This window comes from Pseudomonas lurida (assembly GCF_013522705.1).
Taxonomy (GTDB): domain Bacteria; phylum Pseudomonadota; class Gammaproteobacteria; order Pseudomonadales; family Pseudomonadaceae; genus Aquipseudomonas; species Aquipseudomonas quebecensis.
The window spans coordinates 57,672-108,180 of record NZ_JAAMRE010000021.1 but is presented as its reverse complement, the minus strand read 5'-3'; the positions used below and the strand labels follow the sequence as shown (position 1 = coordinate 108,180).

At 62.3% G+C, this 50,509-nt stretch carries 35 protein-coding genes (1 of these 35 running past the window's edge); 13 read left to right on the top strand and 22 right to left on the bottom strand.

Features of this window, described 5'->3' with window-relative positions:
- Positions 1–196: 196 nt before the first annotated feature.
- Together waaA and G7025_RS17640 are read right to left on the bottom strand one after the other, a co-directional pair.
- On the bottom strand, positions 197–1,474 hold the full coding sequence (waaA, locus tag G7025_RS17645; protein WP_181080417.1) for a lipid IV(A) 3-deoxy-D-manno-octulosonic acid transferase: 1,278 nt from the start codon (positions 1,472–1,474) through the stop codon (positions 197–199).
- Between the two features lie 23 nt (positions 1,475–1,497).
- Complete coding sequence (locus tag G7025_RS17640; protein ID WP_181080416.1) at positions 1,498–2,388, bottom strand: LysR family transcriptional regulator; 891 nt, start codon at positions 2,386–2,388, stop codon at positions 1,498–1,500.
- Between the two features lie 102 nt (positions 2,389–2,490).
- Between G7025_RS17640 and G7025_RS17635 the strand changes: the two genes are divergently transcribed.
- From G7025_RS17635 to G7025_RS17620, 4 genes are all read left to right on the top strand, one after another.
- Positions 2,491–2,826, top strand: a complete 336-nt coding sequence (locus tag G7025_RS17635) for a DMT family transporter (protein ID WP_034095574.1) — start codon at positions 2,491–2,493, stop codon at positions 2,824–2,826.
- A gap of 82 nt (positions 2,827–2,908) precedes the next feature.
- Positions 2,909–4,078: an NAD(P)/FAD-dependent oxidoreductase gene (locus G7025_RS17630; protein ID WP_181080415.1), complete on the top strand. Its 1,170-nt coding sequence runs from the start codon at positions 2,909–2,911 to the stop codon at positions 4,076–4,078.
- On the top strand, positions 4,075–4,887 hold the full coding sequence (locus G7025_RS17625; RefSeq protein WP_181080414.1) for an aldo/keto reductase: 813 nt from the start codon (positions 4,075–4,077) through the stop codon (positions 4,885–4,887). Before G7025_RS17630 ends, G7025_RS17625 begins: the two co-directional genes overlap by 4 nt.
- A gap of 40 nt (positions 4,888–4,927) precedes the next feature.
- Positions 4,928–5,896, top strand: a complete 969-nt coding sequence (locus G7025_RS17620; protein WP_181080413.1) for a metal ABC transporter ATPase — start codon at positions 4,928–4,930, stop codon at positions 5,894–5,896.
- 56 nt (positions 5,897–5,952) lie between these two features.
- Here the strand turns inward: G7025_RS17620 and hldE are convergent, their stop codons facing one another.
- Together hldE and msbA are read right to left on the bottom strand one after the other, a co-directional pair.
- Positions 5,953–7,377: a bifunctional D-glycero-beta-D-manno-heptose-7-phosphate kinase/D-glycero-beta-D-manno-heptose 1-phosphate adenylyltransferase HldE gene (gene hldE / locus G7025_RS17615; RefSeq protein WP_181080412.1), complete on the bottom strand. Its 1,425-nt coding sequence runs from the start codon at positions 7,375–7,377 to the stop codon at positions 5,953–5,955.
- A 111-nt stretch (positions 7,378–7,488) separates the two neighbouring features.
- A complete protein-coding gene (msbA, locus tag G7025_RS17610; protein ID WP_181080411.1) occupies positions 7,489–9,294 on the bottom strand; it encodes a lipid A export permease/ATP-binding protein MsbA in 1,806 nt (601 codons plus the stop codon).
- A gap of 157 nt (positions 9,295–9,451) precedes the next feature.
- On the opposite strand from msbA, the gene G7025_RS17605 reads away from it, so the two are divergent.
- On the top strand, positions 9,452–11,305 hold the full coding sequence (locus G7025_RS17605; protein WP_181080410.1) for a bifunctional O-antigen ligase/aminoglycoside phosphotransferase family protein: 1,854 nt from the start codon (positions 9,452–9,454) through the stop codon (positions 11,303–11,305).
- Positions 11,306–11,357: 52 nt separating this feature from the next.
- Here G7025_RS17605 and G7025_RS17600 read toward each other — a convergent pair whose 3' ends face one another.
- The 6 genes from G7025_RS17600 to G7025_RS17575 form a co-directional block, all read right to left on the bottom strand.
- A complete protein-coding gene (locus tag G7025_RS17600) occupies positions 11,358–12,239 on the bottom strand; it encodes a glycosyltransferase (RefSeq protein WP_181080409.1) in 882 nt (293 codons plus the stop codon).
- The gene (locus G7025_RS17595) at positions 12,236–13,384 is read right to left on the bottom strand and encodes a glycosyltransferase (protein ID WP_181080408.1); all 1,149 of its coding nucleotides are present in this window, start codon (positions 13,382–13,384) and stop codon (positions 12,236–12,238) included. The genes G7025_RS17600 and G7025_RS17595 overlap by 4 nt, the downstream gene beginning before the upstream one ends.
- Positions 13,385–13,465: 81 nt before the next feature.
- Complete coding sequence (locus G7025_RS17590) at positions 13,466–14,872, bottom strand: PIG-L deacetylase family protein (RefSeq protein WP_181080407.1); 1,407 nt, start codon at positions 14,870–14,872, stop codon at positions 13,466–13,468.
- Positions 14,869–15,768 carry a GNAT family N-acetyltransferase gene (locus G7025_RS17585; protein ID WP_181080406.1) on the bottom strand — a complete coding sequence of 300 codons (900 nt, stop codon included), beginning with the start codon at positions 15,766–15,768 and terminating at the stop codon, positions 14,869–14,871. Before G7025_RS17585 ends, G7025_RS17590 begins: the two co-directional genes overlap by 4 nt.
- Positions 15,769–17,526 carry a carbamoyltransferase family protein gene (locus G7025_RS17580; RefSeq protein WP_181080405.1) on the bottom strand — a complete coding sequence of 586 codons (1,758 nt, stop codon included), beginning with the start codon at positions 17,524–17,526 and terminating at the stop codon, positions 15,769–15,771.
- Between the two features lie 142 nt (positions 17,527–17,668).
- A complete protein-coding gene (locus tag G7025_RS17575) occupies positions 17,669–18,025 on the bottom strand; it encodes a YceK/YidQ family lipoprotein (RefSeq protein ID WP_181080404.1) in 357 nt (118 codons plus the stop codon).
- A 185-nt stretch (positions 18,026–18,210) separates the two neighbouring features.
- Between G7025_RS17575 and G7025_RS17570 the strand changes: the two genes are divergently transcribed.
- Positions 18,211–20,295, top strand: coding sequence for a TonB-dependent receptor family protein (locus G7025_RS17570; RefSeq protein ID WP_181080403.1), 2,085 nt, complete (start codon positions 18,211–18,213; stop codon positions 20,293–20,295).
- Positions 20,296–20,307: 12 nt separating this feature from the next.
- Here G7025_RS17570 and G7025_RS17565 read toward each other — a convergent pair whose 3' ends face one another.
- Genes G7025_RS17565 through glnE form a run of 8 tightly spaced genes read right to left on the bottom strand, consistent with a single transcriptional unit; the run spans position 20,308 to position 30,252 of the window.
- On the bottom strand, positions 20,308–21,750 hold the full coding sequence (locus G7025_RS17565; protein WP_181080402.1) for a lipopolysaccharide kinase InaA family protein: 1,443 nt from the start codon (positions 21,748–21,750) through the stop codon (positions 20,308–20,310).
- On the bottom strand, positions 21,750–22,502 hold the full coding sequence (locus tag G7025_RS17560) for a lipopolysaccharide kinase InaA family protein (RefSeq protein ID WP_181080401.1): 753 nt from the start codon (positions 22,500–22,502) through the stop codon (positions 21,750–21,752). The genes G7025_RS17565 and G7025_RS17560 overlap by 1 nt, the downstream gene beginning before the upstream one ends.
- Positions 22,499–23,233, bottom strand: coding sequence for a lipopolysaccharide kinase InaA family protein (locus G7025_RS17555; protein WP_181080400.1), 735 nt, complete (start codon positions 23,231–23,233; stop codon positions 22,499–22,501). The genes G7025_RS17560 and G7025_RS17555 overlap by 4 nt, the downstream gene beginning before the upstream one ends.
- Positions 23,233–24,039 carry a lipopolysaccharide core heptose(I) kinase RfaP gene (gene rfaP, locus G7025_RS17550; RefSeq protein WP_181080399.1) on the bottom strand — a complete coding sequence of 269 codons (807 nt, stop codon included), beginning with the start codon at positions 24,037–24,039 and terminating at the stop codon, positions 23,233–23,235. Before rfaP ends, G7025_RS17555 begins: the two co-directional genes overlap by 1 nt.
- Positions 24,036–25,160 (bottom strand): glycosyltransferase family 4 protein, encoded by a 1,125-nt coding sequence (locus tag G7025_RS17545; RefSeq protein WP_181080398.1) that lies wholly within the window; start codon positions 25,158–25,160, stop codon positions 24,036–24,038. The genes rfaP and G7025_RS17545 overlap by 4 nt, the downstream gene beginning before the upstream one ends.
- Entirely contained in the window at positions 25,160–26,221 is a 1,062-nt protein-coding gene (gene waaC, locus G7025_RS17540; RefSeq protein ID WP_181080397.1) for a lipopolysaccharide heptosyltransferase I, read from the bottom strand. The genes G7025_RS17545 and waaC overlap by 1 nt, the downstream gene beginning before the upstream one ends.
- Before the next feature lies 1 nt (position 26,222).
- Complete coding sequence (waaF, locus tag G7025_RS17535) at positions 26,223–27,257, bottom strand: lipopolysaccharide heptosyltransferase II (RefSeq protein ID WP_181080396.1); 1,035 nt, start codon at positions 27,255–27,257, stop codon at positions 26,223–26,225.
- Positions 27,258–27,312: 55 nt separating this feature from the next.
- A complete protein-coding gene (glnE, locus tag G7025_RS17530) occupies positions 27,313–30,252 on the bottom strand; it encodes a bifunctional [glutamate--ammonia ligase]-adenylyl-L-tyrosine phosphorylase/[glutamate--ammonia-ligase] adenylyltransferase (protein WP_181080395.1) in 2,940 nt (979 codons plus the stop codon).
- 383 nt (positions 30,253–30,635) lie between these two features.
- Here glnE and aceE point away from each other — a divergent pair, with 383 nt between their 5' ends.
- The 4 genes from aceE (at position 30,636) to msrA (ending at position 38,676) form a co-directional block, all read left to right on the top strand.
- Positions 30,636–33,281 carry a pyruvate dehydrogenase (acetyl-transferring), homodimeric type gene (aceE, locus tag G7025_RS17525; protein ID WP_181080394.1) on the top strand — a complete coding sequence of 882 codons (2,646 nt, stop codon included), beginning with the start codon at positions 30,636–30,638 and terminating at the stop codon, positions 33,279–33,281.
- An 11-nt stretch (positions 33,282–33,292) separates the two neighbouring features.
- A complete protein-coding gene (gene aceF, locus G7025_RS17520; protein WP_181080393.1) occupies positions 33,293–34,942 on the top strand; it encodes a dihydrolipoyllysine-residue acetyltransferase in 1,650 nt (549 codons plus the stop codon).
- Between the two features lie 317 nt (positions 34,943–35,259).
- On the top strand, positions 35,260–37,956 hold the full coding sequence (locus G7025_RS17515) for a putative bifunctional diguanylate cyclase/phosphodiesterase (RefSeq protein ID WP_181080392.1): 2,697 nt from the start codon (positions 35,260–35,262) through the stop codon (positions 37,954–37,956).
- Between the two features lie 72 nt (positions 37,957–38,028).
- A complete protein-coding gene (gene msrA, locus G7025_RS17510; RefSeq protein ID WP_181080391.1) occupies positions 38,029–38,676 on the top strand; it encodes a peptide-methionine (S)-S-oxide reductase MsrA in 648 nt (215 codons plus the stop codon).
- Between the two features lie 97 nt (positions 38,677–38,773).
- On the opposite strand, the gene G7025_RS17505 is transcribed toward msrA, so the two are convergent.
- On the bottom strand, positions 38,774–39,610 hold the full coding sequence (locus G7025_RS17505; protein ID WP_181080390.1) for a 23S rRNA (adenine(2030)-N(6))-methyltransferase RlmJ: 837 nt from the start codon (positions 39,608–39,610) through the stop codon (positions 38,774–38,776).
- 175 nt (positions 39,611–39,785) lie between these two features.
- Between G7025_RS17505 and G7025_RS17500 the strand changes: the two genes are divergently transcribed.
- Positions 39,786–41,063: an O-acetylhomoserine aminocarboxypropyltransferase/cysteine synthase family protein gene (locus G7025_RS17500; protein WP_181080389.1), complete on the top strand. Its 1,278-nt coding sequence runs from the start codon at positions 39,786–39,788 to the stop codon at positions 41,061–41,063.
- Here the strand turns inward: G7025_RS17500 and G7025_RS17495 are convergent.
- The 3 genes from G7025_RS17495 to putP all read right to left on the bottom strand — a co-directional run bounded on the left by G7025_RS17495 (position 41,049) and on the right by putP (position 45,502).
- Entirely contained in the window at positions 41,049–41,774 is a 726-nt protein-coding gene (locus G7025_RS17495; RefSeq protein WP_181080388.1) for a DUF4123 domain-containing protein, read from the bottom strand. The two genes, G7025_RS17500 and G7025_RS17495, sit on opposite strands and share 15 nt — an antisense overlap.
- Positions 41,775–41,794: 20 nt before the next feature.
- Positions 41,795–43,810 carry a type VI secretion system tip protein TssI/VgrG gene (gene tssI, locus G7025_RS17490; RefSeq protein ID WP_181080387.1) on the bottom strand — a complete coding sequence of 672 codons (2,016 nt, stop codon included), beginning with the start codon at positions 43,808–43,810 and terminating at the stop codon, positions 41,795–41,797.
- A gap of 207 nt (positions 43,811–44,017) precedes the next feature.
- Positions 44,018–45,502: a sodium/proline symporter PutP gene (gene putP, locus G7025_RS17485; protein WP_181080386.1), complete on the bottom strand. Its 1,485-nt coding sequence runs from the start codon at positions 45,500–45,502 to the stop codon at positions 44,018–44,020.
- 457 nt (positions 45,503–45,959) lie between these two features.
- On the opposite strand from putP, the gene putA reads away from it, so the two are divergent.
- Both putA and G7025_RS17475 read left to right on the top strand, forming a co-directional pair.
- Positions 45,960–49,913 (top strand): trifunctional transcriptional regulator/proline dehydrogenase/L-glutamate gamma-semialdehyde dehydrogenase, encoded by a 3,954-nt coding sequence (gene putA / locus G7025_RS17480; protein ID WP_181080385.1) that lies wholly within the window; start codon positions 45,960–45,962, stop codon positions 49,911–49,913.
- 171 nt (positions 49,914–50,084) lie between these two features.
- Positions 50,085–50,509, top strand: the 5' portion of a protein-coding gene (locus G7025_RS17475) for an acyl-CoA dehydrogenase (protein ID WP_181080384.1). 1,378 nt of this gene lie beyond the right edge of the window; the window shows 425 of its 1,803 coding nt (coding positions 1–425); the start codon lies at positions 50,085–50,087; its stop codon lies beyond the right edge, outside the window.

The following is a 50,509-nucleotide window of genomic DNA, read 5'->3' as shown; positions in this document are numbered from 1 at the left end:
CCATCAGGGACAGAGGCACCGCCTCACTTAAAGTCCGGATGTATGGCTGCAACCTTATCCCGTCTGTGTTTTCACGAATTGAGTGCTTGGCATACTGGGGGCGTCCATGTATGAGCGGGCTTGCCCCCGTTAGCGCAAGACAGCCAACACTAGTTGATCTGGCAGATCGCCATCAAGGGCAAGCCTCCTTCTCACGTTAAATCGCGATCAATCGGCCCAGACCATCGAGCAGTCGCTCAAGCGCGCCCTGGTTGGCCTGCATCACCTTGAGCCCCGCCTGCGCCATCTTGCGCGCATCCTGCGGCAGTTCGAATAACTGTCGCACGGCTTCGGCCAACCCTTGGGCGTCATCCACTTCGCGTAACGCCCCGGCTTCGCGCATCATTGCGGTAATTTCGAGAAAGTTGAATACGTGCGGCCCCATGATCACCGGCAAGGCCAAGGCTGCCGGTTCCAATGGGTTATGACCGCCGGTCGCTACCAGGCTGCCGCCGACGAAGGCGCTGTCCGCCAGGGCGTACAGAAACAACAGCTCGCCCATGGTGTCGCCCAGCAGCACCGAGGTCTGCGCCGTGACGGGCTCGCCGCTGGAGCGCCGAACCGTGGTAAAGCCTTGCTGCCGGCACAGATCGAACATCGGCCCGAAGCGTTCCTGATGGCGCGGCACCAGAATCAGCAACGCATTGGGGTAGCTGTCGAGAAGTTGGCGATGGGCCGCCAGCACCACTTCATCTTCGCCGGCGTGGGTGCTGGCGGCGATCCACACCGGCCGTTCAGTGGCGCCCCATTGCGCACGCAGCGCGGCGGCGCGGGCCGATAATTGCGGGTCGACGGTCAGGTCGAACTTGATCGAACCGGTCACCTCGACGGTTTCAGGGCGTGCGCCCAGGCTCAGGAAGCGCTGGGCTTCAGTCTGCGTTTGCACGGCCAACAGGCTCATCTGCGACAGCATCGGCGCGGTTAACTTGGCGAAGCGCCCATAACCTTTGGCCGAGCGCGCCGACAGCCGCGCATTGGCCAGCGCCACCGGAATGCCGCGCCGGGCACAGGCGTGGATATGGTTGGGCCACAGCTCGGTCTCCATGATCACTGCCAGTTTCGGCTGCACGCGATCCAGAAAGCGCTTGGCCGCGCAGGGTAAGTCATACGGCAAATAGCAGTGCTGGATGCGCGGCTCGTTGGCGAACAGGGCCTGGATCCGCTCGGAACCGGTGGGCGTCATGCAGGTGAGCGTGATCGGCAGGTGTGGATAACGCGCCAGCAACCCCCGGACCATCGGCGCGGCCGCGATGCTTTCGCCCACCGAGACGGCATGCACCCAGATCCCGCCCGGCTGCAACGTCGGCAAGCCATAGGAGAACCGTTCGCCCACGCGCTGGGCGTAAGCCGGCGCCTTGCGCGCGCGCAGCCACAGACGTAAGGCCACCAACGGCAGCGCCAGGTAAAACAGACAGGTGTAGAGAGTTCTATTCATGGCGGCGGAGTTTATCGACTTTTTCAGTCAATCGCCCGCAGACACTCGGCAAAACGCTCAGCGAGAAATCGCGCGGCAGGCCCCAGGGGCTCATCGCGCCGCCAGACCAACTCGACCACCAGTGCCGGTGGGGTCCATTCGCTGTCGAGTTCGACCATCAGGTTCTGGTAGGCGGGGTATTGCACCACGTGCCGAGGCAGCCAGGCCCAGCCCAGGCCACGGATCAGCCATTCGGCCAGCACGTAGAAGCTGTCGGCCCGCCAGACCTGCGGGCTGGCGGCTTCGCTGCCGGGATAGACACTGGTCTGGGTCGACATCAATAACTGGCGATATTGCGCCAGACCCTGGCAATCCACGCGGTTCTGCGCCGCCAGCGGATGCCGGCGCCCGCAGACCGTAACCATCTCCACACTGCCCACCACCCGACGCTCCAATGCTTCGGGAATTTGGTCGTGATAGAACAGCATGCCCAGGTCAGCCTTGCGCTCCACCAATTTGCGCGCGACATCGCCTTGGGCGGCGCTGGAAAGCTGCACTTCCAGATTGGGAAACTTCCCCGCCAGGGCGTCCAGGCTGTCGAGCACCGGCTGATACAGCATCGCCTCGTCCTGAGCCAGGCGCAGACAGGCTTCTTCGCCACGCATCAATGACAGGGCGCGTCCGCTGAGGCGTTCACACTGGCGCAAGACTTCGCGCGCCTCTTCGAGCAACACAGCGCCGGCTTCGGTCAGGCGCGGCTGGCGACCGCTGCTGCGTTCGAACAGACTCACGCCCAAGTCAGCCTCCAGCATTGCAATGCCGTTGCTGACCGCCGACTGTGCCTTGCGCTGCCCGCGTGCCACCGCCGAAAACGAGCGCTGCTCGGCCACGCTGACAAACAGACGCATCTGCTCCAGATCCCATTGAACGCTCATACGCAACCTATCTCTTATACGGATAGGTAATGACTTTACCCCATCCAGGCAGCGGCTAAAATGCCGGCCTGATTGACCCGCCCTACGCCGAGGATTTCCCCTATGAACGCTGCCTATTGCTACCTGGCCATCGCCATCTGCTCGGAAGTGATCGCCACTGTTTCCATGAAAGCTATCAAGGGCTGGAGCACCCCAATCCCACTGCTGCTGGTAATCGTCGGCTACGGCGTAGCGTTCTGGATGCTCACCCTGGTGGTGCGCACAGTGCCGGTGGGCGTGGCCTATGCCGTGTGGGCCGGGATGGGGATCGTGATGGTCAGCGTTGCGGCACTGTTTATCTACGGGCAGAAGCTCGACCTGCCGGCGATGCTGGGCATGGGCTTGATTGTGCTGGGAGTGGTGGTGATTCAGTTGTTCTCCAAAACCGCAGGGCATTGAGCCGCGGCCAACGTGTCGCACTGATAACGGGGCACTGCGCGCTATACTAGGCGCCCATTTCCAACGCAGAGGTCCCGCGCGCATGCCTATTTCCACCGACGTTCTGATTGTCGGCGCCGGGGTTGCCGGCCTCTGGCTCAACGCGCGCCTGCGCCGCCAGGGATTCGCCACGGTGCTGGTGGAGAGCGCCACCCTCGGTGGCGGACAAAGCGTCAAGTCCCAGGGGATCATTCACGGCGGCGCCAAGTATGCGTTGCACGGCGCCCTCACCGGCGCCTCCGAAGCCATCGCCGACATGCCGCGCCGCTGGCGCGAAGCCCTGGCCGGCGATGGCGAGCTGGACCTGTCCGGCGTGCGCGTGCTGTCCCAGGCCCACTACCTGTGGTCCCCCGGCACACTCGCCGGCAACCTCACCAGTTTCTTCGCCAGCAAGGCCGTACGTGGCCGGGTGGATCAGGTCAAGGGCGACGAGTTGCCGCCGGCTTTGCAAGACAAACGCTTCAAGGGCAAGGTCTACCGCCTGGCCGAACTGGTAGTGGACGTACCCAGCGTCATCGAGCGCCTCGCGCAGCTGGCCGGTGACAGCCTGCTCGCCGGGCAGCACATTGAACCGCTGCTGGACGGCGACAGCCTGGTGGGCTTGAAAGTGGACGGCCGCGAGATTCGCGCCCAACGCATCGTGTTGAGCGCCGGCGCCGGCACCGCAGACTTGCTCAGCGCCCTGGGCCTGAGCCAGCCGGCCATGCAGAAGCGGGCGCTGCACATGATCCTCGCCAAAGGCCCCGGCCTGAAGCCGCTGTACGCTCACTGCCTGGGCGGTGGCACCAAGCCGCGCCTGACCATCACCACGCACCCGGCCGCCAATGGCGAATGGGTCTGGTACATGGGCGGCGACATCGCCGAAGCCGATGGCGTGGCGCGCACACCAGAGGCACAGATCGCCACCGCGCAGCAAGAGCTGGCACACCTGCTGCCCTGGATCGACATGAGCCAGACCCGCTGGGCCACCCTGCGTGTCGATCGCGCCGAGCCCCTGCAGTCGGGCCTGAGCCGCCCCGACAACGCCTTCCTCGCCGAGCAGGGCCGCCTGCTGGTGGGCTGGCCAACCAAACTGGCCCTGGCGCCGGACTTCGCCGATCGCGTGCTGCACAGCCTGGAACGCGACGGCATTCAGCCTGGCGCCACGCAACCGCTGCCGGAACTGCCCAAGCCCGCCCTCGGCGTGCCCGTCTGGGAGACCCTGTTGCCATGAGCCTGCCTACCCTGCACGACCTGCATCGCCCGCTGGGCAGCACCGGCCTGCTCGTCTCGCCGCTGGGCCTGGGCACCGTCAAGCTGGGTCGCGACCAAGGGGTGAAATACCCCAATGGTTTCCAGATCCCCGCCGACGACGAGGCGCGCATGCTGCTGCGTCAGGCCCGGGAATTGGGCATCAACCTGATCGACACCGCACCAGCCTACGGCATGAGCGAAGAACGCCTGGGGCCGTTGTTGCGCGGCCAGCGTCAGGAGTGGGTGATCGTCAGCAAGGTGGGCGAAGAATTCGAGGCGGGCGTGTCGCGTCACGATTTCAGCGCCGCCCATACACGCCTGTCGATAGAACGTAGTTTGAAACGACTTGAAACGGATTTTATCGACCTGGTTTTGGTGCATTCGGACGGCAACGACTTGCACATCCTCAACGACTGCGAGGTGTACCAGACGCTGGCGCAGCTCAAGCACGAGGGCAAGATTCGCGGTTTCGGCTTCTCCGGCAAAACCGTCGAAGGCGGCGTGCAGGCTCTGGAACAGGGGGACTGCGCGATGGTTACCTACAATCTGAACGAACAGGCCGAGAAAGCCGTCATTGATTATGCGGCGGCCCACGGCAAAGGCATCCTGGTCAAAAAGGCCCTGGCCAGCGGCCATGTGTGCCTGGCGCCAGGAATGGATCCAATTCGCGCCAGTTTCACCTTGTTGTTTGCGCAACCGGGCGTCGCCAGTGCTATTGTCGGGACCATCAACCCGCTGCACCTGGCCCATAACGTGGCGACCGCTGCCCAGGTCATTCGTCAACTCTGATGCCGCCGACGCGGCGACGCCGTCGCAAGAAGGAGCCGACATGCCGCGCACGCTCATAAGAAAAAACCCCAGCAACTTCAAGACGCTGCCGCTTCACGTCGAAGCCACACCCGAAGGTCTGAGCTACCAGAGCGTCGGCATGCCGCTCAACTTCGCCCAGACGCTGCAACGGCGCAAACCGGTGGAAGTGCCGGATGCCGAGCGCTTCGCCGTGGAACTGGCCAACCTCGGGGTGTCGGTGCGACTGACCCTCCATTGGCAAAACCGTGATTACTGGGTGCTGGTGCGCCAACGTCGCCAGGACCGTGGCGACGTGGTGCTCAAGCTGATTTCCGGCTACGTCCCCGCCCACGAATTGAACCTGCCGCTGCACACCGCCATTCAGGAAATCGCCGAGGAATGCCTGCTTGAGACCCCCGAAGGCTGGCTCGGCGGGCGCTTCAACGAGACGTGGCTGCCGGCACCCTACTCCACCGCCCTGCATTACCGCGAAGCCCTGCCGTTTCGCCTCAGCCCGCTGTCCGGCGCCGCGCGCCCGGTACGCTGCGCGACCACTCAGTTGATCGAGCGGCCGCGAGCCTACGTGCATTTGCCGACGGCCTCGCTGCAATTGATTTACGACCTGCGCCTGGAAGTTCCGAAGGAAGCCAAGTCCTTGAGCCTGTTCCACGTGGACGAGCGTCTGGAAGGCGACCAGTTGGTGGCACGCCTGGATCGCCAGCGCCCGGACCTGTACCTGATGCCGCTCAAGGACGGCCAGCCACTGGCCGAGTTGTATACGGTCAAGAAGGATCAGCTGTACCCGGCCAGCACACGGGGCCTGTACCTGGCGGAAAGCTTCGCCCAGCAGGAAGGCTGGGTGGTGCGTGAAGAGCGGATTCGCTGGAAGGACTGGCTGCGCCAACAGGGGCTGGCTGAGCCTGAGAAAGAATCGAAATTGAAGCGCTTGACCGGCCGAGCGCGGCAGATGCTGCGCAAGATCGTGCCGAAGAAGAAACGAGCCACCTGAACCAGGCGTGAGCCCTGGCAAGCAGGCCTGACAGCGATCAGGCCCGCTTACCAGCGTTACTCATTGTTGCGGATTTTTTCAACAATCGCCGTGGTCGAGCTGTTTTCGACCAGGCCCAGCACTTTGACCGTGCCGCCGTAGGCGCTGACGATATCGGCACCTACCACCTGGTCGACCGAGTAGTCTCCGCCTTTGACCAGCACATCCGGCTTGACCTGGGCCAACAGGTTTTCCGGGGTCCCCTCGGGAAAGCTGATGACCCAGTCCACCGCGCCCAGACCCGCCAGGACCGCCATGCGCCGGTCGACGCTGTTGATCGGGCGGCCTGGGCCTTTGAGGCGGCTGACCGAGGCATCGTCGTTGACCGCGACGATCAAGCGATCGCCTTGGGCGCGCGCCTGCTCCAGGTAAGTCACGTGGCCGGCATGCAGGATGTCGAAGCAACCGTTGGTGAACACGATGCTCTCGTTATGGGCACGGGCATCGTCAATCGCCAGCAGCAATTGCTCAAGGCTCAGCACACCACGTTCCGAGCCTTCGGAACGCTGGATGGCGCGGCGCAACTCAGGCGCACTGATCGCAGCGGTACCCAATTTTCCGACTACGATGCCCGCCGCCAGGTTGGCCAGTGCCACCGCGTGCGGCAGCTCTTCGCCGGCAGCAATGGAGGCGGCCAATGTGGAAATCACGGTATCGCCTGCGCCGGTGACATCGAACACTTCACGGGCCCGCGCCGGCAGGTGCATGGCCGGGTGGCCGGGGCGCAACAACGTCATGCCGTGCTCGCCACGGGTGACCAGCAAGGCGCCCAGGTCCAGGTCAGCCATCAGCGCCGCACCTTTGCTGACCAGTTCGTGCTCATCGGCGCAACCGCCGACGATGGTTTCGAACTCGCTGAGGTTCGGCGTGATCAGGCTGGCGCCCCGGTAAATCGAGAAGTCCTTGCCCTTGGGATCGGCCAGCACCGGAATGCCCCTGGCCTTCGCGGCCTGGATCAGCATCTGATGGTTCTTCAATGCACCTTTGCCGTAGTCGGACAGCACCAACACCTTGATGCCTTCAAGCAACTCGTCGACCTGGTCGCTGAGAGCCAGTGCATCGGTGGCGAAGGGTTCTTCGAAATCGATCCGCAGCAATTGCTGATGACGACTCATCACTCGCAATTTGACGATGGTGGGCTGATGGGCGATGCGCTGAAACAACGCGCGCACGCCGGCGCCGCGCAGGCTGTTGACCAGGCTGTCGGCGGCTTCGTCGTCGCCGGTCACGCCGACCAGGGAGGCCGGCGCGCCGAGCGCGGCGATATTGAGGGCGACGTTGGCAGCGCCGCCCGGGCGGTCTTCGATTTGCTCGACCTTGACGACCGGCACCGGCGCCTCAGGGGAAATCCGTGAGGTACCACCATGCCAGTAACGGTCGAGCATGACATCGCCGACCACCAAGACGGGGGCTTGATCGAATCGCGGCATGGACAACTTCATGGAGCAACCCACATACAAAATGAACAGGGGCGCGATATTAGCACAGGGTTACAGGAGGTTTGCGGGAGGGTTTTGCAATGTGGGAGCCGGTCGCCGGCTCCCACACAAGGTTCAGGTAATGTCGGCGGCAATCGGTGCATCCAGGCCCATGGCATGCAGGCGGGCGTAGTAGCCGTTCTGTGCCAGGAGTTCGCTGTGCGTACCGCGCTCGACAATCCGGCCGTCGTCCATCACCAGGATCAGGTCGGCCTTTTCGATGGTGGACAAGCGATGCGCGATCACCAGGGTGGTGCGGCCCTGCATGACCTTGTCCAGCGCCGCCTGAATGTGACGCTCGGACTCGGTATCCAACGCCGAGGTGGCCTCGTCAAGGATCAGCAACGGCGCATTCTTGAGCAGCGCGCGGGCAATCGCCAGGCGTTGGCGCTGGCCGCCGGACAACAGCACACCGTTTTCGCCGACCTGGGTATCGAAACCCTTGGGCAACTGATCGATGAAGTCCTTGGCGTTGGCGTCCGCCGCGGCGGCTTCGACGTCCGCGCGGGGGGCGCCGGCCAGGTCGCCGTAGGCGATGTTGTTGGTCACGGTATCGCTGAACAACGTCACGTGCTGGGTCACCTGGGCAATATGCTTGCGCAGGTTGAGCAGCTTGTAGTGTTCAATCTCGATACCGTCGAGCAGGATTTCGCCACTTTCATGGTGATAGAAACGCGGGATCAGACTGGCCAGGGTCGACTTGCCGCTGCCCGAGCGCCCCACCAGCGCGATCATCTGCCCAGGCTCGGCGGTAAAGCTGATGTCCTTGAGCACATGGCGTTCGGTGCCTGGGTAGGTGAAGTTCAGGTTGCGCACGTCGAGGCGCCCGCTGACCTTGTCGCGCTCGATCGTGCCGTGGTCGATTTCGACCTCTTCGTCCAGCTGTTCGAAAATGCTTTCGGCGCCCGCTACACCCTTCTGGATCGTCGAGCTGACTTCCGAGAGCTGGCGGATCGGCTTGGGCAACAGACCGGCCAGCGTGATGTAGGCCACCATGTCACCGGCCGATGCATCGCCACGAAGATAGAGGACCAGGAACATCAGCACCGCCATCGCGGTGTAGATCACCAGTTGCAGCGCCGGCGTGTAGATTGCCCCGGTGCGTGTCATGCGCAACTGTTTGTTGGTGTTGCTCTGGCTGGCCTTGAGGAAGCGTTTTTCTTCATACACTTCGCCGCCGAAGCTGCGCACCACGCGGTAGCCCTGGATGGTTTCCGAAGCCACGTGAGTCACATCGCCCATCGCCACCTGAATCTTCTTGCTCTGCTTGCGAAATTTCTTGCTCGCCGTGCTGACCATCACCGCAATCAACGGCAGGATGGCGATCATCACCAGCGTCAGGCGCCAGTTCATGAACAGCAGCGAGGCAAACAGGAAGATCACCGTCATGCCTTCACGGATCACAACCTTGATCGCATCGGTCGCAGCGCCAGTGACCATGGTCACGTTGAAGGTGATACGTGAAATCAGATGCCCGGAATTGTGATTGTCGAAATAGCGGTTGGGCAGCGTCAGCAGGTTATTGAACAACTGCACGCGCAGGTCGTGGACCAGGCCCAGGGAGACCTTGGCCAGCAGGTAGTTGCCCAGGAACGAACCCAGGCCCTGCCAGGCGGCGATCAGGATGATCAGCAAGGGCACGGCTTGCAGCAACTGCAGGTCGCGCAGGTACGGCACGCTGGGGAAAAGCACGGCCTCAGGGTTGGACAGGCCGTCGACAAAGTATTTGAGGATGTAACCCAGCATCGGCTGGGTCGACGCGAAAATCAGAAATCCGAGGATACTCAGCGCGAACAAGCCCGCGTAGGGCCTCACATAACTGAGCAGACGGAAGTATATTTTCAAGCTCGAAGGGCTTGCGCTCGGACTGGAATCGGTCATATCACGCGGCGTTTTAAAAAAGGAGGCTGACTTTAGCACAGCTTCTCTGTTGTACTTGCACCCGGCATGACCCAATGCCGGGCTGGCCACAACCAGCGACATTATAATGCCACTACCTTAAGATGGTCGGCTTTCTCTTTCTGGAATGGCTTTTTATATGCACTCCAATCGCCTCAGTTATGGCAAAAATCGCGTCTTCGACTTCCTGGTCCTCTGGCTTCTGCCCATAGGCTTGTTGTTGCTTCTGAGTGCGCTGTTCTTTGTGACCAACCGCAATGTGCTGCACAAGTTCTACTACGGTCTTTTCAGCGCGCCGACCTTGCTGCTGCTGTGCCTGCGCCCCAGGGAAATCAAGGAGCTGTTGCGCGAGCCGCTGGCGATCGCGTTTCTGCTGTTTTCCGCCTGGGCGCTGATCAGTCTGCTTTGGAGCCCGGAGCACCATCCCGACACCGACTTGTTCAAGCGCCCCCTGCACACGTTCATGCTGTTCGCCGGTTGCGGGTTATTGCTGCATTACCGCCATGAACTGTTCAAGCCGATTTTCTTCAGTGCGGCGGTGATCGCATTGGTGGTGTGCGCATGCAACCTGGTGGTATTCATCCAGGCCTACGAGCCCGGGATGCGCATGATCGGCGGGCGCGGCGCTCTCGACAACCCATTGCTCAGCTCCCACGTATTCGGGTTTTTCTGCGTTTACTGGCTATATGTCTGCGTTACCACCCAACGCCTGCACGTGCTGTGGTTCAGCGTGCCCGCCCTGGCGATCATGACCGCCGCGGTCATCGCCACGGGCTCACGCACACCCATGGTGGCGTTGACCCTGAGCATCCTCTGGATAATCTTCATCAGCCGTAACCGCCGCGCTGCGCTGTTGATCATCGCACTGCTCGCTGGCGCTGCGGCGCTGCTGTTCTACCCCGAGATCATCACCACCCGTGGCAGCTCATTCCGCCTTGTGCTGTGGGACATGTCGCTCAAGCTCATCGCCGAACATCCCTGGATCGGCCACAGCTACGACTCCGAGCTGTACCTGACACTGGCCGACGGTTATCAACTGCGCGAGCCCCACAGCTTTGCCTTGGGCGTGCTGTATTACGTGGGCATCATCGGCTTTATCCCCTGGATCTTCATGCTCGGCTGGGGCCTGTACAAGAGTCTCAAGGAACGGGCGCAGCCGCTGTTCATCCTGGCGTCATCGCTGCTCGCCTACGGCATCGGCGCCGGCCTGACCGAAGGCGGTGGGATTTTGTCGCGCCCCAAGGAGCACTGGTTCCTGTTGTGGATTCCATTGGCAATCATCGCCGGCCTGAGCATCGCCCAACGTCGTCGCAGCGTGCTGGACAGGTCGGCTCAGCCGCTCAAGCCAGAAGCGTTCGAGCAACTGTGCAGCGATGCCCATGTCATAGAAGCCGATGGCCTGGGCCCGAAAGTGCTGCGGTTGTCCGACGGGCGCTTCCTCAAGGTTTTCCGCCCGCGCCGCTGGTACACCTCGGGCAGCTTCAACCCCTACTCTGAACGATTTGCGAACAACGCCGAGCGCCTGCGCACCCTGGGTATCCCCACGCCGCAGATCCTTGCCCTGTATGGAATGCGTGATGGCAGCAGCGCGGTCGTTTACTCGCCGCTGCCTGGCCTGACCCTGCGCCAGGCCCTGCAAAGCCTGGACAGCAGCCTGCGCGAGTCCCTGATCGAACGCTTTGGCCAGTTCATGGCCCAGCTGCATGAACGCGGTGTGTACTTCCGGTCGCTGCACCTGGGCAATGTGCTGCTGATGGATGACGGCGAGTTCGGCCTGATTGATATCGCCGACCTGCGCATCTTTCCGTCGCCGCTGCGCAACACCTTGCGCCAACGCAACCTGCGCCATATGCAGCGCTACCCGCAGGATCGCGCCTGGTTGTTCGAGACCCACTTCGAACAGTTGGCCAAAGGTTATGCCTGCATTGCCAGCCAGGGCGCCACCAATAAGATCCGCGAGCAGGTCCTGGCGCTGGCCCATCCCGCCACCTGATAAAAAAGGCGACTATCACTGCTGATAGTCGCCTTTTTCACCGCCTGCCCGCTCAGTGCTTGAGCGGCAGCAGATACAACCTCACCAGGCCGCGCAAAGTCTTGCGCCCCCAGAACTTCAGCGGGATCTGCCTGAGGATTTCCTTCGCCAGTGGCCGATCACGGTCGGCTGTCTTGAGGAACATCGAGTTCAGGAAGTTGTAGCGCACCGCGTCATAGGCCGGGTGTTCGCTGAACTTGGCATAGGTCTTGAGAATGTTCTGAATCATGTAGCGGTGGTTTTTGTAGGTATTGCTCGCGTGCTGCCGATAGCGCGCCATCACTTGGTCGAGGGCGTCGATGGTGTAGCCCGCCGCTGTGATTTTCAATTGGATCAGCAGGTCTTCCAGAGGAATCTGCGGGTCAAAACCTCCGACCTGCTCCAGCACTTCACGGCGAATCAGCATGGTCGGCGCCGGTGGGAAAGGCTTGCGATCCATGAAGATGTCATCGAAGTCGAGACGGCGAAATGGCACGTCGCGACGTTGTTTCTTCTCAGGGTGCAGATTACCGTCGCCGTCGATCAGCTCGATGTTGCCGGCGCACATCCCCACCGTTGGCTTGCCCTCCATGTACGCTACCTGGGTCGCGATACGATCGGGCAGCATGATGTCATCCGAACCGAACGGTGCGATCAGGCTCCCTTTCGCGCGCGCGATCGCACCATTGAGGGTGGCACTGAGCCCCTGATTCTGTTGCACCTGAAAGTCAAAACCGTGCTCGGCCTGCAAACGCCGGATACGCTCGACGCTGTCATCCTTGGAGCCGTCGTCCACCACCAGTAATTCGATATTGGGGTACGTTTGCCCCAGTACGCTGAGAATGCTTTCTTCGATATACCGGCCGTGGTTGTAGGACGCGATGATCACCGAGACCAGGGGTTGTGGCTGATTCATGCTCTACCTACTTCACGCAAACCGGTTTCAATCAGAGTCAGGTACTTGTGCTTGAATTCATCAAGCGTGTGGTTGGCTTGCAGATAGCGGAACACCTCTTCACCCTTGGCACGCAACTGCTCATCGCTCAGCGCCAGATAGGTATCCAGGGCCGCGGCCAACTGTTCGACATTGCCGGGGTCATGGGACAGGCCACCCGCGCCCTGTACCAGGGGCAGCATCGCAGGGCCATTGGAGGCAATCACCGGCAAATGGCCGCTCATGCCTTCCAGCAGCGCCAGGCCCAGGCCTTCGAACAGCGATGGCATGGTCCAGATGTCGAAGCCGCGCACGTATTTCATGCCGTCTTCGCGAAAGCCCAGCAAGTGCGCGCGGCCGGTCAGCCCCAGGCGCTCGATGTCCGCACGCAGATCGGCTTCGGCACGACCGGAGCCGATGATTCCGACCTGCGCTTGAGGGTATTTGTCCTTGAGCGTGGCGAACGCTTGCAGCAAATGGGTGTGGCCTTTGATCGGCACCAGGCGGCCCAATGCGCCGATCATCCGCGCATCCATTGGCAGGCCCAAGGCCTTGCGGGCGTCCTCGCGGGACAACTGCAACGCTTCTGCCTGAGGAATGTCGATGGCGTTGGTCACGTAGGTGGTGTTTTCCCGCGTGAACCCGCAGTCGAGGCCGACCAGGTAGTCCTTCACCGCCTCCGACACACCGACAAAGCGCCAGGCCGGGCTGACCCAGCGCCGAGTCTGACGTCGACGATAACCGCGCGCGTATTCGCCAAAACCATGGGAGATGCCGATACACAGCGGGATCTTCAACCAGCGGTTGAGCGATAGCATCATGTTCACCGATTTAAAGCGGTTACAGATGACCACATCGAATTTCTGCTCGCGGCAGTACTTGTAGATCTGCCACATGGCGCCAAAGCGAATACCCTTGAGGGACTTTTCCGGCAGCTCGAAATAATGTGAGTGCTCGGCGACGCTGAGGGGTTGGCCGGGCAGCGGGCGCCCGCTGAGAAAGCCGGATGTCACCTCGAAACGCTCAACCGGCAGCGATTTGACGATCTGCTCACCCAGGTCGGCGAAGTCATGGGTCTTGACGTTGTAGTCCGGCTGTAACTGCAAAACCTTGAAACGCGGCTTCATAACTCTCCATGCAGCGATCTGGCTACGGGCACACGGCCCGGTAAAAAGGAGCGACAGGCCCGGCCTGCCTTCAATGGGATTTCAGTCCTGCCTCAGGACCCACAACAGCTCGTGACGACGCACGGCCTTGCGAAAGAATTCATTTTCGCCATAGGGCGATGGACCACGGCCCGCCAGAACCTGCTGCAACCACTTGCGCACGCGGCGCTTGAACGGTGCTCGCGGCTGCAGGTCGTGCATCATGCCCAACGCCATGGCCTTGTCCCGCTGCTGACTCAAGGTCAGCGCAACACAGCAGGGCACAAGCTCAGCTGCCGAATCAAAATGCGGCGGCAGTGCGACTCCGGTGCCGGAGTCCCCCATGGGCCAGCGGTCGTTATCATGCAGGTGATTGGCGTAGCCGAGCAATGTGTCGGGTCGCCATTCCAGCCCTTGCAAGGCTTCAAGTACCGCGGCATGGGCACAGATATGATCGGCGTGGGGATCGAGCAAGGGCGTCGGCAGCACGATCACCTGTGGCCGCGCCTTGAGCAGCAGCGCGCGCAGATCGGCAACCAGGTTGTGCCAGGTCGGCGCGCCGTCCACATCGCCGGGCAGCGCGAAACCGTTGAACTGGCGAAACAGCCGCGTATCGCTCAACTCGGCCTCGCGCGAGGCCTGGGGTCGGTCCGGCGCGGCCTGCATTGCCTGCAGCTGCATACAGAAGTAACCCAGCTGCACACACTGCGCCTCCGGCACGCCAGCCCAGCGTGGCACGGCAATGCTGTCCCAGGCGCGCAAGCGCCCTTTGAGGCGCGCAGCCTCAGCTGTGGGCAGGCCCATGCGTTGATAATGTTCGGCTTCGATCTCACCTGCGGTCAGGGTCACGATCCAGCTTTCGGCCGCCTGACTGTAAAGACTGAACGCCGCCAGCTCAGCATCGTCGGCGTGCGGCGCGATCACCATGACCCGTTGCTGGCGATAGTCCGGCTGGCGCAAGCGCCACAGCACAGGCTGCCCTTTGATCCGACAAAACCGGCCGCGCAATTTTACCCTGCCCGCGGCCAATGCTTCGGCGGCGCCGGTCAGATTCAGATAACGACGCCCACCGACCCCACGCTCGAAGGCTTGGCGATCCGGCGCATCCAGGCCCAGCAGCTCCACCGCCGGATCGCAGAAACGCCCAAGCCATGAGCTTCGCAGTTCAATACCGACAATCAGCGTGTCGTCCGCGTCCAGCGGTGTATCCAGCAGCAAGCGTCCCGCCTCCAGGCGCAAGCCAGGCTGTTCGCTGCCGGCGGGAAACGCGTATTCATAGTTGTCTTTGGGCGAGTAAAACAGGTGGTCGGAAAACCAGGCCTCATGAGCCATCCACAGCAGCACTGCGAGGATCAACGGCAACCACCAGGCCACCAGTAAGCCGGTCGCGACCAGTATCAGCAAACTGACCAGCAGCGCGATGCGCTTGTTGCGCCGATGGCGCTTGAGCAGTTGCTGCTTGCGAGTCATAGGCTGAACACCGGCACCGGATTGCACCAGCGCTCCTTGTATTCACGGTCGGCGCGACCGAAGGAAAAGCGCAGTGACTTATCCGCCGCACGCGCCTGCTCCCAGGCACTCTGGGTATTGAGAAAACTCAGCACGCTGCCGGGGCTGAACGCACGGGTTTGCGGGTCGACGCCGCCGTTGACGTACTCGGCGCTGAACCACTCGCGAGACTGCACCTGATACACCAATTGCACGGCGATCGGGGCGTCATTGAGAAACAGCACCGAGCCGAACAGGAACTCCTTGAGCAACTCCAGCACCTCAGCCAAGCGCGCCGCGCCTGCCGCCGGAAACCCCCAGCGGCGCTGGAACAGGTCGCAATAAATCGCCGCCAGCTCCACGCTGGAGAACTCGCTGACCGCGCGCACCACACCGCCCGCTTCTTCCAGCAGGCGCAATTCGCGACGCTGGTTGTAGCGAAACTTTTTCGACAAGTCTTCAGGGGTGCGCGCCATGGCCAATTGTTCGGCCTGGGGCTTGAGGGTACCCACCCGCCCTTCATTCAAGGCCGACAGATAGCGTCCGCGATGGCGCACCGGCAACTGGGCATCGGCGGCAATCGGCAGGATGATCTCGGCATTGCCCAGGTCGAACAAGGCCTTCTTGCCGTTGCGCTTGAGCACGTCCTTGGACAGCGCCAGGTCGCGCCCCCACGTGGCAATCGCCCCCTTGAGTTCGCCGTCCTGTTCCCACCCCAGGTAGCGCACCGGAATCCGCGCCAGGCCGGCCAGACGCTCGACCACCTGCGGGTGAGTCGCCACGCTGCCACCGAAGCGCTGCCAGGCCTGGGCGTAAACCTCAGCCTCTACAGGCTGCCAGCCGCCACGTTCACGCCATGCCTGGAAGCGATTCAGCATTTAGACCACAGCGTCATAAGGGTCCACGCCATCCTTGACCACCAGGATGTCTTCCATGATCAGGTACTGCAGGTCGGAGCCGAAGAACATGTTCAGCGCGTCGGTGGGCGAGCAGATCATCGCTTCGCCACGGCGGTTGAGCGAGGTGTTCAACGACACACCGTTACCGGTGAGGACTTCCAGCTCTTTCATCATGTCGTAGTAGCGCGGGTTGTACTCACGCTTGAGCACTTGGGCGCGCGAGGTGCCATCTTCATGGACCACTTCCGGCACCCGGGTTTTCCATTCTTCGGCCACTTCAAAAGTGAAGGTCATGAACGGCGCCGGGTGATCGACCTTGATCATCTGCGGGGCTACGGTGTCGAGCATCGACGGGCAGAAAGGCCTCCAGCGCTCGCGGAACTTGATCTGGTGGTTGATGCGGTCGGCCACGCCGGTGGCGCTCGGGCAACCGATGATCGAACGACCGCCCAGCGCACGCGGGCCAAACTCCATGCGGCCCTGGAACCAGGCCACCGGGTTGCCGTCGACCATGATTCTGGCGATGCGCTGCGGCATGTTCTCGATCTTGCGCCAGTTCGGCTTGCTCTCGTGCTTGGCGCACGCGGCAATCACGTCTTCGTTGCTATAGGACGGGCCGAGGTAGACGTGCTCCATCTTCTCCACCGGCACACCACGGGCGTGGGACACATAGGCGGCCGCACCGACAGCGGTGCCGGCATCGCCGGACGCCGGCTGCACGAACAGCTCTTTGACGTCGTCACGGGCGATGATTTTCTGGTTCAGCTTGACGTTCAGCGCACAGCCACCGGCGAAGGCCAGCTTGCCGGTGTCCTTCAGAATGTCGCCCAGATAGTGGTCGATCATCTGCAAGGCCAGCTTTTCAAACAGCGCCTGCATGCTGGCGGCGTAGTGGATGTAGGGCTCGTCGGCGATATCGCCTTCGCGCTTGGGGCCCAGCCACTCGATCAGTTTCGGCGAGAAGTAGAAGCCCTTGCCCTTCTCTTTGTAGCGACGCAGGCCGATGACGTTGGCGTAGTCGGTGTTGATCACCAGCTCGCCGTTTTCAAACGAGGCCAGGCGCGAGAAGTCGTACTTGCTGGCATCGCCATACGGCGCCATGCCCATGACCTTGAACTCGCCGTCGAGCATTTCGAAACCGAGGAACTCGGTGATAGCGCCGTACAGGCCGCCGAGGGAGTCCGGGTCGTAGAATTCTTTGATTTTGTGGATCTTGCCGTTCTCGCCGTAGCCGAAGAACGTGGTGGCGTACTCGCCTTTACCGTCGATACCGAGGATCGCGGTTTTTTCCTGGAAGCCGGAACAGTGGTAGGCACTGGAGGCGTGGGCAAGGTGATGCTCGACCGGCTCGATCTTGATCTTCTTGGGATCGAAGCCCAGTTGCTCCAGGCACCATACGATCTTGTTGCGATAGCGCTTGTAGCGACGATTGCCCATCAGGATCGCGTCGAGCGCGCGGTCCGGGGCGTACCAGTAACGCTTGGCATAGTGCCAGCGCGCCTCGCCGAACAGGCTGATCGGGGCGAACGGGATCGCCACCACGTCAACGTCCGAAGGCTTGATGCCGGCCTGCTCCAGGCAGAACTTCGCCGACTCGTAGGGCATGCGGTTCTTTGCATGTTTGTCGCGTACGAAGCGCTCTTCTTCGGCGGCCGCGATCAGCTTGCCGTCGATATACAGGGCTGCGGAAGGATCATGGCTAAGGGCGCCGGACAGGCCAAGAATCGTCAATGCCACAGGGGTCTAGCCTCTTTTAGTCTGCATGCAGGCGGGTTGCGCCTGAAAAAAGTGCGCTTCCCGCCCAGGCGGGAAACAGCTAAAGGGCGGGATTATAGCTTAAAAGCAGTGGGAAGCTGTTAGCGGCAAGCGGCAAGTGGGCCTAGCGGTAGATCTCGATGCTGCCATCCTTGTTCTGGCGATAGATCGTATAAGGCAGTGCCAATGTGTCCAGTACGCCGGACGCCACGAACTCGACCGCGATGGCCGGTATCGAATCGCGCCCCAGCCCAATCTGGCCGCTGTCCTGCAGGTTCTTATCGGGGGCAGGCTCGCCATTAAGCGTACAGAACCCATAGATCACACCGCTGTAGATGCGCGGTACGTTGTCGCAGTGGCTGCGCGAATCCTTGAGATTCTGGCTGGTCACGGCGTCGGGGCGGAACACGGTGTTGATCGTGCCGCAACCGGCCAGCGCCAGCAGCACAGGCAACCATAAGACGCAGGGCAGAGTCTTCACAAACCGCTCCTTTTGCTTGTCATTAACGAAGCGTGCCACGCTAACATCGACGCCCCTGGAGGCCCAGCGTGGGAATGCCGATTTGCAGCGTAGGCTGATTCCGAAATGATAAAAGCTGCGCGAGCCACTAAACTCGCGCCTTTTTGCGCGTTTACACCCTAAGCGCCACGGAATTCGGCCGATTGATGAACCACCTCACCCGCCTCACCCTCTTGCTGCCCGGCCTGTTGGCCCTATGTGACACCGCAGGCGCGGAAGACGCGCCCCTGATACTCGACCCCAGCGTCGTCACCGGTTCACGCAGCGCCAGCCCGACCTTCGACCTGCCTTACTCAGTGGACGCAATCGACCGCGACCAGATCAGCGACGGCCAACTGGGCATCAACGCCTCCGAAGCCTTGGCGCGCGTGCCCGGACTGGTGGTCCAGAACCGTCAGAATTACGCGCAGGACCTGCAGATTTCCTCCCGTGGCTTTGGCGCCCGTTCGGCGTTTGGCGTACGCGGGATCAAGTTGTTTGCCGACGGCATCCCCGCCAGCACCCCGGACGGCCAGGGCCAGGCCGCCACGTTCAACCTGGATACCGCCGAACGCATTGAAGTGCTGCGCGGACCGGCCGCGACCTTGTACGGCAGCAACGCCGGGGGTGTGATTCAGATGTTCTCGCGTGAAGGCGAAGGCGCGCCGCGTATCGGCGCCGAAACCCTGGTGGGCAGCGACGGCCTGAACAAGAACCACCTCACCGCAGAAGGCGCCACCCATGGCGCCGGCTTCGTGCTGGATGCCTCGCGCATGGACACCGACGGCTACCGCGACCACAGCAGCGCCCGTCGCGACCAGACCTTCGCCAAGCTCAACCTTCACCCGGACGATGACAGCAAGCTGGCACTGATCTACAGCAGCCTGGAGCAGAACGGCACCCAGGACCCGCTGGGGCAGACGTGGGCCGCCTACAAAGCCGATCCACGCTCAGTGAGCGCCAACGCCCTGACGTACAACACGCGAAAAAGCATCGACCACCAGCAAGTGGGGATGAACTACGAGCGGTATGTGGGTGACGCGACGCTGCAGGTGAATGCGTATACGGGGCGGCGCAGCGTCATTCAGTACCTGTCGATCCCCAAAGGCACGCCCGCCAATGAGCGGGGCGGCGGCGTCGTGCAATTCGATCGCCAGTTCTACGGCGCCGGCGCGCGCTGGATGCAGCCCATTGACAGCGCGCCGGGGGAGTTGATGATTATCGGCGGGCTGGATTTCGACCAGAGCCAGGACAGCCGCCACGGCTACCAGAACTACAGCGGCAACACGCTGGGCGTAAAAGGCCAGTTACGTCGTGACGAAGTCGACACGGCGCGCAGCCTTGATCCCTACCTGCAAGCCAATTGGGCCCTTGATCGCTGGACCCTGCAAGCAGGTGTGCGCCATAGCAGCATGGAGATGGACGTCGACGATCAATTCCTCAGCAATGGCGACGCCAGCGGACGCAAGATCTATCGAAAAACGACGCCTTCCATGAGCGTGATGTACGCCTTCACCCCCGACCTGCACGGCTACGTCAGCGCAGGCAAGGGCTTCGAAACTCCCACCCAGGCCGAATTGGCCTACGCACCGGGTAACGCCGAAGGTTTCAACTTTGGCCTCAAGCCGTCAGACAGCACCCAGTATGAAGTGGGCTTGAAGGCGCAGGTGGGGAGCACGCGGGTCAACGCCGCCGTGTTCCAGATCACCACCGAGGATGAACTGGTGGTCAATCAATCCCTGGGCGGGCGCACCAGCTATCAAAACGCCGGCCGCACCCTGCGTCGCGGCTTCGAACTTGGCCTGCAAAGCCAGCTGGCGGAACAATGGAGCACCCACCTCGCCTACACCCGCCTGCAAGCCACCTACGACAGCGCCTTCATGGGCGGCGGCAACCCGGTGGATAAAGGCAATTACCTCCCCGGCGTACCGCAGACCACGCTATTTGCCGAGCTGAACTGGAAACCGCGGGACTGGGTCAGCAGCGCCATTGAAGGCCTGTACCGCAGCAAGGTCTATGTCGAAGACACCAACCAGCAGCACGCCGCGCCGGGGTACAGCGTATTCAACTGGCGGGCGCGCTTGGAACAGAAGGTCGAGCACTGGACTTTCCACCAGACCTTGCGCCTGGATAACGTGCTGGACCGGCAGTATGTGGGCTCGGTCATTGTCGGCGATGGCAACGGCCGCTACTACGAAGCCGCGCCCGGCCGTTCGTGGTACGCCGGCGCCGGGGCCGAGTATCAATTCTGAGCGTCGAAGCGCTCAGGTGGGCTGCTTGGGCAAACGCTCATCGATCAGCTGATACAGCGCGCTGTCCTGCGGCCAGTTACGCATAAATCGCGCACGGTCCTTGGCATAGGCCGGGGCGAAGCTGGCCAGGCTGCGGTGTTGGCACATCGCGTCAAGGTCAATCAGCGCCCAGCGGTCTTCGTGCCAGAACAGGTTGTGGCCCTTGAAATCGCCATGACTGATGCGCTCGCGGATCAACTCGGCGAACAGACGATCCAGCGCCTGCAGTTCGTTTTCCGGTGCGTCGCCGTGTTCAACGAAGGGCGCGAAGCGCTCGATGATGTCCGGCCCCGGCAGGTATTCGGTGATCAGGTACGCGCGGCTGCGCAGCCAGAGGAAACGCTTTTCCAGCACGGCCAGCGGCTTGGGCGTGCTGATGCCGAGGAACGCCAGACGGTTGCCTTCGCGCCAGGAATGCCAGGCGCGGCTTGGGCGCCAGAAGCGCTTGAGCCAATGGGTGAAACCCTTGATGTTGTAGCGCTTGATCACCAGCGGCCGACCGGCCACCTCGACCCTGGCTACGCTGGCGGCGCCGCCGGTCTTGTACAGGTGGCCCTGCTCGAGCAGGGCGTCGGCCTGTTCCAGTACCGGCAGCATCGCCGGCACCTCCTCGCGACGGATCGCGCGCAACCCAAAGGCACCGCGCTCCACGCTGAACAGCGTGCACTCACGGCCGACCTTGTCCAGATAGTCTTTCAAGCGCCACGCACTGACCTTACGCACCTGTTTTTCCAAGGCCTCCAGAGGCAAGGCGTGTTCACCATTGCCCAGCAGGTAGTACACCAGCAACTCTTCGGTGAACGGCTCAAGATTCTTGGGCAACTGGGCGAAAAATACGCCCAGGTTTTCCAGCACACGGTTGCGCGACAGTGGCTTGCCAGGCTCTTCGGCGCGAATCCCGGCACCGTCGATCAGGTACAGTTTGCCGTTCTGGCGCAGCAGGTTGTCCAGGTGCAGGTCTTCCTGCCACAGCCCTTTGGTGTGCATCTGTGCGATCGCGCCCAGCGCCTCAGCGAGCACGGCGGTTTGTTCGTCGGCCAACGGCGGCAAACCTTCGACCGTCTGCCAGGCGTCGGCCAGGCTTTGTGCGCCCTCTATGAATTCGAACAGCAACCAGCCTCCCTCGCCTTCCTGCAGGCCGTCCGCGAGCAGCAACGGCGTGGTCAGGCCCTGTTCGGCCAGCAGACGAACGCCGCTGAGCTCACGCTGGAAATGCCGCGCGGCCTTGCTGCCTACCAGCAGCTTGGCCAGCACGGCACGCCCGCGCCACACCGCCGCGCCAACGTAGCGCTGGCCTGGCAACACGCGCAGCAGGCTCAACAGTTGCAACTGCCCAGGGCCGGCGGCGTCCGCCAGCTCCAGCGTCAACGGCAGGCTCGGCGTGCGGCCGACGTTTTTCAGCTCCGACAGGCGCATCAGCGCTTCTCCTTATGGCTGCGCCGGGCCGTGAGGCGCTGCAGCCAGGTCGAGACCAACGCGCTGTCCTCGGGCTGCTCGAGATAGGCCGCCAACAGTTGACGCACCTGCACCTCGGACCACTGCGGGGACCGGCGCAGCAAAGGCTCCAGATCCTTGACGCGATCACGCCAGCCGAACAGCAATGGACGGGTTTTCTCCAGGTCGATCAGTTGCGCGGCGTAACCGTCGCCGGTGGCCTGCAGAAAAATATGCTTGGGGTAGAAACAGCCATGCACCTGGCCGACGCCGTGCAGCCGGCGCGCCAATTCACCGCAGGCCCGCAGGATCGCGCGGTGCTGGACATCGCTGAGCGACGACCACTGCTCGAGCAACGACTCCAGGTCGTTCCAGCCGTCGAGGGCACGGGTCAACAGCATGGCGCGATACTCGCCGGCCACCTTGCGCTCGCCGTAGAACGCCGCCTGCAAGGCCGGGATCCCCAGGGCGCGGTAACGACTGATATTGCGAAACTCGCGGGAGAAACTCGGCTCGCCGAATGGCCGGTGCAGGCTGCGCGTCAGGTAATTGCTCTGGCGCTTGAGGTAGTAACCCTGCCCCTCCAGCTCCAGGCGAAACACGCTGCTCCAGCCGCCACGGCTGGTGTTCGGCTCGTCCACCGCGTCGAGCTGCTTGGCCCACAACGCGTCGAACGTGGCCAGGCCGTTGCGCTCCAGCAAGGCCCGGTCGGCAGCCGCCAGGAAGTCACTCATTCACGTCCCTCGAAAAACTTCACCACATGGCGAATTCGTTGTTTGTCGGACGCCGTCAGGTGGGTGCGTTGTCGATATTGCATATAGAAACGCAGGCGCTGGGTGGCCGACAGATGATATTTGGCGACCTTGTCCAGGCAGGCCAGGTCCTTGGTGATGCGGTACTTGAGCCAGAAACCGCGCCAGAAATCGCCGTTGGGGCAATCGATCAGGTAGAGGGTGCACTGATCGTCCACCAGCAGGTTGCGCCACTTCAAGTCGTTATGGGTGAAGCGGTGATCGTGCATGGTGCGCGTATATTCGGCGAGCTGCCGGCTGATGGCATCGACCCAGCGGGGGTCCTTGAGCCGCGCATCATTGCGTTCGGCCAGAACCGACAGGTCTTCGGTCTTGGGCAATTCGCGGGTAATCATCGCCCCACGGTTGTAGGCCAGCCCGTTGCGATCCAGGCCCCAGGCGACTACATCAGCGGTAGGGATGCCCCACTTGGCGAAACGCTTGAGGTTCTGCCATTCGGATTTCACTCGCGGCTTGCCCAGGTAACGGCGCAAGCCCTTGCCCGCCCCGGAGTAACGCTTGACGTAGTAATTGACCCCGCCACGCTCAACCCGGATCACTTCCGACAACGGGTCTCGAGTCAACCGCTCGCCTTGCAGCGCGAACACCGCCTCCAGGCTGCCGAAGTCGTCCGCCAGGGCGGCGTAGGCCGGTTCCAGGTTCCAGCCCGCCATCAGAGCGCATCCCCGTAACGTTGCTTGCGCGCATAGAGTTTGGCGGCCATGCGCTCCAACTCGGCCAGCAGCGCCGCTTGCTCGGCCAGGATCCGGCGCAACGGTTGCTGAAAGTAATGTTTGAGAAAGCGCAGTTTGTCGCGCCGGGTCAGGCCGATGTCCAGGGCGGAGTAATACAGCCCGGCCAGGTCCTTGTTGCGCCAGCGCATGGGGATCGTCGCGCGCACCTGGGCGCGGTGCAGGTCGATCACGGACAGTTTGAGAGTATCCACGGCGATCGGTCGGTCGGTGTGCAACAGGAAGTGGCAGAGGTAACAATCACGGTGATTGACGCCGCCACGATGCATCGCGCCGACCGTACGCGCCAGCTCGGCGGTCAAGGCGTGCTTGATCGCCGGCACCGGCGGCTGCTTGAGCCAGTCGAGGGTCAAATCCTCCAGGCTGATAATCGGGGTCAGCTCGCGCGTAACGATGAACGAGTGCTGATCAGCCGGATTGCTGCCCTTCTCACCAAAAGCCACGGCGGTCATGGTGGGCACGCCCAGCTCATGCAAGCGCTGGATCGCCAGCCACTCCTGGCCCGCGCCCAGGACCGGCAACTTGGCGGTGACCAGGTTTTTGAGGATCTCGCCCCAGCCGATACCGCGATGGATTTTCACGAAATAGGGTTGACCCTCCACCACCGTACGCAACGTACGACGGGCGGCCAGCTCGCGGAACACCTGGCCTTGCAGTTTCTCGACCTCGGCGAACGCATCGCGTCCGGCCCACAGGGTCTTGAAGGGTTCGGCAAGAATCAACTTCATCGGTTTGGCTCCGCCAGAATCAAGTCCGCAGCGTACTGCGGCATGCTAAACAGGTCGGCCGTCTCGGCGAAAGCCAGGCCATTGCGACTCCAGGTCGCGCGCGCCTGCGGATCGTCGAGCATATCCACCAGGTATTGATTGAGCTGGGCCTGCTCGAACGGCTCGTCCAACACGCGGCCACTCTGGGCCTTATCGATATAAAACGCGTAGCCGCAGACCTGGCTCACCAGCACGGGCAGGCCGGCGACTATCGCTTCGACCAGCACCATGCCGGCCGCTTCGTTGTAAGCAGGGTGAATCAGCAAGTCCGCGCCCAACAGGAAACGCGGAATATCGTTGCGCCCCTTGAAGAACTGCACCTGGTCACCCAGGCCGAGTGCGGCACTCTGCAGTTGGAATACTTTGGGGTCGTCCTGGCCGATTACAAACAGCCGGGTGCGTTTCTTCAGCTTTGCAGGCAACGCAGCCACAGCCTTCAGGCTACGGTCGACGCCCTTGGTCTTGAAGCCAGAACCGATCTGCACCAGCAGTAAATCTTCCTCGGCCAGGCCGAATTCGGCGCGAAACTCGGCGCGGATCTCGCTGGCGTTCGGCGGCGCGCGTCGGTCTCGGGAAATGCCCGGCGGCAGCAGGTGAAAACGCTCGGGCTGGGTGCCGTAGTACTGCGTGAACAGCTGCTGCTGACGCTCGGACAGCACCATGATCCGGGTCGTGGCGTTTTTATCGAACACCGCGCGCTCGTATTCGGCAAAGTGCTTGTAGCGCCCGAACCAGCGGTACATCGGGTTGCGCAGGGTCTGGGCCTTGTCTTCGAATACGCCGTCGGCGGCGAAGTACAGGTCCAGCCCCGGCATTTTGTTGAAACCCACCACGCGGTCCACCGGGCGCTTGGCCAGGTCGGCCTGGATCCAGGCATGCAGCTTTTCATTGCGACGGTGGTTGACCAGCGCCTTCACGGGCGCCACCAGCACTTCGAAACCTTGCGGAATATCGCCTTCCCAGATCAGCGTATAGACACGAATCCTGTGGCCGCGCTGCTGGCACTCCAGGGCAATGCGCATGAAGTCACGCTGCAGGCCGCCGAAGGGGAAATATTTGTACAGGACAAAAGCCAGTTGCATCAGTGCAGCTCCTCAGCCAGTAACAACGTGCTCAGTCGGCTTGCCACACGCTCAGGGTTCAGGCGCGTGAAGCACAGGGGCGACTCGCGCGTGATGTCGAACCGACGCAGGTCGTCGGCCGTCGGTTGATAGGTACAGTGTTTCTGCAGGCATGGCGCGCACGGCCAATCGCTGGCCAGGTGAATCTGCGCCTTGCCATAGGCGCCGGTAAGCCCCGGATTGGTAGGACCGAACAGCGAAATGGTCGGCACATCCAACGCTGCAGCCAAGTGCCCCAGGCCGGTGTCCACCGCCACGCAGGCGCGGGCGCCGGCCAGCACGCGGGCCACGCCGGCCAGGTTCAGCTTGGGCAGCACTTCGGCGTTCGGCAGGCCTTGGGCCAGCCTTTCGGCGCGCGCCTTTTCGGCGGCGTTGCCCCATGGCAACTTTACGTCCACGCCCAGACGGCCCATGCGCTCGGCCAGCTCGCGCCAGTAGGCTTCGGGCCAGTGCTTGGTGTCCCAGGTGGTGCCGTGCAGGAGCAGCACGAACGGTTTTTTCGGCGGCAGGCCCAGCAGTTTGTCGACCCTCAGGCCGTAGTCGCCCAAGCCTTTGGGCAAGTCATAACCGAGGGCCACGGCGAACAACTGGCGCAAACGTTCGACGGCATGCTGCCCGCGGGCCACCGCCAGGCGCCGGGAATAAAAGCGCGCCGCGATCGGCTCGCGTGCGGACTGCTTGTCGAAGCCGGCCACCGGCGCACGCACGTAACGGGTCAGCCAGGCACTTTTGAACAGACCTTGAGCGTCAATGACCAGGTCGTACTTGGTCGACTGGATGCGCTCTTTGAAACGCCGCCATTCGCCGCTCTTGAAGGTCTGCCAGAGGTTTTTGCGCCAGCGGCGGATCGCCACCGGGATCACCTTGTCCACGGCCGGATGCCAGGTGGGAATTTCGGCAAAGCCTTCTTCCACCACCCAGTCGAATTGAATGCCGGGGATCGCCCGCGCCGCGTCGGTCAGTGCCGGCAAGGCATGGATCACGTCGCCCAGGGATGAGGTCTTGACTACCAGTACCCGCAACTCAGTGAACCTCGACCACGTCGCCCTGCAACCGCTGCAAGGCTTCGCTGACCGGCTGCGGCAACAACTGGCGCAGGCAATTGTAGTGGCCGAAACGGCAGGTGCGCTCAAAACAGGGGCTGCAATCCAGGCCCAGTCGCACCACTTCAACCTTATCGGCCAACGGCGGGGTAAACCCTGGCGAAGTGGAGCCGTACACCGCCACCAACGGGCGATTCAAAGCGGCCGCCACGTGCATCAGGCCGGAGTCGTTGGACACCACCGCATCGGCGCAGGACAGCAGGTCGATCGCCTCGGCCAGCGAGGTGTCGCCGCTGAGGTTCACCGCCTCTTCGCGCAGGCCCGGAATCAGGCGCTGGCGGATGTCTTCGCCCACCGAGTGATCGTTCTTCGAGCCGAACAGCCACACCTGCCAGCCTTCGCGGATCTTCATCTCGGCGACCTTGGCGTAATGCTCCGAGGGCCAGCGCTTGGACTCGCCAAACTCGGCACCGGGGCACAGCGCCAGCACCGGGCGATCCAGGCTCAGGCCGAACTTGGCCAGCGCCGCGTCGCGGGTGACCGGGTCGATCCGCAGGTTAGGGCGCGGATACGGCGTGGGCAACTCGGCACCGGGCGCATAGGCCAGGGCCATGAAGCGTTCGATCATCAGCGGGTAGCGTGCCTTGTCCAACGTACGCACATCATTGAGCAGCACATAGCGAAATTCGCCACGCCAGCCGGTGCGCTTGGGGATGCCGGCAAAGTACGGCACCAGCGCGGACTTGAGCGAGTTGGGCAGCAGGATCGCCTGGTCGTACTGGCCGGCCAGGGATTTGCCGATGCGACGACGGGTCGCAAGCTCCAGGGCGCCGTGGCCGAGCGGAAAGCTCAAGGCCTTGCGCACTTCGGGCATGCGTTCCAGGATCGGCCGACTCCACTCAGGGGCGAGCACGTCGATCTGGCAATCTGGATGGCGAAGGCGCAGGCACTGGAACAGTGTCTGTGCCATCACCATGTCACCGACCCAACTGGGCCCAACGATCAGAATATTCATGTAGTTTCCACAAACGATGCGGGGAGGCTTATGCCTCCCCGCCCTAATAATGTGTTCAGCTCAGACCCAGCTCCTGCCAGATCCGCATCACCTGGCGCCGTTCATCGACGAACTGATCGCCGGCCACCGTACCGGCCTCGTTCTGCAAGGCCTGGCGATGCGCGGCGGAACGGTAGGCCTTATAGACCTCGCGCAGCAGGTGGGCATCGGCGGCGGGCATCAACCCCACCTGCTCCAGGCCTTCCAGAATGCGGATATTGTCGGTGTAGCGCAGCAACGATGGATGTTGCGCAGACCATGCCAAAGCCGCGTATTGCACCATAAATTCAATATCGACGATACCTCCGGCGTCCTGCTTGAGGTCGAACAGCGCCGTGGCTTCGAACGCATTGGCGCCCGTGCCGGCCGCGGTGCTCTTGGTGCCCAGGTTGTCACGCATCTTGGCGCGCATCTCGCTGACCTCCTGGCGCAGCTTCGCCAGATCACGTTCGCGCCCCAGCACCCTGGCCCGCACCTGCTCGAAGGCCTGGCCGACGTCCTGGCTGCCCACCAGCACGCGGGCGCGGACCAACGCCTGATGTTCCCAGGTCCAGGCTTCATTGTGTTGATAGCGATCGAACGCGCCCAACGAACTCACCAAAAGCCCGGATGCGCCGGACGGGCGCAGGCGCATGTCCACTTCATACAATTGGCCGGAGTTGGTCTGGGTGGTCAGCAAATGAATGATGCGCTGGCCCAGGCGCGTAAAGAACTGCGCACCGTCAATCGGCTTGGCGCCATCGGTTTCGGCATGCGGGTCGCCGTCATGGATGAACACCAGGTCCAGGTCCGAACCATGCCCCAGTTCGATGCCGCCGACTTTTCCATAACCGACAATGATGAACCCAGGATCGCACAAGGTGCCATCCAGCCGCTGCGGCGAACCGTGCCGCGCCACGGTCTGGCGCCAGGCCAGGGCCAGTACTTGCTCCAGGATCGCCTCGGCGAGCCAGGTCAGGTAGTCGCTGACTTTCATCAAGGGCAGGCTGCCGGCAATTTCCGAAGCCGCCACGCGCAGGCGGTGCGCCAGCTTGAAGTGGCGCAGGGCCTCCATCTGTTGCTCAAGGTCGTCTTCGGGGATACGTGTAAGGCGTTCGCGCAGCTCGGCGGCCAGTTCCGGCGCCAACGGCGGCTTGAACAGCCGACCTTCGTTGAGCAATTCGTCGAGCAACAACGGGAAACGCGTGATCTGCTCGGCGATCCACGGGCTGGCAGCGCACAGGGTCAACAGGCGACGCAAGGCGTCGGGGTTTTCCGTAAGCAGCACCAGGTAGGCCGAACGCCGCGCAACCGCTTCAACCAGCGGCAACACGCGCTCCAGCACCAGGTCCGGATTGGCGTGTTCAACGGCCTGCGCCAGCAGGCGCGGGATAAATGCATCCAGGCGCTCGCGCCCCAGGCGCTGCATGGCGCGCAGTTGCGGGCTGCCGCGCAGGCTGGCCAGGGCCTTGAGCGCCTTGGGCGCGTCGGTGAAGCCGCCGTCGGCCAACTGACGGCAGGCCGCGTCGTCATCTTGTGACTCTTCCCACAGCGGCAACCATTCCCCGCCTACGACCAGCTCGCTTTCTTCGCCATCTTCTTCGTCCGGATCGGCAATCACTTGGCGGAAATGCCAGTCGACCCGACCTCGCCAGTACATCAGGCGCTCATGAAACGCCGCCCAATCGGGGAAGCCGAGCATAAAGGCAATACGGGCCTGGTCCTGCGGGCTGTCCGGGAGCATTTGGGTCTGCCGGTCGGCAATCGCCTGGATCGCGTGTTCGGTGTAACGCAGAAATTCATAACCGTTGCGCAACTCGGCGATCACCGCCGGCGGCAGGTAGCCCTGGCCTTCCAGCGTGCCCAGCACCTTGAGCAACGGCCGCTGCTGCAGGCTCAGGTCGCGGCCACCATGGATCAACTGGAACGCCTGGGCGATGAATTCCACTTCACGAATGCCGCCCGAGCCCAGCTTGATATTGTCGGCCATACCTTTGCGCCGCACTTCCTGCTGGATCAGCTGCTTCATGGTGCGCAGCGCTTCGATGGCGGAAAAATCCAGGTAACGTCGGTAGACGAACGGCCGCAGCATATCGAGCAATTGCGCGCCCGCCACCTGATCGCCGGCCACCACCCGCGCCTTGATCATGGCGTAGCGTTCCCAGTCGCGTCCCTGATCCTGGTAGTACTGCTCCAGCGCATTGAAACTGAGCACCAGCGCCCCGGCCGAACCGTAGGGGCGCAAACGCATATCGACGCGGAATACGAATCCGTCGACGGTCATCGGATCGAGGGCCTTGATCAGTTTTTGACCAAGACGAATGAAGAATTCCTGGTTATCCAGGGCGCGCTTCACGCCCACTGTTTCGCCGCCCTCCGGATAAGCGAAGATCAGGTCGATGTCCGATGACAGGTTCAGCTCCACCGCGCCGAGCTTGCCCATGCCAAGGATCACCATGTGCTGGGCCTCGCCGCTGCGCCGCCCGGTGGGCGTGCCGAATTGTGCGCAGTGGCGCTGGTAGAGCCATTGGTAGGCCTGGTCGATGCTGGCGTCGGCCATGTCGGACAAATCGCGACAGGTTTGCACCAGGTCGGCCTGACGGGTCAGATCGCGCCAGATAATGCGCACCTGCTGGCGCGTACGCTGACGACGCAGGACCCGGCCCAACTCATCTTCTGTTTCGGCTTGTTGCACCGCTGCCGCGATCTGCCCGCACAACTCACCAGGCGCAAAGCCGCGATCCAGCTCGCCCCAGGCGGCCAGTTCGAGCAACATCAAAGGGTCACGAATGCTCTGTTCAATGACGAAATCACTGGCGGCGCACACCCGGGCGAAGTCGGCCCAGCGTTGCGGCGCCCACCCGGAAAGGCCATGATCGGCATCCAGCGCGGCCACGGCGTCACGAAATGACTGCTCGGCCCGCTGGGCAGCCGGAAGCAGAATGGCCGGCAATTCGGCCAGCGTTGGAAGGCTCATGGTCTATCCTTGATCGGCGCGTGGAAGGCTTGTAGCGACAAGCGCGAGCACCGCGCCAAATGAAGGACTGTCGAACAAAAGTTAGAAATAGCTGAAAATTCTTTAATTTTGGCAGGCAACATTAAACTTCTACCTTTTCTTGTTCGCAAAAGATCAACAATAACGATTATGCTCACCAGCCAGACCGAGTCATACGCTCAGTCTTGTGTAGTTTTACTACTCGTATATACATTCGAAAGGCTGAAATGGCCGACGATTTGTAGTAAAACTACAGGACGCCGAAGCAACCTTCGGCCATCCAAGAATTTATGTCGTCTGCCCACAAGGCCAGTCGCAAACTTCAGGCAACCGATTCTGGTAGCCTTTCCGCCCTGGAGCAAGCCATGCAAGACCTCGATCCCGTCGAAACCCAGGAATGGCTGGACGCCCTGGAATCGGTTCTCGACAAAGAAGGCGAAGACCGTGCTCACTACCTGATGACCCGTATGGGCGAACTCGCGACCCGCAGCGGCTCGCAACTGCCCTACGCCATCACCACGCCATACCGCAACACCATCCCCGTTACCCACGAAGCACGCATGCCTGGCGACCTGTTCATGGAACGCCGCATTCGCTCGCTGGTACGCTGGAACGCCATGGCGATGGTAATGCGCACGAACTTGAAAGATTCGGACCTGGGCGGTCACATCTCCAGCTTCGCTTCCAGCGCAACCCTGTATGACATCGGCTTCAACTACTTCTTCCAGGCCCCGACCGACGAACACGGCGGCGACCTGATCTACTTCCAGGGCCACACGTCTCCAGGCGTTTACGCCCGTGCGTTCATGGAAGGCCGCATCAGCGAAGAACAGATGAACAACTTCCGCCAGGAAGTCGACGGTCAGGGCCTGTCGTCCTACCCGCACCCTTGGCTGATGCCTGATTTCTGGCAGTTCCCGACCGTATCCATGGGCCTTGGCCCGATCCAGGCGATCTACCAGGCACGTTTCATGAAGTACCTGGAAGCCCGTGGCTTCATCCCTGAAGGCAAGCAAAAGGTCTGGTGCTTCCTGGGCGACGGCGAGTGCGACGAGCCGGAATCCCTGGGCGCCATCTCCCTGGCCGGCCGCGAAAAACTGGACAACCTGATCTTCGTCATCAACTGCAACCTGCAGCGCCTCGACGGCCCGGTTCGCGGCAACGGCAAGATCATCCAGGAACTCGAAGGCGTGTTCCGCGGTGCTCACTGGAACGTGACCAAAGTCATCTGGGGCCGTTTCTGGGACCCGCTGCTGGCCAAGGACGTCGACGGCATCCTGCAACGCCGCATGGACGAAGTCATCGACGGCGAGTACCAGAACTACAAAGCCAAAGACGGCGCATTCGTACGTGAACACTTCTTCAACACGCCTGAACTCAAGGCGATGGTTGCCGACCTGTCCGACGACGAGATCTGGAAGCTCAACCGTGGCGGCCACGACCCGTACAAGGTCTATGCGGCGTACCACGAAGCGGTCAACCACAAAGAACAGCCGACCGTCATCCTGGCCAAGACCATCAAGGGTTATGGCACCGGTGCCGGCGAAGCGAAGAACACCGCGCACAACACCAAGAAAGTCGATGTCGACAGCCTGAAGTTGTTCCGCGACCGCTTCGACATCCCGGTCAAGGACGAAGAGCTGGAGAACCTGCCGTTCTTCAAGCCGGAGCCGAACAGCGCCGAAGCCCGTTACCTGGCCGAGCGTCGCTCCGCGCTGGGCGGTTTCGTGCCACAGCGCCGCGCCAACAGCTTCAGCGTGCCGACGCCGGACCTCAGCACCCTCAAGGCTATCCTTGACGGCTCGGGCGACCGTGAAATCTCCACCACCATGGCCTTCGTGCGGATTCTCGCGCAGTTGGTCAAGGACAAGGACATCGGCCCGCGCATCGTTCCGATCATTCCGGACGAAGCCCGTACCTTCGGTATGGAAGGCATGTTCCGTCAGTTGGGCATCTACTCCTCCGTCGGCCAGCTCTACGAGCCAGTCGATAAAGACCAGGTGATGTTCTACAAGGAAGACAAGAAGGGCCAGATCCTCGAAGAAGGCATCAACGAAGCGGGCGCCATGAGCTCCTTCATCGCCGCCGGTACTTCGTACTCCAGCCACAACCAGCCGATGCTGCCGTTCTACATCTTCTACTCGATGTTCGGTTTCCAGCGCATCGGCGACCTGGCCTGGGCGGCGGGCGACAGCCGTACCCGTGGCTTCCTGATCGGCGGCACCGCCGGCCGTACCACGCTGAACGGCGAAGGCCTGCAACACGAAGACGGTCACAGTCATATCCTGGCTGCCACCATCCCGAACTGCCGCACCTTTGATCCAACCTACGGCTACGAGCTGGCGGTGATCATCCAGGACGGCATGAAGAAAATGACCGAAGAACAGCAGGACGTTTTCTACTACATCACCGTGATGAACGAGTCCTACCAGCAGCCAGCCATGCCGGCCGGTGTCGAGGAAGGCATCATCAAGGGCATGTACCTGCTCGAAGAAGACACCAAGGAAGCGGCGCACCACGTTCAACTGATGGGCTCCGGCACCATCCTGCGCGAAGTGCGTGAAGCGGCGAAGATCCTGCGTGACGAGTTCAACGTCGGCGCCGACGTGTGGAGCGTGACCAGCTTCAACGAACTGCGTCGCGACGGCCTGGCCGTAGAGCGCAGCAACCGTCTGCATCCTGGCCAGAAACCAGCAACCAGCTACGTCGAAGAATGCCTGGCCGGCCGCAAGGGCCCGGTCATCGCCTCCACCGACTACATGAAGCTGTTTGCCGAACAAATTCGCCAGTGGGTCCCGTCCAAGGAGTTCAAAGTCCTGGGCACCGACGGTTTCGGCCGCAGTGACAGCCGCAAGAAGCTGCGTCACTTCTTCGAAGTCGACCGTCACTTCGTGGTGTTGGCAGCCCTGGAAGCCTTGGCTGACCGTGGTGAGATCGAACCCAAGGTGGTGGCTGACGCCATCGTCAAGTTCGGTATCAACCCGGAAAAACGCAACCCACTGGACTGCTGAGGAGACTTTTTGTGAGCGAACTCATTCGCGTACCTGACATCGGCAGCGGTGAAGGTGAAGTAATCGAGCTGTTTGTGAAGGTCGGCGACACCGTCGAAGCCGACCAGAGCATCCTGACCCTGGAATCGGACAAGGCGAGCATGGAAATTCCTGCTCCCAAGGCCGGCGTGGTCAAGAGCCTGAAGGTCAAGCTGGGCGACCGCCTGAAAGAAGGCGACGAACTGCTCGAACTGGAAATCGAAGGTGCCGCCGATGCGGCGCCTGCGGCGGCCGCTCCTGCAGCCGCTCCCGCGCCGGCTGAAAAGCCTGCCGCTGCCGCCGAGGCCCCAGCGGCCCCGGCCGCTGCACCGGCTGCCGCTACCGTTCAGGACATTCACGTTCCGGACATCGGCTCGTCGGGCAAAGCCAAGATCATCGAGCTGCTGGTCAAGGTTGGCGATACGGTCGAAGCCGACCAGTCGCTGATCACCCTGGAGTCCGACAAGGCCTCCATGGAGATTCCATCGCCGGCTGCCGGCGTGGTGGAAAGCATTGCGGTCAAGCTGGAAGACGAAGTCGGCACCGGTGACTTCATCCTCAAGCTCAAAGTACAAGGCGCCGCGCCTGCCGCTGCTCCAGCACCGGCCGCCGCTCCGGCGGCCAAAGCTGAAGCCGCCCAGGCTCCGGCTGCCGCGCCCGCACCCGCCGCAAAAGCCGAGGCCGCACCGGCCCCAGCTGCTGCCGCGCCTGCGCCGAGCGGTGCCAAGGTTCACGCCGGCCCGGCCGTGCGTCAGCTGGCCCGTGAATTCGGCGTCGAGCTCAGCGCCGTCGCCGCCACCGGCCCTCACGGTCGTGTGCTGAAGGAAGACGTGCAGGTTTACGTCAAAGCCATGATGCAAAAGGCCAAGGAAGCGCCGGCTGCCGGCGGCGCTACCACCGGTGGCTCGGGCATTCCGCCGATCCGCACCGTGGACTTCAGCCGCTTCGGCGAAATCGAAGAAGTGCCGATGACCCGCCTGATGCAAATCGGCGCGGCAGGTCTGCACGCCAGCTGGCTGAACATCCCCCACGTGACGCAGTTCGACCAGGCCGACATCACCGACCTGGAAGCATTCCGCGTTGCGCAGAAAGCCGTGGCCGAAAAGGCCGGCGTCAAGCTGACCGTCCTGCCACTGCTGCTCAAGGCCTGCGCGCACCTGCTCAAGGAACTGCCGGACTTCAACAGTTCGCTGGCGCCGAGCGGCAAGGCGATCATTCGCAAGAAGTACGTGCATATCGGCTTTGCGGTCGACACCCCGGATGGCCTGCTGGTGCCGGTCATCAAGAACGTCGACCAGAAGAGCCTGCTGCAGCTCGCCGCTGAAGCTGCCGCACTGGCGGCCAAGGCCCGTGACAAGAAGCTCACCCCGGACGATATGCAGGGCGCCTGCTTCACCATCTCCAGCCTCGGCCACATTGGCGGTACCGGCTTCACGCCAATCGTCAACGCGCCGGAAGTGGCGATCCTGGGTGTGTCCAAGGCGACAATCCAGCCGGTCTGGGACGGTAAGGCGTTCCAGCCGAAGCTGATGCTGCCACTGTCGCTGTCCTACGATCACCGTGTGATCAACGGCGCCGCCGCTGCACGTTTCACCCAGCGTCTGAGCCAATTGCTGAACGACATCCGCACCATCCTGCTGTAAGCCGCGACGGGCCTTCCTTCTTAACCCGGAAGGCCCGGTTGCACCGATTTCCGAGCGCCACGCTCGTACCTCAACCCCGCCACTTGGCGGGGCTTTTTTTGCGTGCTGCATCGCAAAAACTGGACAGAGAGAACAGGTTTGTACACCTTCTGTCACTGCGACTGTAGAAATCCCCCAAGCGGCCGATAACACACATATAGCACTTAGCCTTCATCCTCTCTTGTCAGCCCGCGCCGCATGATGCAACCTTGCCGCAGGCAACAGAAAAGAGGGCGTGAGCCCGGCGCCGTGCGCGTTATTTCAAGTGAGTTTCCCCCATGAAAAGCCAACCCGATGTCGCCCGTACGGCGGCCGAGGTAGTGACGCAGTTACCGGTGCCTTCGCGCCTCGGTATGCTGCGTTTCGAGCGGCTTAATGAGGCAAGCTGGGCTCTGCTCTACCTCGATCCCAACTGCGAGCGCCAATTCGGCCTGCCGGCGGTTGAACTGTGCGCCCTAATCGGCACGCCCTACGCCAGCCTGATGGAACCCCAGGCCCGCTATCAGTTGCACGACGCCATCCAGCAGCAACTGACCCAGAGCCCGCACTATCTGGTGCGTTACACCCTGCACACCAACGATGGCCCGCTGAGCCTGCTGGAAATGGGCGAAGCCTACAAACAACACAATCGTCACTTGCTGCGCGGTTACCTGATGGTAGTCGACGGCCTGTTCAGCGAGGTGCCTTTGCCCCTTCCCTCCTCAGAAGATTTGGAGAGTCAGAACAGTCGTCTGCAGATCGCCCTGGAACTCAACCAACGGGCCCAGCAGGAACAATTGCAGCACCTGGAACGGGTGCGCGCCCAGCAGGAGCTGATCCTGCTGCTGGCCCGCCAGCGTTACACCGCCAACAATTCGCTGCAGGAAGCCGCCGAGCTGATCACCCGCAGCGCCTGCGAAATCTACCAGCTCGATTGCGCCAGTATCTGGAACCTTGAAGGCCAGCGCCTGGTGCCGATTTCCGCCTACCATCGCGCCGATCAACAGCACCATTTGCCTGATCCCATCGACGCCAGTTGTTTCCCGGATTATCTGGAAGCCTTGCACACCAGCCGAGCCATCGATGCCACCAACGCGATGCGCGACCCACGCACTCGCGAAATGGCCGAGAGCCTGCGAGCCAACGATGTGCACGCCATGCTCGACGCCAGCATCCGCGTCGACGGGCAGGTGGTCGGCGTGCTGTGCCTGGAACAGAGCGGCGGTTCGCGCGCGTGGCAGGCCGATGAAATTGCCTTTGCCGGGGAGCTGGCGGATCAGTTTGCACAAGTCATCAACAACCATAACCGTCGCACCGCCACGAGCGCCCTGCACCTGTTCCAGCGGGCCGTAGAGCAAAGCGCCAACGCCTTTCTGCTGGTCAACTGCGACGGCGTGGTGGAGTACGTCAACCCCAGCTTCACCGCGATCACCCAGTACAGCGCAGAAGAGGTCCACGGCCATCGCCTGGCGCAGTTGCCGGCGCTGGAGAACCTCAGTGAGTTGCTGTTCGACGCGCCGTCGAGCCTGGCCAAGAGCAACAGCTGGCAGGGCGAGTTCAAAAGCCGCCGCAAGAACCTGGAACCCTACTGGGGGCAGTTGTCGATTTCCAAGGTCTATGGCGACAACCGTGAGCTGACCCACTACATCGGCATCTACGAAGACATCACCCAGACCAAGCTGGCCCAGCAGCGCATCGAGCGTCTGGCCTACACCGACAACCTGACCAATCTGGGCAACCGCCCGGCGTTCATCCGCAACCTCGATGAACGCTTTGCCCGCGACAGCGACAGCCCGATCAGCCTGCTGCTGGTGGATATCGATAACTTCAAGCGCATCAATGACAGCCTCGGCCATCAGACCGGCGACAAGTTGCTGATCAGCCTGGCCCGACGCCTGCGCAACAGCTTAAGCAGCAGTGGCAGCCTGGCGCGCTTTGCCAGTAACGAGTTCGCGGTGCTGCTGGATGAAACCGATCTGGAAACCGGTCAGCAAGTGGCCAGCCAATTGCTGGCGACCCTCGACAAACCGATGTTCGTCGACAACCAGTTGATCAGCGTCACCGGCTCCGTGGGCCTGGCCTGCGCGCCGCTGCATGGCCGCGACCCGCAAACCCTCATGCGTAACGCCGGCCTGGCACTGCATAAAGCCAAGGCCAACGGCAAGCATCAGGTCCAGGTCTTCACCGAAGCCCTCAATGCCGAAGCCAGCTACAAGCTGTTTGTAGAGAACAACCTGCGCCGCGCCCTGACGCAGAACGAGCTGGACGTGTTCTACCAGCCCAAGCTATGCCTGCGCAGCGGCCGCCTGCTCGGCATGGAGGCGCTGCTGCGCTGGAACCATCCGGAAAAGGGCATGATCCGCCCCGACCAGTTCATCAGCGTGGCCGAAGAGACTGGCTTGATCATCCCCATCGGCAAATGGATTGCCCGCCAGGCGTGCCGCATGAGCCGGCAACTGAGCGCCGCCGGCCTGGGCAACCTGCAGGTGGCGATCAACTTGTCCCCCAAGCAGTTCTCCGACCCGGACCTGGTGGCCTCGATTGCCACGATCCTCAAGGAAGAACAGCTGCCGGCCAACCTGCTGGAGCTGGAGCTGACCGAAGGCCTGCTGCTGGAAGCCACCGAAGACACGCGCCTGCAATTGGACCAGTTAAAGAGCTTCGGCCTGACCCTGGCCATGGACGACTTCGGCACCGGCTACTCATCGCTGAGTTACTTGAAAAAATTCCCCATCGATATCATCAAGATCGATCGCAGCTTTATCCATGAGATCCCGGACAACCAGGACGACATGGAAATCACCTCCGCCGTGATCGCCATGGCGCACAACCTCAAGCTCAAGGTGGTGGCCGAAGGCATCGAGACCGCCGAACAGCTGGCCTTCCTGCGGCGGCACCGTTGCGATGTGGGCCAGGGTTACCTGTTCGATCGGCCGATTCCCGGAGCAGAGCTGCCGGCCATGCTTAAACGCTACCCGCGTGGCCCAATCGCCTGACATCGCTGTAACACTCGGGCACACTGACTGTCTGAATTTTTACCATCACTCAACCTGACGAGAGGACTGCTCATGGTCTTGCGCTCGGAAATTCTGGTGAACAAAAACGTGCTGCCTACTCAAGAACAAGCGTTGCCTGGGCGTGAAACGCCGATGACCCTGCCCGAGACGCACTTCGTCAACGGCAACCCGCTGCTGGGCCCGTTCCTCGATGACGTAGGCTTTGCGATCTTCGGCCTGGGCTGCTTCTGGGGAGCGGAACGCAAGTTCTGGCAGCGCGACGGCGTGGTCAGCACCGTGGTGGGTTATGCGGGCGGCTTCACGCCCAACCCGACCTACGAAGAAGTGTGTTCCGGCCTGACCGGCCACAGCGAAGTGGTGCTGGTGGTGTATGACCAGGCCAAGGTGAAATACGAAGACCTGCTGAAGATGTTCTGGGAATTGCACAACCCAACCCAGGGCATGCGCCAGGGCAACGACATCGGCAGCCAATACCGTTCGGTGATCTACGCGACCACACCGGAACAACTGGAGGCTGCAAAGGCCAGTGCCGAGGCGTATCAGGCCGAACTGAACAAGGCCGGCCTGGGGCAGATCACCACCGAAATCGACCAGGCACCGACCGTGTATTTCGCCGAGGCGTATCACCAGCAATACCTGGCGAAAAACCCGCAGGGCTATTGCGGCATTGGCGGAACAGGCGTGGTTTGCGCGATCTGAAGATCGGAGCGGCAAGCTGCAAGTGGTGCTTTCTGCCCTCACTTGTAGCTTGAAGCTTGCAGCTTGCACCTTGAAGCTTGCACCTTACAACTCACACCTACTCAGCTATAAGCCAATCCATCTGCCACCCGCCCTGGGTCTGGCCCAGTTGCTTGGACAGCCACGGCAACAGCTCACGCAGTTCTTCCTCCAAGCCCCATGGCGGGTTGGCAATCGCCAGGCCCGAACCGGTCAGGGTGTTGGGCGTGTCCAGCGGATGCACCAGCAATTCCACCCGCAACAATTTCGGCGCCCCCGTTCCGGCCAGGTCCTGATAGAAGCGACGCAACATGCGCTGGTCCTTGACCGGGTACCAGATCGCCGCCACGGTCTGGCGCATGCGGCCGACTGCTTCCTTGAGGGACGCGGCGCAGCGTTGCATCTCGTCGAGCTTTTCAAACGGTGGGTCGATCAGCATCAGGGCGCGTTTTTCCGGCACGGGCAGCAACGCTCGCGGCACATGCCAGCCTTCGCCCAGGTGCACCTTGACCCGGCGATCGCCCTTCATGTTGTCCTTGAGCAATACACCGTCTTCAGGATGTTTCTCGTTGAGCAACACACGGTCCTGCGGGCGCGTGAGCCGACGCGCCAGTTCCGGCGAACCGGGGTAGTAGCGCAACTGGCCGTCCGGGTTCATCTCATGCAGCACGCGCATGTAGTCGGCGGTCAGCGGCGGCAAATCGGTCCGGCCCCACAGTCGCGCAATGCCTTCCAGGTATTCGCCGGTGCGGTTGGCCTGATCGCCCTGCAAGTCGTACAGGCCGATGCCCGCGTGGGTATCGAGGTAGGCGAACGGCTGTTCCTTGCGCGACATCAGGGCGATGAGGCGGGTCAAGGTCAGGTGTTTGAAGACATCGGCGTGGTTGCCGGCGTGAAAGGCGTGACGATAATTCATGGTTGCTCCTGCGCAGGGGGCGAAGTTTACCTTCTACACGGACAAAGGTGCAGGGCGGCATGCCGGGCGGTGCTTATGCCCTAAAGGCAGCAGACGGGCGGAAAAAAATCTAAATACCCGCCTGAGCGCGGATTTATTGTGGCGGGCACCCAATCCAAGGAGGTCAATTGCCATCATGAAAGACGCCACCCTCGCCCTGCACCACGGCTTCAAGTCGGACCCGACCACCAAGGCCGTGGCCGTGCCGATCTACCAGAACGTCGCTTTCGAATTCGACAACGCCCAGCACGGCGCCGACCTGTTCAACCTGGACGTACCCGGCAATATCTACACGCGCATCATGAACCCCACCAACGATGTCCTGGAGCAACGTATCGCCGCCCTCGAAGGCGGCATCGCGGCGCTGGCGGTGTCAGCCGGTAGCGCGGCGATCCATTATGCGATCCAGACCCTGACCCGCGCCGGAGACAATATCGTCACCACGCCGCAACTGTACGGCGGCACCTATACCTTGTTCGCCCATTTGCTGCCCAGCTTTGGTGTGGACGTGCGGTTCGCCCGGGACGATAGCGCCGAGGCCATCGCCGAGCTGATCGATGACCAGACCAAGCTGGTGTACTGCGAGAGCATCGGCAATCCGGCGGGCAATATCATCGATCTGGAGGCCCTGGCCAGGGTGGCACACGCCCGAGGTGTGCCGTTGATGGTGGACAACACCGTCGCCACGCCGATCCTGTGCAAACCCATTCAGTTCGGCGCCGATATCGTCGTGCATTCGGTAACCAAATACATCGGCGGCCATGGCAATTCGCTCGGCGGAGTGATCGTCGACAGTGGCACCTTCCCCTGGACGCAGTACCCGGAAAAATTCCCCGGCCTCAACCGGCCCGAGCCGGCTTATCACGGCGTGGTCTACACCGAAAAATTCGGCCCCGCCGCGTTCATCGCCCGCGCGCGTACCGTGCCCTTGCGCAACACCGGTGCGGCCCTGGCGCCGATGAATGCCTTTCTGTTGCTGCAAGGCTTGGAAACCCTGGCGCTGCGCATGGAACGCCACACCGAGAACGCGCTCAAGGTTGCGCAGTTTCTACAAGGGCATGCCGACGTGGAATGGGTCAGCTACGCGGGCCTGCCGGAGCACCCGCACCATCGACTGGCGCAGAAATACATGCAAGGCAGGCCATCGGCGATCCTGTCTTTCGGCCTGAAGGGCGGCTATGACGCCGGCGTGCGTTTCTACGATGCACTGCAGATCTTCAAACGCTTGGTGAACATCGGCGACGCCAAATCCCTGGCCTGCCATCCGGCGTCCACCACCCATCGGCAGATGAACGAACAGGAGCAGGCCAAGGCTGGCGTGAAGCCGGAGATGATTCGCCTGTCGGTCGGCATCGAAGCCATTGAAGACCTGATCGACGATTTGCAGCAGGCACTGGGCTCAACTCGCCTCTGAATCGAGATAGTCCGTCAGCGCCGCATAGGTGACCACGGGCCCACGGGCGAAATACGCGACCTTGTGCTGCAGGGTCGGGGGCGTGAAGGCGGCGCAAAGGTCCGGGCGCTGTTCCTCAAGCCATTGCAGCAGGTTGTCGATCCGGGTCTGCGGCGATTGTTCGGCCAGATGCTCCAGCAACGTGGCAGGCACTTGCCACCAGGGGCTGGTCTTGGCCGCGCCGACCGGGCCCGTCGCAACGGCCAGCGGCTGCCCATTGATCAAGTAACGCTGGAACACCGGCAGCACCTGCCCCGCGTCACTGCCCAGGTGCTGCAGCAGCGGCAGCACCTGCGTGCCGTCCCAGAAGCGCAGGAACACTGCCTGCCCCTCGGGCAGGTTCACTTGGGTCAAGCCCTGCAGATGGGCGAGTACCACCTCCAACGGGCTGGATGACACCGCCAGCCAGCCCCAGTCCTCGGCCTGGGTGTGCGTCACCCAATCGAGAAACGCGCTGCCGGGCTCGACCCGTGCAAGGTAAGGCATGACCTGCGTCCAGTCCGCGTAGGCGGTGCCTGCCCAGATGGCGCGCGGCGAGGCTCCCGCGGCCATGCCTTGCCAGGCGTCGAACGGCTTGGCATCGCTGGCACCGCCCAGCACCGCGAAAAGTTGCTCATGGGGTTGCAGGGGCCATTGGGCCAGCCAGGCACCGGGTGACAGAGGTTGCTCCATTGGGGATAAGTTCCTTGGGTTCAAAGTTGACTGATGGGGCGATCAGCGACATCACACTGCCCGTTCTTGCAGCGCTCACACTCTTCACAGAACGGCGCGCTGCGTTTCAGGCTGGCTATCTGCACACGGCTCAACGGGGCCGGGAGCACCGCCAGCACTTTATCCCTCAGCCCGGGCAGCAACGGCGCCGGAGCAGGCGCGGGAGCACCGCCCAACTGGATCTCCACGCTGCTGAAGATGCCGGCGGCGGACACCGTGATCGTCTGCCCACCGGCCTGAATCGTGACACTGGCACCCGCATCAATGACGACGCTCTGGCCGGCGCCGATTCGGATCACCTGCTCCGCGCGTACCTGCTGCGAACCACCGATCACGAGGTGGTCGTCCTGCTTGAGTTGCGTCAGGCGGTTGCCATGGGTGATGCGCTGCTCTTCACCCTGCAGCTCATGGTGCGACTCGCCGCCCACGGTGATTCGACGCCGGTTGTCCACCCGCACCTGCTGGTCATGCAGCACATGCTGGGTCCAATCGCGCTGGGCGCGCAGGTAGATTTCCTCGGCGCCCTTGCGGTCCTCGATGCGCAGTTCGTTGTATCCGCCGCCGCCAGGGCTGCTTTGGCTGCGCAGGATGCTGCGGGTCTTGTCCGCCGGCAGGTCGAGGGGCAACGGCGTCGCGGCGTTGGCCAGGCAGCCGACCACCACAGGCATGTCCATGTCGCCATTCACAAAACCCACCAGCACTTCCATGCCCACCCGTGGGATCAGTACCGCGCCGTAGCGATCATGGGTCCAGCCGCTGGCGACCCGCAGCCAGCAACTGGAATGCTCGTCATGTGTGCCGTGGCGGTCCCAGGCCAGTTGCACTTTGACGCGACCGTATTCGTCGCAATGGATTTCACTGTCGGTGGGGCCGGTCACCACCGCGTTCTGGTAACCCGTCAGCGGCCTGCGCGATGGCAAGGGTGGGCGAAAAACCACCTCCCAGGGCGCTGCGACGAAGTGGTTGGAGTAGCCCTGACGCATCTCCCCACCGGCGACCTCGGTCACTGCCTCTTCGAGTACCTGGGGCTGGCTGCCCTCATGAGTCACGTCGGTCATGAGCCACAAGTCGTTCCACTCCTGGCGCGGATGCCCGGCCAGCTTGAGGAAGCGTCCGCAGGCGAGCGCCGGCTCATCCCCGCTGCCGACGGCTAAGCGATGCTCGCTGCGGTGACGCTCCAGGCCCCGCTGCGCCAGGTGCTTACCCTCTACACGGTCGGTGAAATGGCCGGGGTAGCCCTGCGCTTCAAGGCGCGGATTCTGCTCGTCGGACACCGTGCTTTCCAGCGTCAGGCGTGGCTTGCGCCAATCGTAATCGCGCAGGCTCAGAGCCGTCGTACAGGTGCGCAGTTGCACCGCGAAACGCTTGATAGCCGGCGTGTCCGCCACCATCCCGGACCCTGCGGCGTAGGGCGTGGCGTGCTCGGCCTGGGCGAACACGGTCTGGTCATCGCCAAATACCAGCAAATGGCCTTCGGGCGAATGCCGAAAGTGGTAGTGAATGCCCAGCTCGGCACACAGGCGCTGGATGAATGCCAGGTCGGTCTCAGCGAACTGCACGCAATACTCGCGTTCGGGGTAGGTGCCACTTAAGCGAAACTCGAATCGATCGGCCTGGATGCCCTGCTCTTTAAGAACCTGGGCAACGATCTGCGGCACGGTCTTATGCTGGAAAATGCGTGGGTGGCTGCTGTGGGCCAGATAGGCCAACTGAGGTACCAGACGAACGCTGTAACGGGTCAGCCGCCGCCCGGAGTCGCCCTGCGCCACATGGTCCACCACGCCATGCACACCGTGCCCATGCGCATCAAACCCCAGATAAGCCTGGCGATGCAGCAGACCTTCCAGGTCAAGGTCAGGCTGCTCGCCGACCAGTTCCAAATCAAAATGATAGGGCCGGCTAAGTACTTCACGACCTTTGAAACGGTAGACCTTTAGGTCGCTGGGCACCCCATCCAGGGTCAGGGTAAAGGCACTTTGATTGGCAGGCGCGAACATCCGATGTTTCTCTGCGAAGGCTGGGGGGGGGCGATTCTGCAACAGTGTCGAGTCCTGCTGAGCACTGCTCGCACAAATCAGTAAAGCCCTACGCACGAGTGTGCGAATCGTCAGCTTGCATGCACCAAATCATTCGCAAAAAAAGGCCCGCTATCCGTAGGACGCGGGCCTTTCGTTTAACTCATCAGACGCTGGGCGCCCGTCGAATTACTTGTTGAGGTTGTAGTCTTTTTCCGCAGCATCAAAACGCTCGACCATACCCGCAGTCGGCGCGCCCAGTTTGCTTACGATGTAGATCGCCAGGCTGGCAAAGATGAAGCCAGGGATGATTTCGTACAGCCCCAGCAGAGCGAAGTGTTTCCACACAATCACGGTAATCGCGCCGACCAGGATGCCGGCCAGAGCGCCATTGCGGGTCATGTTTTTCCAGATTACCGAAATCAGCACCACAGGTCCGAACGCGGCGCCGAAACCGGCCCAGGCGTAGCTCACCAGGCCCAGGACGCGGTTGTTCGGGTTGGCGGCCATGGCGATGGCGATCAAGGCCACCAGCAGCACCATCAGCCGGCCGACCCAGACCAATTCAACCTGGGACGCGCTCTTGCGCAGGAAGGTCTTGTAGAAGTCTTCGGTCAGGGCGCTGGAGCACACCAGCAGCTGGCAGCTCAAGGTGCTCATTACCGCCGCCAGGATGGCTGACAGCAGCACGCCAGCGATCCATGGGTTGAACAGCAGCTTGGCCAGTTCGATAAACACACGTTCGTGGTTCTCGGTCACCGGCCCGGCCACTTCCGGGTGTGCCGAGAAATAGGCGATGCCGAAAAAGCCCACGGCCACGGTGCCTCCCAGGCACAGGATCATCCAGGTCATGGAGATGCGGCGCGCGTTGGCGATCGACTTCACCGAATCGGCCGCCATGAAGCGCGCGAGGATGTGCGGCTGGCCGAAGTAACCCAGGCCCCAGCCCATCAGCGAGATGATGCCGATGAAGGTGGTGTTCTTGAGCATGTTGAAGTTGTCGGGGTTCTTGGCTTCGATCGCCAGGAACGTGGTGTCGACGCCGCCGGTGGCCAGCAGCACGATGATCGGCGTGAGAATCAGCGCAAAGATCATCAGCGTGGCTTGTACGGTATCCGTCCAGCTCACCGCCAGGAAACCGCCAACGAAGGTGTAGGCAATGGTCGCCGCCGCACCGGCCCACAGCGCAGTCTCGTAGGACATGCCGAAGGTGCTTTCGAACAGACGCGCGCCGGCGACGATACCCGAGGCGCAGTAGATGGTGAAGAACACCAGGATTACCACTGCGGAGATGATCCGCAGCAGGCCGCTTTTATCTTCGAAGCGGCTGGAAAAATAGTCCGGCAGCGTCAGGGCGTCGCCGTTGTGTTCGGTCTGTACCCGCAGGCGACCGGCCACGAACAGCCAGTTGAGGTAGGCACCGACGATCAGGCCGATGGCGATCCAGCTTTCCGACAGACCGGACATGTAGATGGCGCCCGGCAGGCCCATCAACAACCAGCCGCTCATATCGGAAGCGCCGGCCGACAAAGCCGTTACCACACTACCGAGGCTGCGACCGCCCAGGATGTAATCGGAAAGGTTGTTGGTGGAGCGATAGGCCATGAAGCCGATCAGCACCATTGCTGCGATATAGATCACGAATGTGATCAGGGTTGGATTGCTAACGCTCATAAGAAGTGACGCCCTGGCTTTGTTTTTATGTAGCGGCGACCTGTCAGACGCCTCCCGTTTAAGGGCTGGACGAACCTGCACGCCGCGCATTTATGACTGGCGTTTCCCCAGGAAAGCCGCCAGCCGATGAACCGAGCCCGTAAGCTGGTTGCACCTTGGCCGCGAATGCTATTCAACAAAGCAAATAAGGTGCAACCAGTTTCTCGAGAATAAGTTGCACCCTGACGCAATTTGCAGAAAAGGCCTCGTTTTTGCTCCTTTTCGGAGCAAGGAGCGCCGATCTCAGAAGTAAATGCACCAAGAAACAGCGGATTGTGCAGCCGCCAAATTATTTCCGACGAAGCCACTCACATTTCACAAATAAAAAGGGTTGCACCCGGTTGCACCTCTTGATGGGCAAAGCTAATCTTGCCGCCAGCTAATGCCACGCGGTAGTGGCACCCATGAGGATAAGAAAATGGCGACGACCACCCTTGGGGTCAAACTCGACGACCCAACCCGCGAACGCTTGAAGGCGGCCGCGACCTCCATTGATCGCACGCCGCACTGGCTGATCAAGCAGGCGATTTTCAATTACCTGGAGAAACTCGAGGGTGGTGCAACCCTGACCGAACTCAACGGCTCGAGCACCAAGGACGCCGACGACGCAGGCGACATCCAGACCGACCACGCCCACCAGTGCTTCCTCGAGTTTGCCGAAAGCATCCTGCCGCAGTCCGTATTGCGTGCCTCGATCACCGCCGCTTACCGCCGCCCTGAGCCGGAAGTGGTGCCGATGCTGATCGAGCAGGCCCGCCTCCCGGCGCCAATGGCCGAGGCCACCAATAAACTGGCTGCCACCATTGCCGAGAAACTGCGCAATCAGAAGAGTGCCGGCGGCCGTGCCGGGATTGTTCAGGGCCTGCTGCAGGAATTTTCCCTGTCGTCCCAGGAGGGCGTGGCGCTGATGTGCCTGGCCGAAGCGCTGCTGCGCATTCCGGACAAGGGCACCCGCGACGCACTGATCCGCGACAAGATCAGCACCGGCAACTGGCAGCCGCACCTGGGCAACAGCCCGTCGCTGTTCGTCAACGCCGCCACCTGGGGCCTGTTGCTGACTGGCAAGCTGGTCGCCACCCATAACGAAGCCGGCCTCACCTCATCCCTGAGCCGCATCATCGGCAAGAGCGGCGAACCGATGATCCGCAAGGGCGTCGACATGGCCATGCGCTTGATGGGCGAGCAGTTCGTGACCGGCGAAACCATCGCCGAAGCGTTGGCCAACGCGAGCAAGTTCGAAGCCAAGGGCTTCCGTTACTCCTACGACATGCTCGGTGAAGCCGCCCTGACCGAACACGACGCCCAGAAGTACCTGGCCTCGTACGAGCAAGCTATTCACTCCATCGGCAAAGCCTCCCACGGCCGTGGGATTTATGAAGGCCCCGGTATCTCCATCAAGCTGTCGGCGCTGCACCCGCGCTACAGCCGTGCGCAATACGAGCGCGTGATGGATGAGCTGTACCCGCGCCTGCTGTCCCTGACCCTGCTGGCCAAGCAATACGACATCGGCCTGAACATCGACGCCGAAGAAGCCGACCGCCTGGAGCTGTCGCTGGATCTGCTGGAGCGCCTGTGCTTCGAGCCGCAACTGACAGGCTGGAACGGCATAGGTTTCGTAATCCAGGCTTACCAGAAGCGTTGCCCATACGTGATCGACTACGTCATCGACCTGGCGCGCCGCAGCCGCCATCGCCTGATGATCCGCCTGGTGAAAGGCGCGTACTGGGACAGCGAGATCAAGCGCGCCCAGGTCGAAGGCCTGGAAGGCTATCCGGTGTACACGCGCAAGGTATACACCGACGTTTCCTACATTGCCTGCGCGCGCAAACTGCTGTCGGTGCCGGAAGTCATCTATCCGCAGTTCGCTACGCACAACGCCCACACCTTGTCGGCCATTTACCATATTGCCGGTCAGAACTATTACCCCGGCCAGTACGAGTTCCAGTGCCTGCACGGCATGGGCGAACCGCTGTACGAGCAGGTGGTAGGCAAAGTGGCCGACGGCAAGCTGAATCGTCCGTGCCGCGTGTACGCCCCGGTCGGCACTCACGAAACACTGCTGGCTTACCTGGTGCGTCGCCTGCTTGAAAACGGCGCCAACACCTCGTTCGTCAACCGCATCGCCGACCAGTCGATTTCGATCCAGGAGCTGGTGGCCGACCCGGTGGCCAGCATCGAGCAGATGGCCACCGTGGAAGGCGGCTTCGGCCTGCCGCACCCGCGCATTCCGCTGCCGCGTGACCTGTATGGCAGCGACCGTGCCAACTCGGCCGGTATCGACCTGGCCAACGAACACCGCCTGGCATCGCTGTCCTGCGCCCTGCTGGCCACCGCCCACAACAACTGGAAAGCCGCACCGATGCTCGGTTGCGCCTCCAGCGAGCAAGCGCCGACAGCGGTGTTGAACCCGTCCGACCTGCGCGATGTGGTCGGCCAGGTACAGGAAGCCACCGTCGAAGACGTCGACAACGCCATCCAATGCGCGATCAACGCCGGTCCGATCTGGCAGGCCACCCCGCCGGCCGAGCGCGCCGCCATCCTGGAACGCGCCGCCGACCTGATGGAAGGCGAGATCCAGCCGCTGATGGGCCTGCTGGCCCGCGAAGCCGGCAAGACCTTTGCCAACGCCATCGCCGAAGTGCGCGAGGCCGTGGATTTCCTGCGCTACTACGCGGTGCAGGCGCGCAACGACTTTACCAACGACGCCCACCGCCCGCTGGGCCCGGTGGTATGTATCAGCCCATGGAACTTCCCGCTGGCAATCTTCAGTGGCCAGGTCGCCGCAGCGCTGGCTGCCGGTAACCCGGTGCTCGCCAAGCCTGCCGAGCAAACCCCGCTGGTGGCGGCCCAGGCTGTGCGCCTCCTGCTGGAGGCCGGTATCCCGGAAGGCGTGCTGCAACTGCTGCCGGGCCAGGGCGAAACCGTCGGCGCGCGTCTGGTGGGTGACGATCGCGTCAAAGGCGTGATGTTCACCGGTTCCACCGAAGTGGCGCGCCTGCTGCAACGCAATGTGGCCGGTCGCCTGGATGCCCAGGGCCGTCCGATCCCGTTGATCGCCGAAACCGGCGGCCAGAACGCGATGATCGTCGACTCCTCGGCGCTGACCGAACAAGTGGTCATCGACGTGGTGTCGTCGGCCTTCGACAGCGCCGGCCAGCGTTGCTCGGCCCTGCGCGTGTTGTGCCTGCAGGAAGATTCGGCGGACCGCGTCATCGAAATGCTCAAGGGCGCCATGGCCGAATGTCGCCTCGGCAACCCGGAGCGCCTGTCGGTGGACATCGGCCCGGTGATCGACGCCGAAGCCAAGGCCGGCATCGAGAAACACATCCAGGCCATGCGCGATAAAGGCCGCACTGTGTACCAGGTGGCGATTGCCGACGGCGAAGAAATCAAGCGCGGCACCTTCGTGATGCCAACCCTGATCGAACTGGAAAGCTTCGACGAACTGCAGCGCGAGATCTTCGGCCCGGTGCTGCACGTAGTGCGCTACAAGCGCAAAGAGATCGACCAGTTGATCGGTCAGATCAACGCGTCCGGCTATGGCCTGACCCTGGGCGTGCACACGCGTATCGACGAAACCATCGCCAAAGTGATCGACAACGTTCATGCCGGTAACGTCTACGTTAACCGCAACATCGTAGGTGCCGTGGTCGGCGTGCAGCCGTTCGGCGGCGAAGGCCTGTCGGGCACCGGCCCGAAAGCCGGTGGTCCGCTGTACCTGTACCGTTTGCTGTCGACTCGTCCTACCGATGCGATCGAGCAATCCTTCGTTCGCGCCGACAAAGTGGCCGCACCGGACATGCGCCTGCGCGACGCCATGAGCCAACCGCTGACCGCCCTGAAAAGCTGGGCAGACAGCAATAAGTTCAGCGAACTGAGCGCCCTGTGCACTCAATTCGCCGCGCAATCGCAAAGCGGTATCACCCGCCAACTGGCCGGCCCGACCGGTGAGCGCAACAGCTACGCCATCCTCCCTCGCGAGCACGTTCTGTGCCTGGCAGACGTGGAAGGCGACCTGTTGACTCAATTGGCAGCGGTATTGGCGGTGGGTGGCTCGGCGGTATGGCCGGAAACCGACCTGACCAAAGCCTTGTTCCCACGCCTGCCGAAGGATATTCAGGCGAAGATCAAGCGCGTAGCCGATTGGACCAAGGACGGCGTGGTGTTCGACGCCGTTCTGCACCACGGCGACTCCGATCAATTGCGCGCGGTATGCCAGCAAGTGGCACAGCGTGGCGGGGCGATTGTCGGGGTGCATGGGTTGTCCCAGGGCGAGACCTCCATTGCGTTGGAGCGCCTGGTGATCGAGCGGGCATTGAGCGTCAACACCGCTGCGGCGGGCGGTAACGCCAGCCTGATGACCATCGGCTAACCCTGAAAGAAATACAGCTGGACAATGTGGGAGGGGCACCCCCCCTCCCACATTCGACTGCATTGCAAATGATCATCTGTGTTTTGCCGTTCCATCACTTAGATCAATCTTGCTATTCACCCTTAATTCGCGCACTTAGACTCAGGCCAATTCCTACAAAGGTAATCCGCCATGTCCGAGACGCTGCTCAGTTCCCGCAATCTGGCTTTCGAGCTGTACGAAGTCCTCGATGCCGAGGGCCTGACCCAGCGCGAGCGGTTTGCCGAGCACAACCGTGAAACCTTCGATGCGGCCATCAGCACCGCACGCAGCATCGCCGAAAAGTATTTCGCGCCCCATAACCGCAAAAACGACGAAAACGAACCGCGCTATGAAGACGGCAAGGCCATCCTCATCCCGGAGGTCAAGCCGGCCGTGGACGCGTTTCTGGAGGCTGGCTTTCTCAATGCCGCGCGCAGTTTCGAGGCTGGCGGCATGCAGTTGCCGACCCTGCTGTCCCAAGCCTGCTTCGCGCACTTCCAATCGGCCAACGCGGCGTCCACCTCGTACCCGTTCCTGACCATGGGCGCGGCCAACCTGATTGAAAGCTTCGGCAC

Excerpts from the sequence above, each read along its gene's own strand:
- rfaP (WP_181080399.1), bottom strand. The coding sequence starts at position 24,039 with ATGAAGTTGATTCTTGCCGAACCCTTCAAGACCCTGTGGGCCGGACGC.
- G7025_RS17605 (WP_181080410.1), top strand. The coding sequence starts at position 9,452 with ATGCACTCCAATCGCCTCAGTTATGGCAAAAATCGCGTCTTCGACTTC.
- G7025_RS17625 (WP_181080414.1), top strand. The coding sequence starts at position 4,075 with ATGAGCCTGCCTACCCTGCACGACCTGCATCGCCCGCTGGGCAGCACC.
- G7025_RS17505 (WP_181080390.1), bottom strand. The coding sequence starts at position 39,610 with ATGAATTATCGTCACGCCTTTCACGCCGGCAACCACGCCGATGTCTTC.
- G7025_RS17620 (WP_181080413.1), top strand. The coding sequence starts at position 4,928 with ATGCCGCGCACGCTCATAAGAAAAAACCCCAGCAACTTCAAGACGCTG.
- aceE (WP_181080394.1), top strand. The coding sequence starts at position 30,636 with ATGCAAGACCTCGATCCCGTCGAAACCCAGGAATGGCTGGACGCCCTG.
- G7025_RS17570 (WP_181080403.1), top strand. The coding sequence starts at position 18,211 with ATGAACCACCTCACCCGCCTCACCCTCTTGCTGCCCGGCCTGTTGGCC.
- G7025_RS17600 (WP_181080409.1), bottom strand. The coding sequence starts at position 12,239 with ATGAATCAGCCACAACCCCTGGTCTCGGTGATCATCGCGTCCTACAAC.
- putP (WP_181080386.1), bottom strand. The coding sequence starts at position 45,502 with ATGAGCGTTAGCAATCCAACCCTGATCACATTCGTGATCTATATCGCA.
- waaA (WP_181080417.1), bottom strand. The coding sequence starts at position 1,474 with ATGAATAGAACTCTCTACACCTGTCTGTTTTACCTGGCGCTGCCGTTG.
- msbA (WP_181080411.1), bottom strand. The coding sequence starts at position 9,294 with ATGACCGATTCCAGTCCGAGCGCAAGCCCTTCGAGCTTGAAAATATAC.
- G7025_RS17640 (WP_181080416.1), bottom strand. The coding sequence starts at position 2,388 with ATGAGCGTTCAATGGGATCTGGAGCAGATGCGTCTGTTTGTCAGCGTG.
- G7025_RS17515 (WP_181080392.1), top strand. The coding sequence starts at position 35,260 with ATGAAAAGCCAACCCGATGTCGCCCGTACGGCGGCCGAGGTAGTGACG.
- G7025_RS17565 (WP_181080402.1), bottom strand. The coding sequence starts at position 21,750 with ATGCGCCTGTCGGAGCTGAAAAACGTCGGCCGCACGCCGAGCCTGCCG.
- putA (WP_181080385.1), top strand. The coding sequence starts at position 45,960 with ATGGCGACGACCACCCTTGGGGTCAAACTCGACGACCCAACCCGCGAA.
- G7025_RS17590 (WP_181080407.1), bottom strand. The coding sequence starts at position 14,872 with ATGACTCGCAAGCAGCAACTGCTCAAGCGCCATCGGCGCAACAAGCGC.
- G7025_RS17585 (WP_181080406.1), bottom strand. The coding sequence starts at position 15,768 with ATGCTGAATCGCTTCCAGGCATGGCGTGAACGTGGCGGCTGGCAGCCT.
- hldE (WP_181080412.1), bottom strand. The coding sequence starts at position 7,377 with ATGAAGTTGTCCATGCCGCGATTCGATCAAGCCCCCGTCTTGGTGGTC.
- G7025_RS17635 (WP_034095574.1), top strand. The coding sequence starts at position 2,491 with ATGAACGCTGCCTATTGCTACCTGGCCATCGCCATCTGCTCGGAAGTG.
- G7025_RS17500 (WP_181080389.1), top strand. The coding sequence starts at position 39,786 with ATGAAAGACGCCACCCTCGCCCTGCACCACGGCTTCAAGTCGGACCCG.
- G7025_RS17560 (WP_181080401.1), bottom strand. The coding sequence starts at position 22,502 with ATGAGTGACTTCCTGGCGGCTGCCGACCGGGCCTTGCTGGAGCGCAAC.
- G7025_RS17630 (WP_181080415.1), top strand. The coding sequence starts at position 2,909 with ATGCCTATTTCCACCGACGTTCTGATTGTCGGCGCCGGGGTTGCCGGC.
- G7025_RS17545 (WP_181080398.1), bottom strand. The coding sequence starts at position 25,160 with ATGCAACTGGCTTTTGTCCTGTACAAATATTTCCCCTTCGGCGGCCTG.
- glnE (WP_181080395.1), bottom strand. The coding sequence starts at position 30,252 with ATGAGCCTTCCAACGCTGGCCGAATTGCCGGCCATTCTGCTTCCGGCT.
- msrA (WP_181080391.1), top strand. The coding sequence starts at position 38,029 with ATGGTCTTGCGCTCGGAAATTCTGGTGAACAAAAACGTGCTGCCTACT.
- G7025_RS17555 (WP_181080400.1), bottom strand. The coding sequence starts at position 23,233 with ATGGCGGGCTGGAACCTGGAACCGGCCTACGCCGCCCTGGCGGACGAC.
- G7025_RS17495 (WP_181080388.1), bottom strand. The coding sequence starts at position 41,774 with ATGGAGCAACCTCTGTCACCCGGTGCCTGGCTGGCCCAATGGCCCCTG.
- waaF (WP_181080396.1), bottom strand. The coding sequence starts at position 27,257 with ATGAATATTCTGATCGTTGGGCCCAGTTGGGTCGGTGACATGGTGATG.
- G7025_RS17595 (WP_181080408.1), bottom strand. The coding sequence starts at position 13,384 with ATGAAGCCGCGTTTCAAGGTTTTGCAGTTACAGCCGGACTACAACGTC.
- tssI (WP_181080387.1), bottom strand. The coding sequence starts at position 43,810 with ATGTTCGCGCCTGCCAATCAAAGTGCCTTTACCCTGACCCTGGATGGG.